Consider the following 57,671-nt stretch of genomic DNA (forward strand, 5'->3'; position numbering starts at 1 on the left):
GGAATTATTGATTTCAATTTGAGCAGGGCACAGGTAGAAACTAGAAATTTTGGGTCTCATACATTAGCAGCGATACATGTTTTGGAATCAACTTTTATAACTACAAATAGGCAACAAACGCTAGATTTACTTTTAGGACTTTCACAATACCAGATAGCTAAGATGAGACAAGCCGAAAATTTTGGCACTCATACCGTTAAAGCAATAGAACATCTGCGGGAACAAAATGAAAACTTGAACAATAGTGATACCTTGGCTATGGTTAGAGGTTTAAAAACGGTTCAAGTAAGAGGGATGATATATCATGGTTTATCTGTTGAACAGGTTAAAACTCCCAAATTTGGAGATGATATCATGTGGGGTATTGACGATTTGTTGACAAATAATCCAAACATGACAGATCAAGAAGCTTTTGAAATGTTAAGAGAGCTTGATTTTGATCAAGTATCAGGAATAGTGGACTTTGAACTGAATAGAGCTCAAGTACAGTCTGATAATTTTGGGAAACATATTTTAGAAGGAATGGATTATCTCCAAGATTTAGATAACAATATTCCAAAAGATAGGGCGTATTCTCTTGTCATAGGTTTGCATAAACTTCAAATTAAAGCTTTAATCGATTTTAAGCTGGATTTGAATTTTATTAAAGATAAAATGTTTAGTGAAGCACTTCTTAAAACAATGCATGCACTTAAAGTCCTAAACCCAAAAGCAGATAGTAAACAACTGTATTCAGCAAGCAAAGAGATACAAGAATATCAGGCTAGAGGAATAATAGATCACCAGTTAACCTTGGAACAGGTAGGCCTGGAAACTAATACAAAAGGTGGATTTGAATCTATAAAGGAAGATGATCCTAGATATGCAAAAGCTCTTACGGGAGCACAATTAGATAGTTATGCTTTTTTGTTAGAAATTATTCAAGAAAAGCAGGTAAATAGTTATGCTGCTTTAGAAGCAACTATTAAAGACCAAAAAGTAGCTTATGAAAATGCGCTGCAACTCAATACAAAACAAACTGCAGGAATGGTTGATTTTGGATTAAGTTTAGAACAGGTTAAACATCCTGCCTTTACTTCAAATAATAAAATTTTAGAAGAATTAGCCAGCTATTTGGTAAAAGAAAATCATGAGTTTAGATACAATGATAGTAAATCTCTTTCAGCAGAAAATACAAAGGAAGCTGCTAGAAACTGGATACAATCTAAAATTCAGGGTTACGAAGGTTTAACGGATCTAGAAAAAGGATCAAGGATGCTGTTAGCACTTAGGAATTTAACAATACCAAGAGTAACGGTAGCGGCAACCAAACAAAATAAAGACAATGTTAGGGAATCAATAACAGGAACTACAAAACGTGAAAGTGACAATAAAACTTCCACAAGAAAGGGAAAACGTCAAAAACTTTAGGTTAAGATATACTAAAATTATATTGATTTTTAACGAAAATCATATACATACAACTTTTTCTGAAAACCTTTAATCATAAATTCATCTATAGGCTCAATACCATTAATAGCAAAAGTTAAACTCAATACTAAACAACCATCAAAAGCTTTTTCTTTATAAAGTCTATTTACCACAGGATTAGACATATAACAATAAACTACAGAATCTTGTGGAATCATATACTCAAAAATATCAGACTTTACATATGAAATTGCTGTTTTTCCAAAATATTTTTTGATTCTGTTCCAAAATATTACAATACTATCAATTTCTACAGCGAGTATTGATTTCCATGGAAACACATTTGCTGCCATTTCACTTACCTTACCATACCCTGCCCCAATTTCAACGAAATTCATTTCCTGTGGATTGGTTACGTATTTATTAATGACCGCTAAGAAAGGCTTTTTGATATTATTAATTTTGCTGGAAACCAAAACAACTCTATCTGCTCTAATCATGGTTTGTAATTCCTTTATCATGTAAGTAAGTACGCTTAAAAAAATAAGTAAAAGGAGTAAAGTAGAAGTGTCTATCATGATGTTAATTTTTTTCGTAAAACCAAGTATGCAAAGCTATTTGTGTGCGGGGTTGCCTATTTATCATAATCAGTTTTAAAAGGTTTAAGTTGATGTCGTCTATAAATTGGTATGTTAAAAGCCGTTACTAATTTAGTGTTCATGTTTGGTATTTAGTACCATGGAGTTCATAAGTGGTAGTTTTTTGGGATTAACTGAAAAATTACACCTAGTTGAATGAACGTTTTGGGGGTTTTTCTCACTATTAAATACGTATATACAAACAGAAATATTAATTTAAAAAAAAGATATGAATCCATCAATTACAAAAGAAACCGATATCGCATCAAAAAATGAGGGACAAGCTTTATTGCGTGCTCAATGGATTGGTTTAAATGAATTTGGACTTAATATAAAGCAGGTGGCGAGTTCTTCATTTAACGAAGAAACTTTGGCAAATATAATTAGACTTCGTGTTCAGGGAAGAGCTCAATCAAATCAAGAGGCTCTTAAGATGATGGAAGGATTAAAACCATATCAAATAAAAGAAATGGTAAATAATGGTTTTTCAAGACAACAACTTTTAAATCCATCAAATAATGATTTTAATATTCCAAAACCAGAAAAATCTTTTATACCATCTAGAATTTTGAAAGGAGATTGGAGAATACCTGATTATAAAGAGCCATCAGGAATGGTTGCAGGGAGAAGCCTTGATTCACTTACGCAACCTATGCCAGTAGCTAAAAGTGAGGGTACTATAAGAACAAAATCTCAGAGTGAGGGTAGTTTAATAAGAACACGTTCTAGGGCAGACTTGAAAAACCATTCAAATAGCCCCGATGCCAAACGCAAGAAACCTTTAGGACTTTAGGATAAACCTTAATTTTCTTGAGCTGGCCAATAATGTAATATGGATTCCACCCTAATCTACTTTAGAACTTTCCAAATAGATATTTTTTGACTTAATTAAAAGTATCCGATAAAATTGCGGAAATAACTTGGGGGTTTCCCGTAATGAATGATACTTACATATAAATAAAACAATATTTTAAAAGTAGAATTATGAAAAGTCAAGTAACATCACCAACATCGGAAACATCAGAAGATGCTGTTAAGGGTAAAGATTCCAGAAGCACTATTTACGAATCAAGAAGTATTGGTGTGCGAGAATTTGGGCTTACGAAAGACCAAGTGATGCATCCTCAATTTACAGAAGAAACTTTAGCAAATATGATAAGGTTACGTGTACAAGGAAGAGCAAATACTAATGAGGAAGCCTATCAAATGATGGATGGGTTAAAGCCAGATCAAATTGTAGCTGTGGTAAATTCTGGATATACTAAAGAATATTTTGCAGCGCGTATAGATTCAAGAACAAATCAATCATACAAAACTGAAAAACCGCTTCCTTCATTGGAAGGTTTAAAAAGTGATAGTAACAAATCTAGTGATCAACGTACAGAAACTACCACTAGTAAAGATTTAAACTCTTTTCTTAAGATACAGAATACTGCTGCTAGTAAGCCTCTTGGTGAACAAGTAGCATCTAATAAAGATTCTCAAACCAGTCAAAACTCTCCAGATAGAAAACGTTCTAAAAAGGGAATTTAAAAGCTAAGTAATTAGCATGATACTAGAATTCTATACTATGCAAGATCAATAATAGATTTTTTCTATAACTAAATAATTTAAAACAAGCGCTTAATTCTACTAACCAGCAAACATTTTTGGTATCTTTAAAAGGAATAATATTAAAAATTTAAACCTTATGGATACCAACAATTCGAATAACGCTCCCAACGGTAAGGTTTGGGATGTAAATGAAACTAGTAAATGCCCTTTTATGGGAGGCGCATTACAACAAAGTGCAGGTACCGGCACTTCTAATAGAGATTGGTGGCCTAATTTACTGAATTTAAGTATTCTGCGTCAAAATTCTTCCTTGTCAGATCCCATGGGAGATAATTTTAATTACGCAGAAGAATTTAAGTCTTTGGATTTAGCCGCAGTAAAAAAAGACCTTTATGATTTGATGACGGATTCTCAAGACTGGTGGCCAGCAGATTATGGGCATTACGGTCCTTTCTTCATTAGAATGGCTTGGCATAGTGCAGGTACTTATCGTATAGCAGATGGTAGAGGAGGAGGAGGAGCCGGAACACAACGTTTCGCCCCTTTAAACAGTTGGCCAGATAATGCAAATCTAGATAAAGCACGTTTACTCTTATGGCCTATAAAAAAGAAATATGGAAGAAAGCTTTCCTGGGCAGATTTGATGATACTTGCAGGTAATTGTGCCTTAGACTCTATGGGATTAAAAACTTTTGGTTTTGGCGGTGGTAGAGAGGATGTCTGGGAACCAGAAGAAGATATTTACTGGGGTCCGGAAACAGAATGGTTGGGAGACAAAAGATATACAGGAGACCGAGAATTAGAGAATCCGCTTGGAGCTGTGCAAATGGGATTAATTTATGTAAACCCAGAAGGGCCTAACGGAAAGCCAGATCCAATTGCATCTGCCAAAGATATTCGTGAAACTTTTGGTAGAATGGCCATGAATGATGAAGAAACTGTTGCACTGATTGCGGGAGGGCATACCTTCGGTAAAACCCATGGTGCCGCAGATCCTTCAAAATATGTTGCTGCAGAACCCGCAGGTGCAGGAATAGAAGAGCAAGGGCTTGGTTGGAAAAATACTTTCAACAGCGGTAATGGTGCAAATACAATTACCAGTGGTCTGGAAGGAGCATGGACCACAACTCCTACCAAATGGAGTAATAATTATTTTGAGAACCTTTTTGGTTTTGAATGGGAGTTAACAAAAAGTCCTGCAGGAGCATACCAATGGAAACCAAAAGGTGGAGCGGGAGCAGGAACGGTTCCAGATGCACATGATGCTTCTAAAACACATGCGCCTTTTATGTTAACTACAGATCTTGCCTTAAGAGAAGATCCTGCATATGAAAAAATTTCAAGACGTTTTTATGAAAACCCAGAAGATTTTGCAGATGCTTTTGCACGTGCATGGTACAAACTAACCCACCGTGATATGGGGCCAATAGCTCGTTATTTAGGATCGGAAGTTCCTAAAGAAGAACTTATTTGGCAAGACCCAATCCCATCTGTAACGTATAAACTTATTGATAAAGAAGATATCAATAAGCTCAAAAAGATGATTTTAGCTTCTGGACTATCTATTTCACAATTGGTTACTACAGCATGGGCCTCTGCTTCAACGTATAGAAATTCTGATAAACGAGGTGGAGCAAACGGAGCACGCATTCGTTTGGCACCCCAAAATGGCTGGGAAGTAAATAATCCAACAGACTTAAGTAAGGTTATTAAAACACTGGAAGCAATTCAAACAGAATTCAACAAGACACAAAATAACGATAAACAAGTTTCACTAGCAGATCTTATTGTTTTAGGTGGATGCGCTGCCATTGAAGAAGCAGCTGCAAATGCTGGACACAAGGTAGAAGTTCCTTTTACTCCGGGAAGGGCAGATGCATCTCAGGAACAAACAGAAATTGAATCTTTTGATCCACTAGAGCCTGCTGCAGATGGATTCCGTAATTATATGAATCCAGAGCATAATGTTACCGCAGAGGAAATGTTGGTAGATAAAGCACAATTACTAAGTTTAACCGCTCCAGAAATGACTGTGTTAATTGGAGGGATGCGCGTTCTTGATACAAATTATAATCAAGCAAAACATGGAGTTTTTACCAACGAGGCAGGCAAACTTACAAATGACTTTTTTACAAATTTATTAGATTTTAATACTACATGGAAAGCCACAGCAGATGATGCAAACGTTTTTGAAGGAAGAGATAGAAAAACAGGCGAGCTTAAATGGACAGGTACTAGAGTAGATCTAATATTTGGTTCAAACTCTGAACTTCGCGCATTGGCAGAAGTTTATGCGTGTGATGATGCTAAAGAACAGTTTGTAAATAACTTTATTGCTGCATGGTCTAAGGTTATGGAGCTTGATAGATTTGATTTAAAGTAAATATCTAGATTGTAAATAATCAAAAATAAAAGGGTAGGCTACATAGCTTACCCTTTTACTTATGAGAAAAAATTCTTTTGAAATAAAATCATTCATATCCTGAGATACTTTTAAATGAAAACCATCATGCAGAATCTCTTTTACGCATGATTATATTTATATTGCATACGCTTTTAGTTACTTATCAAAAATGTTTTTTCCAAGACCTATGAATTCTTCCGTATATAACATTATACCTAAACCTGTTTTCGCCAAAGAAATTAAAGGAGCCCCTATTCATATAAAATCAGGAGCTTTTATTATGTACGATGCTGTGTTTCTAGAGCAGGCAGAATACTTAAGTGATCTGCTATTTGCACAAACCGATATTAGACTGCAGATGAAAGAAGCACACAATTCAACTGAGGAACAAGCAACTATAAAACTCCTAAAAGACCCTACATGTAGAAAATTAGAAATGTATCGTATAAAGACAGAGGAGGGAACCATTGTACTCAAAAGTAATGATGTATCAGGGATTATTTATTCCATACAAAGTCTTTTACAAATCATACCAATTAAAAAAGTGAAATCAGTAGCTATCCATCCTTTTGAGATAGAAGATCATCCAAGATTTTCCTATCGTGGAATGCACTTAGACGTTAGCAGGCATTTTTATAATATAGCCTATGTTAAAAAGTATATAGATTACCTTGCTTATCATAAATTCAACTTTTTTCACTGGCACCTCACAGATGACCAAGGTTGGCGAATAGAAATTAAAGCGTATCCAAAGCTCACCACTATTGGCGCTTGGCGTAAAGCCACTTTAATTGGTCATTTTTTTGATGAGCCTACCAACTATTACGAAAAAGAATACGGAGGGTATTATACCCAAGAAGAAATAAAAGAAGTCATTCAATATGCCGCGATTCGTGGTATAACCATTGTACCAGAAATAGATATTCCGGGTCACTCTCGCGCTGCACTTGCTGCTTACCCAGAATTAGGAACCAAACCAGAAATCACCTATGAAGTTGCTACTACATGGGGTATGTTCAACAGGCAAAATAATGTCTTGGCACCTAATCCGGAAACATTCAAATTTATAGAAGCGGTATTTGCGGAGGTCTGTGAACTATTTCCCTCACCCTATATTCATATTGGAGGAGATGAATGTAGTAAAATGTGGTGGAAAGAAAGCGTAAAAGCACAGGCATTTATGAAAGAACACCAATTGAAAGATGAAAAAGAATTACAAACTTATTTCGTAAACCAGACCGCTAAATATGTGGAGAGCAAAAATAAAAAAGTAATAGCCTGGCATGATGTCTTAGAAGGAGATGCAGATGCCTCGGTTATTGTAATGAATTGGGGAACCAAAGAAGATGCAATTGGAGCAGTGGAAAAAGGATATCAATTAATTTCCACACCCGGAAAGCCCTTGTATTTTGATCATTATCAAAAAGAAGATGAAAATGAAGCTTTGGCAATTCACGGGTATAATTCAAGCAAAGCAGTCTACAACTTTGAACCCGTCCCGGAAAAAGTAGCAACATCAGGAAAGTCCGCTCAGGTTTTGGGTGCGCAGGGTAATGTATGGACAGAGTATATGGGCACAACCTCTAAGGTGGAGTATATGATTTTTCCAAGAATGACTGCTTTAAGTGAAGTTTTATGGTCTCCTAAAGAAAGTAGAGACTTTGAAAATTTTCAAGATAGATTACAACTAAATGCCGCGAGTAGATATCGGTTTTGGGGTGCTAATTACGGTTCCTTGAAAAGTGAATAAGAACTATTTTTTATAAAGGAAAAAGATCTTTCTAAAAGATAGGAACCCTTAAAAAACCTTAGTAGGTTGTTCATTTATTCTTACAGATGTATTGTATTTTTGTTAAAACGGACAATAAATCAGAGATTTTCGTAGTTTTGTAATTAGATGCAAAAAATATTTTCCAAAATATTAGCAGTTTTAATGGCATTTGTGCTATTGCTTTCTACGATCTCATTTTCTGTGGGAATGCATTATTGTGGAGATATCTTGGTAGATGTATCCTTGTTTAAGGAAGCTGCTACTTGTGGTATGGAGTTGCGTGAAATGACACCTGAGGGTTCTTCAATTACTAAGATGAATTGTTGTAAAGACATTCAAATCGTGGTTGAAGGTCAGGAGAATTTAAAAGATACTTCTTCAACAAATATTCTTACCCCTGTACAAACGTATATGGTCATAGGCTTTGTATATACTTCTCTAACAAAGTTTGATGAGGTAAAAACTAAGAGGCATTCCTTTGAGGAATATTCTCCTCCCTTACTGATTCGAGATATACAGCTTCTAGATCAGATTTTCCTTATTTGATTATTGACTTTTAAAATACGCTCCGTGCAATTTTAGCCACGGACTAAACCTTTTATATGGGGTTCAAATGGAATTTTAGAATGTCAATAATGTAAAACATGTTAAAACAAAGCATCAGATTTCTTATAGAAAACAAATTAGTAGCAGTGCTATTACTGCTGCTTTTTGTAGGCTGGGGTATGATTCATGCACCTTTTAATTGGAATACAGGAATTATTCCTCAATATCCGGTTGCTGTAGACGCCATTCCAGATATTGGTGAAAATCAACAGATCGTATTTACTAAATGGGAAGGTAGGAGTCCGCAAGATATAGAAGACCAAATCACATATCCTTTAACCACCGCATTGTTAGGAATTTCAGGTGTTCGCACCGTACGAAGTTCTTCAATGTTTGGTTTTTCAAGTATCTATCTCATTTTTGAAGAAGACGTAGAGTTCTATTGGAGTCGCAGTCGCATATTAGAAAAATTAAATTCACTTTCTTCTAATTTACTACCAGATGGAGTGAAACCAGCTTTAGGACCAGATGCTACAGGTTTAGGACAAATATTCTGGTATACTTTAGAAGGGAGAGATACTAAAGGAAACGTTACCGGAGGATGGGATTTACAAGAGCTAAGAAGTATTCAAGATTATTACGTCAAATACGCCTTGTCTTCTGCCGGGGGGGTATCTGAAGTAGCCTCCATTGGCGGCTATGTGCAAGAATATCAAATAGATGTAAATCCAGAATTATTAAAACAATACAATATTGGCCTTGAACAGATAGTTGCTGCAGTGAAACAAAGTAACCGTGATATTGGGGCTAAAACGCTTGAGATAAATAAGGCAGAATACCTGGTACGTGGACTCGGATATATTGAATCACTGGAAGATATTAAAAATGCAGTAATTGCTTCAGAGAATTATACCGCTATCCGTATTCAAGATGTAGCCAAGGTTTCGTTAGGACCAGCAGAAAGAAGAGGGATACTTGACAAGGAAGGTGCAGAGGTTGTAGGAGGTGTTGTAGTGGCTAGATACGGGGCCAACCCCATAGAAGTCATAAATAATGTAAAAGAAAAAATTAAGGAAATCAGTACAGGTCTTCCCGTTAAAACACTAAGTGATGGAACTGTTTCACAACTTACAGTTGTTCCTTTTTATGACAGAACAGCACTTATTAAGGAAACCTTGCACACCTTAAGTGAAGCACTTACCATGGAAATTCTTATCACCATACTGGTTATTGTTATTATGATCTTCAATTTAAGAGCTTCCATCTTAATCTCAGGCTTACTCCCAGTTGCGGTTCTAATGGTTTTTATAGCCATGAAATTGTTTGAAGTAGATGCTAATATTGTAGCCTTATCTGGTATTGCCATTGCTATAGGAACTATGGTAGATGTAGGCGTCATACTTTCTGAAAATATTATTAGGCATATCAATAAAGAAGAAAAACAACAGTCAAACAATCCCTCAGCTACCACAAAAAAATCAATAGACATTATTGTGTACAATGCTACTACAGAAGTGGCCGGAGCAATTCTTACGGCGGTAATGACTACAATTATAAGTTTTATACCTGTATTCACGCTCTTAGGGTCTGAAGGCAAGTTATTCCGTCCGTTAGCATTTACCAAAACTTTCGCATTGGTAGCAGCGCTTATTATTGCCTTGTTCTTAATTCCGCCATTTGCTGCATTTATATTCCGAAAACGTACGTTTAAATCTGGTTTTTCCTATATTTTTCAGGGAATCTTGATTGCTTTTGGTTTTTTGGGTCTTTTTATGGGTTATTGGATAGGTTTATTACCCATACTTTTTGGTGCAATAGGTATTTTAAAGCTAAGAAAGCTGCTAAATCTTAGAAGAGCAAACCTTCTAAATATAATCATAACCATAAGTGGTATCGCAATATTATTGGCCACTTACTGGAGACCTTTAGGCTTTGACAGAAGCATTGCCATCAATTTGGTATTTGTAGTGTTCTTTTGCAGCTTATTTTTTGGTTTGTTCTATTTGTTACAACATTATTATGCGAATATACTAGCATGGGCATTAGCTAATAAAGGCATATTTCTACTCATTCCTGCTAGTATTCTTATGATGGGAATTTTTATTTTTAGAAATAGCGGAAAAGAATTCATGCCAGCCTTAAATGAAGGAACCTTTCTTTTAATGCCCACTTCTTTGCCACATGCCGGGGTAGAAGAAAACACAAGAGTACTTCAGCAATTAGACATGGCCGTGGCTACCATTCCAGAAATTGAAACCGTTGTTGGAAAAGCAGGTCGCACGGAGTCTTCCTTAGATCCTGCGCCCATGTCTATGTACGAGAATGTAATTCAATACAAGCCAGAGTACATGCGTAATGGCAATGGTGAATTACAGCGTTTTAAAGTGAATGAAGATGGTTATTTTGTTTTACAGAATAAACAATTTGCAGCCAATCCAAATGCGAAGGTTAAGAATGAAGAACAGTATATAAGTACACATGTTGCAGAACCGTTGCGCTTAGAAGCATCTATGCTTATTGAAGATGAGGAAGGAGAATATTTTCGTAGTTGGCGACCCCAGATACAATCTCCAGATGATATTTGGAACGAGATTGTACGAGTAACCAAATTACCAGGAGTTACTTCTGCCCCTAAATTACAACCTATAGAAACCAGATTAATCATGCTCCAAACTGGTATGAGAGCTCCTATGGGAATTAAAGTGAAAGGACAAGACCTAAAACAAATTCAAGATTTTGGATTTGAATTAGAAACACTCTTAAAAGAAGTAAAAGGGGTAAAAGCAAAGGCTGTTTTTGCAGACAGGATTGTTGGAAAACCATATTTATTAATAGATATAAATCGTAAAAAATTGGTGCGTTTCGGACTCGTAATTGAAGATGTACAACAAATTTTGGAAGTGGCGGTTGGCGGAAAGGTGCTTACACAAACCGTAGAAGGAAGAGAACGCTACGGGGTGCGTGTAAGATACCCAAGAGAACTTAGAGCTAATGCCTCAGACCTTAAAAATATTTACGTGCCGTTGCCAAATGGGAGTTCTATCCCACTAAGCGAAGTAGCCACCATAAAATATGAACAAGGGCCGCAGGTGATTAAAAGTGAGGATACCTTTTTGGTAGGATATGTACTATTTGATAAGGAAGATGGATTTGCGGAGGTAAATGTTGTGGAGAATGCGCAAAACTATATTGAGGAAAAGGTTGATTTAGGTGAGCTGGTAATCCCTAAGGGTATTAGTTATCAGTTTACAGGAAGCTATGAAAACCAGTTAAGAGCAGAAAAAACCCTGTCTTTAGTAGTACCCCTTGCCTTATTAATTATTTTTCTAATCCTGTACTTTCAATTTAGATCGGTAAGCACTTCACTTATGGTGTTTACCGCTATTTCTATTGCTTTTGCCGGAGGCTTTATTATGATGTGGTTGTACGGGCAGGAGTGGTTTTTAAATTTTGAATTCTTAGGAGAAAATCTGCGAGAACTGTTTCATATAAAAACCATCAATTTAAGCGTGGCAGTCTGGGTAGGTTTTATAGCATTATTTGGAATTGCTACAGATGATGGAGTAATTATGGCAACCTATCTCACTCAAACATTTACACGTAAAAAACCAGATACTATAGCAGCAGTAAGATCTTCTGCCTTAGAAGCGGCTCAGAAAAGAATTCGTCCTTGTTTGATGACCACTGTTACCACCATTTTAGCCCTTTTACCCGTTTTAACATCTACTGGCAAGGGAAGCGATATTATGATTCCGATGGCCATTCCTATTTTTGGAGGAATGATCATTGACGTTACTTCCTATTTTTTGGTTCCGGTACTTTACAGTTGGAAAAAGGAGCGTTCACTTAAAATTTAAAGCTTTATGAAAAGGAAATCATATATAAACATAATGCTAGTTGCTTTTTGTAGCTGCGCTAGTTTTATGGTACAAGGGCAGGAACTAGAATATTTTATAAAAGAAACCCTTAAAAATAACCCAGGTATCCAGGCATATCAATTAAAATATGATATAGCCAATGAATACATAAATGAAACAAAGGCATTACCTAATACAGAATTCGGATTTGGGTATTTTGTAAGTGAACCAGAAACCAGAACCGGGGCTCAAAAGGCAAGAGTATCTGTTAAGCAAATGCTTCCTTGGTTTGGTACCCTTACAGCAAGAGAAAACTATGCTGCCTCCCTGGCAGAAACAACATATCTGGAATTAGTTATCTTACAAAGAAAACTTTTGCTTACCGTTTCACAGTCCTATTACAAACTTTATGTCTTACAGGAAAAAAGTACCGTTATCAAAGAAAAGATCGCACTATTAAAAAACTATGAAGAGTTGGCGTTGGTTTCTTTAGAAGTTGGGAAGGCTTCTGCGGTAGATGTACTTCGATTACAGATTCGTCAAAATGAACTGGATGCAGAACTAGAAACCATAGAAAGAAGATATAAAACAGAAACCGCCATATTTCAGGAACTTCTCAATAGAAAAGACAGTGTTACAGTGGTCTTTCCATGGGCATTGCAATTACCAGAAACAGACCATTGGGTGGCGTTAGATTCAATCAGCTTACATCCAGAATTAGAAAAATATGAAAAGCTATCTGCTTCTGTAGAAAAATCGATCCAATTAAACGAAAAAGATGCAAACCCCAACCTTGGTTTTGGTTTAGATTATATCGCTGTTGCTGAAAGGCCTAATCTTAATTTTAGTGACAATGGTAAAGATATACTTATGCCTATGATATCTTTGTCAATCCCATTATTTAATAGCTCATATAGGTCAAAATTGAAACAACTCAATCTAAAGAAAAAAGAAATTTATTCCCTAAAAAAACAAAGAAGCAATTTGTTAGCATCGTTATTAACGAGTGCTTTGGAACAACAGGCAACTGCAAGAAAGCAATACCATACACAACTTAAAAACCTGGAACATGCCAGAGATGCAGAAGAAATTTTGACAAAAACCTATGAAAATGGAACCATTGATTTTACAGACATACTAGACATTCAGGAACTGCAATTAGCGTTTCAGGTAAAACGTCTAGATGCCATAGAATCTTATTTTATCGCCTCATCAAAAATTAATTATTTAACAAACTATTAAAAGAATTATTATGAAATCAACACATCAAATTAACGTAGCATTTATTTTTATATTCATCTTAGTAATAGGTTGCAAAACAGAATCAAAAAAAGAAATCAATACCATAGATACAGAGACTAAAGAAATGCGAGAATCATCACCTAGGGTATTGGTTTATGATTATTCTGATAAGGAAACTAACAAGATGTTTATTAATTATTTTAAGTTAAAAGACGGCTTTGTGCAATCCAACCCTGTGCTAGTTCAGAAAGCTGCCTTAGCCTTTGCAAGTGTGACTACTGATAAAAATAAAGACTTGAAACAATTGGTAGAAGATATTGCAGCATTAGATGATTTGGAAGCACAGCGCGCACTTTTTGCACAGTTAACCATACAATTAGAACCGCTATTAAAAGAAAAACTGTTATCAGGAATTATTTACAAGCAATACTGCCCTATGGCATTTAATAATAATGGAGGTTTTTGGTTTTCAGAAAAGGAAGAAATAGAAAACCCATACTTTGGAGATAAGATGCTTCATTGTGGCAGTATTACAGAAAAAATTGGGAAATAAATCATGAAGCATACCTACCAGATTCAAGGAATGACCTGTAATGGTTGCCGTAGCCACGTAGAACAACTACTTAACAAAGTAAAAGGGGTTTCCAATGCTATGGTAGACCTTGAGGAGGCATCAGCAACTATTGAAATGGAATCACAGATTTCTCTTGAAACCTTTCAGAAGGCATTAGATGAAGAAGGTGGAAGGTATTCTATTCATGAGCAAGGCGCAACCCTACCTAAAAAAGAAGAGGCTAAAAAACCAACAGGTAAAGGAACCGGTACTTTTTATTGTCCCATGCATTGTGAAGGAGATAAGACATACTCTAAACCAGGAGATTGTCCCGTATGTGGAATGGATTTGGTTGAAGAGCAAAGTTTAGCTGCAAGCTCTGCAAAAGAGTGGACCTGCCCGATGCACCCGGAAGTTGTAAAAGTAACAGCTGGCAGCTGTCCCATTTGCGGAATGGATTTAGTACCAAAGAAACCAGATCTTTCAGCAGAAGAAAAGACCTATCTCAAACTTCTCAAAAAATTTAAAATAGCGGTATTCTTTACCCTTCCTGTTTTCTTGATTGCCATGAGCGAAATGCTGCCAGACAATCCATTATACAAATGGATGGAACCCATCTACTGGAACTGGATTCAGTTAGCACTTTCTATTCCCGTGGTATTTTATGCTACTTGGATGTTTTTTGAAAGAGCTTTCCGTAGCATTAAAACATGGAATCTTAATATGTTTACCCTTATAGGTATTGGTGCAGGGGTAGCATGGTTGTTTAGTATGATAGCCTTGTTATTTCCAGCGGTATTTCCTCAAGAATTTAAAACCGAATCAGGTACTGTACATGTTTATTTTGAAGCGGCAACTGTGATTCTTACTCTTGTGTTACTAGGACAGTTACTGGAAGCCAGAGCACATAGCAAAACCAATGCAGCAGTAAAAGAATTATTAAAGCTTACGCCTAACAAAGCCATTAAGATCGTAGATGGTGAAGAAGTAGAAGTAAGCATTGATAAAATTGATTTAGGTGATATTCTTAAAGTAAAACCAGGGGAGAAAATTCCAGTGGATGGTAAAATTACTGAGGGGAGTACCTCTGTAGATGAATCTATGATTACAGGGGAGTCGCTTCCCGTAAACAAAACAACAGAAGATTTAGTACATAGCGGCACCATAAATGGGAATCAGTCGTTTTTGATGAAGGCAGAAAAAGTAGGCTTAGACACCCTGCTTTCACAAATTATTCAGATGGTAAATGATGCCAGCCGTAGCAGAGCACCCATTCAGAAATTGGCAGATAGAGTTTCCGGGTATTTTGTTCCAATCGTAGTCATTATTGCCATATTAACTTTTGGAATCTGGGCAATCTGGGGGCCTGAACCTTCTTATATTTTTGCGTTAGTAAATGCCATTGCTGTTTTAATTATTGCGTGTCCCTGTGCCTTAGGCTTGGCTACCCCAATGTCTGTGATGGTAGGAGTGGGTAAGGGAGCCCAAAACGGAGTCCTCATAAAAAATGCCACATCTCTGGAGCAGATGAATAAGGTAGATACCCTTATCATAGATAAAACAGGAACCATTACAGAAGGAAAACCAACCGTTGAAAAAGTAACTTCTTTTACCGGCAGTTATTCAAATCCTGAAATTCTGCAATACCTAGCCTCCCTTAATAATTCCAGTGAACATCCATTGGCCGAAGCTATTGTTAGTTATGGAAAAGAAGAGAAAATAGAATTTCTAAAAGTAGACAATTTCAGTGCAGTAACAGGTAAAGGGGTTGAAGGAAGTATTCAAGGTAAAAAACTGAAATTAGGGAATAAGAAGATGATGGAAGCTGCAAATGCGGTAGTCGCATCAGGTATGGAAAAGGAAGTACAGTCTTATCAGCAACAAGGAAAAACAGTTTCTTACCTAGCTATTAATGAAGAAGTTGTTGGGTATGTGGTGATTGCAGATCAAATTAAGAAAACCAGTGCCAAAGCCATAAAAGCATTACAGCAAGCAGGGATGGAGGTAATTATGCTCACTGGAGATCATTACAATACGGCAGCAGCGGTGGCGAAGGAGTTGGACTTGGCCGATTTTAAAGCGGGCATGTTACCGGAAGATAAGCTAAATGAGGTAGCAAAACTTCAAGAGAAAGGTCATATAGTGGCTATGGCGGGTGACGGAATTAATGACGCCCCGGCGTTGGCAAAAAGTGATGTGGGTATTGCCATGGGTACCGGTACAGACGTGGCAATTGAAAGTGCTGCCATTACTTTGGTAAAAGGAGACCTGCAAGGAATTGTAAAAGCTAGAAAGTTAAGCCATCAAGTAATGAAAAACATTCGGCAGAACCTATTTTTTGCACTTATTTACAACACCTTGGGAGTACCCATTGCAGCCGGAGTATTGTATCCCGTATTTGGGATTTTACTCTCGCCTATGATTGCGGCTTTAGCAATGAGTTTTAGCTCCGTATCTGTGATTACAAATGCATTGAGACTTAGAAATAGTAAAATTAATTGAAATGGTACCAAGAAAAGTAGCAATACGAATTCGTAAAACACATAGATACCTTGGGATTTTTCTAGGGATTCAGTTTTTGATGTGGACGGTAAGCGGGCTTTACTTTAGTTGGACAGATATTGATGAAATTCACGGAGATCATTTAAGAAATCCTAGCCCACAAGTACAAGGCTTTGATTCACTTATTAGTCCAGATAAACTTCCTTTCAAGCAACCTATTTTTGCTTTGGAGCTTAGGGAGATTGCTTCAATTCCTTACTATTGGATCAACAAAGAAGTATTAGTTAATGCACACACAGGAATCCTTAAAAAAGGAATCACAAAGGAGGAAGCTATTGCGGTTGCCAACCAACAAATGAAGGAAGATCTTAAGGTTAGTGAGGTAGAACGCATCCTTAAAACAGACAAACATCATGAATACAGAGGCAGACCGCTTCCGGCATATGTCATTTCGTATAAGTCTCCAGAAAATGTAAAGGCTTACGTGTCTGAGAAAGACGGTGCTTTTCAAAGAGTAAGACATCAAAGCTGGCGATGGTTTGATTTTTTATGGATGACGCATACAATGGATTATGAAGGACGTGATAATTTTAATACCACCTTGTTACGCATCTTTTCATTAATGGGTGTATTCACCGTTCTTAGCGGATTTAGTTTATGGTTGGTGAGTTCACCTACGATGAGAAAATTATTTAAACCAAAATCAGATTGAGATGAAAAAAAGATTTACATACATCATCATAGCAGCATTACTGGGATTGTTTGTTGGGTATCTCATTTTTGGGAACAAAGACAATAAAGTGCACCAGCATGAAAGTAAAAGCACTTCAGAAGCACTTTGGACTTGCTCCATGCATCCACAGATTATGCAAGCTGAACCGGGTGATTGCCCTATTTGTGGGATGGATTTGATTCCAGCAGATACTAGTGGAGAAGGACTCACTTTGAATGAGATAAGAATGACCAAAAATGCCATGGCATTAGCAGGAGTGGAGACCATCACAGTAGGTAGCGGAATGAATGACACCACCAAAAGTCTTAAGTTATCAGGCAAAGTAACCATTAATCAACAGTCAGATGCCGTACAATCCGCCTACTTTAATGGTCGCCTAGAAAAGTTGAATGTAAACTATGAAGGAGAAGAAGTTAAGAAAGGGCAGCAATTAGCCACCATATATTCCCCAGAATTGGCAGCAGCCCAGCAGGAATTAATCACTACGTCTGGCTTGAAAGAAGCACAGCCTGCATTGTATAAAGCTGTGCGTAATAAACTAAAACTCTGGAATCTTTCTGAAAATCAAATCAACCAAATAGAGAAGACAGGAAAAGTGAAAGAGAACTTTCCGGTATTTGCAAATGTTTCAGGCGTAGTTTCTAGTTTAATGGTAGAAGAAGGCGACTATGTGAAAACAGGAATGCCCCTTTTAAAAATAGCCAATCTTAATACCGTATGGGTTATTTTTGACGGGTATGAGAGTCAGTTGTCACTTTTTGAAGAAGGGCAACGTATAGAAGTATCTTCCAACTCGTATCCAGAGGAGGTATTCAAAGCTAAGATTTCTTTTGTAGATCCTATGCTTAATAGCAATACAAGAACCTTACAAGTGAGAGCAGAATTGAATAATAAAAAGGGATTGCTAAAACCCGGAATGTTTGTAGTGGGAGAAATTAAAATGGAAGGCAAAAAAGAAGTACAAGTCACCATTCCAGAAAGCGCTGTATTATGGACTGGTGAGCGCTCTCTTGTCTATGTAAAAACCAACCCAAATGAAGCTATTTTTGAAATGCGAGAGGTAGCTTTAGGGATTTTAACTAATGGTTATTACACCGTAACTTCTGGTCTCAAAAATGGAGAAGAAATTGTAAGTAGTGGTACCTTTACGGTAGATGCTGCCGCCCAATTACAAGGGAAAAAATCAATGATGAACAAAGAAGGTGGTCGCACAACTATGGGGCATGAAGGACATACGGGAATAAAACAGAAGGCAACAGAAAGCACCTCTCCTTTAAATGAGAGGACTCCTATAAAAATGACTTTCTCAATCGCTGTGCAACAACGAATTAAGAAACTTCTGGATTCTTATTTGCTATTGAAAGATGCCTTGGTAGCTTCTAATGCGGTTGAGGTTCAAAAATATGGACAGGAAGCCTTAGCGCAAGCCGTTGAGATAGAAGAAATGGAAATGGATAAAATGGAGAAATCACACTTAGGTATGATTTTAGAAAAGCTAAAAGCGATCTCCAAAACCAAATCTATTGATCAACAACGTAAGCATTTTCTAAGCTTGTCTGAAAATATGATTACCGTAGTACAAAATTTAGAAGATTCTAGGGTGGCTTTATATGTTCAAACTTGTCCCATGGCAGCAGCAAATGCTGGGGGACTCTGGATAAGTATGGAAAAAGAAATTAAAAATCCATATTTTGGTGCTCAAATGTTGAAATGTGGAGAAGTAAAGCAAGTACTTTTTCAATAAAGAATGATACTAAGTGCCTTAAGTCCAAACAGAATTATTAAAGGAGCTTTAAATGGTTTTTAGCAGAGTAGGATGAAGATATTTCAAATAATTAGGCAGTTGTTTTTATGCAGGCAATCTAAGGTCTTTGCTTTACTATTCACGCTAAGCTTGGTTTCTGGATGCAGCAAACCTAAAACAGAAACCATTACCATTGCTGCTGCCTCTAGTATGCAATTTGCCTTAGAAGAACTGATTGCTGCCTTTAAAGATAAAACAGGTATTTCTTGTGAGGTGGTTAATGGTGCCTCCGGTATGCTCACCTCACAAATAGCCGCGGGTGCTCCCTATACTATTTTCATGTCTGCAGATTTGCAATACCCTCATTATTTAGCTAAAAACGGATATACCACCAGCGAACCTGTAATTTATGGATATGGTGAATTAATTTTATGGTCTGTAAAAGAGACTATTAAACCAGATATTCTTCTAGCCACCCAAAATAAAATAACACATATCGCTATCGCTAACCCAGAAACCGCTCCTTATGGAAAAGCGGCCAAAGAAGCATTAGAATATTACGGATTGTTTGAGGCTGTTAAAGACAAATTGGTCTACGGCGAAAATATCTCTCAAACCAATCAATTTATTGCTTCACAAGCCGTTGAATATGGTTTTACGGCAAAATCAGTAGTCTTGTCTTCTAGTTTAAAAAATAAAGGGATTTGGGAAGCAATAGATAGCACAGCGTATTTACCTATAGCACAAGGGATGGTAGTACTTAAGAGCAACAAACAACAGCATAAAAAAGCCTTGGCCTTCAAAACGTTTTTGTTTAGTACAGAGGGAAGACGTATTTTAGAGAAATACGGATATAGAACACCAAATAAAAATCCATTATGAGTTTCTGGGACCCGCTATGGCTTACCTTCAAATTGGCATTAGTTACCACCATCATTTTGCTAGTGATTTCCATTCCTTTTGCCTGGTGGCTCTCTACTACCAAATGGAAAATAAAACCACTTATAGAAGCCTTGGTAAGTATGCCTTTAGTATTGCCACCTACCGTTTTAGGATTTTATTTATTGATCGCATTGAGTCCAAATAGTACTTTAGGCAATTTACTCTTGCAATGGTTTGATGTACGGCTGGTGTTTTCATTTCCTGGTTTGGTATTTGCATCTTTAATCTACAGTCTGCCTTTTATGGTACAACCACTCTATGCAGGCTTTAAAAAAATTCCGCCACAACTCAAAGAAGCTTCCTATATGCTGGGAAAATCAAGTACCACCACCTTATTTAAAGTGTTATTGCCAAATATGAAAGCATCTGTATTGACGGGTATTGTACTTTGTTTTGCGCATACAGTTGGAGAATTTGGTGTTGTCTTAATGATAGGCGGAAACATTCCTGGGAAGACGCGTGTAGCATCTATTGCTATTTATGACTTGGTAGAGCGAATGGATTATGAGGCTGCCGGAACGTTATCGTTTATTTTAGTAGTCACTACCTTTACCATATTGGTATGCTTGTATTTTTTTAATGGCGGATATTCTAAAAGTACCATTCCATGATTCAAATAGCACTGCATAAAAAATTACGGGCGCCGCAAGGTGAGATGCGTCTTTCTATTACAGAAGCGGTAGCATTTGGAGAATTTATTGCTATTAATGGGCCTTCCGGTGCAGGAAAAACTACTTTTTTACGCTTGCTCTCTGGACTTATGAAGCCAGATAACGGAAGCATACAAATAGGTGACGCGATCTGGTTTGATGCTGCACAAAAGAAACATATAAAACCTCAAAAAAGAGAAATCGGATTTGTATTTCAGGATTTTGCTCTTTTTCCAAACATGACGGTGCGACAAAATCTAACCTACGCCCTAAAAAAAGGAGAAAAGCAAGGCAGGGTAGAAGAGTTGATGCATTTAATGGAATTAGGAAAGTTAGGAGAGAGCATGCCAAACACTTTATCTGGCGGACAAAAACAACGGGTGGCATTGGCCAGGGCTTTGGTAAGAGCTCCCAAATTACTACTTCTAGACGAACCACTCTCTGCTTTAGACCCAGAGATGCGAATAAAGCTACAGCATTATTTAGCATTGATTCATAAACAATTTAAGATGACCATTTTTATGGTGAGTCATGATGTGCAGGAAGTGGCCAACTTGGCTACCCAGTTATGGGAACTTAAAGAGGGAAAAGTATTTAGAAAAAATTGCATTGATAAAAGAGGTGCTGGTAAAAAAGGAGGACAAAAAGTTATTCTAAATGGTATTATTAGATCTATTGAAACAAAGGGAAACCAACAATATATAACTTTACAAGGCAAAGAAGGTGTTGAAACCTTACAGTTTGATAAAGGCACAATCACTGATTGTACGGTGGGCGATAATCTCCAAATAGGTATAACAAATGCTACAGATGAAACGCCTATAGTGTAATAGTTAAGATTTAATCTGTTGTAAGCTTCTTAGATTGCAACCAAATAAATTATTGCCTTCTTTTACCTTTACTAGGTTTTTTTCTGGCTGGATTATTATTTCTAGTTGCAAGATTATTTTTTATCCTTTTTCCAATATTCATTGCAGAAATCATTTTCTTGAATTTACCATTGGTACTCTCCGTTGTATTGGTAACCGAGGTATTCTCTTGATCTTGATTTGTTTGTACATTATTTGTACTGGCTTCTGTATTGGGCATTCCGGTAGTTATTGAAGAAGCAGGGGTTACTGAATCTTCTAGCTTTTGAATAAGAGCAGCAACATCTTTTTCAATATTTTGAAGAATTTGATCACTATTTTGCATACTGTAAAGAGCATTCAACGCTTCTAGCGATTTCTCAATTTCACCACTTAATAGGCTAATTTCGCTCGGTTGAGACTCAGTTTGATCTTGATTTTGTTCCGAATTTTGTGATTCTGACTGGTCTTTAGTTTGAGAGCCTTCCTGTTCATTAACTTCTGTATTGCTGGCAGCAGGCACACTGGGCTCTTGTATTTCCTTTATATCTATGGGGGTTTGAGTAGGTTCCACCATTTCGGTATCTAAAGTTCTTGTGCTTGCAGCTACGGCAGCGTTCAATGTTTCATCAGGTTCTTGTATGACACTTGTTTCTTCTAATTTATCTGCATTAGCTTCATTTTGTAGAGGTTCTACAACTTCCGCACTACTAGTGCTACCATCAGTTGCTGTTAATGACGGAATGGAGCCTATACTTTCTTCTTCTATCTGATCTATATTTGGAGGTTCTGGAGTCTCCATATAGGCAGTTCCCATGGCTACCGAAGGAATGGCTTCTACACTTAGGTCTGATATGATACTTTCTTCTTCTGCCTGTCCTGTACCCACAGATAGATCCTCACTAGTTTCTTCTGTCACCCTTCCTGATTGTAAATCGGTTCTTATAAAATCAAGATTTTGCAACTCATTGGTAACGTTTTGAAGATTTGTTTGGGTAATTTCAATATTTTCAATGAGAGCTTCTCGGGTATATAAGATTTCTTGAATCAGGTCTTCTGGAGTGTTTTCTTGATCTAGAAGGCTATTTAATAATTGATCAACTTCTTCAATTTGAGAATTAATTTTAGCCAGATTTACCTGCTGTTCTTCCAGTTCTTTCGTGAGTTCCTGATTGATGCTAAGAGTGGCGAACTCGCCTTTATTTTGTGTAGGATCGGTTGATTGATTTTCACCTTGGTCTACAAGAGATGCTATTTCAACATTCAGTAGGGTAAGTTCGTTTTTAGTTTCCTGAATTTGTTTATTCTCTAATTTAAATTCTTCGGTTAGCGCTATGTTTTTTGCTATTTTTTCTTGTATGCCCTGTTCAAGAGTTTCAAGGTCACCTTCACTAAGGTTTTCATTTTCACCCAGATCTACAAGTTCTTTTATTTCTTGGCGAAGCTCAACCAGTTCCTTTTCTGTTTGTTGAATTGCGACACTTTGAACTTCAAAACTTTCAGTAAGAGCAATATTCCTTTCCATTTTTTCCTGTAAGCTTTGCTCTTGATTATATTGACTATTTTCTGGCATGATCTCTAAATTAATAGGTTTTCAATCTTTAATTAATACGATGTTATATATAGGTGTAGTAAAAACCTGTAAATACCCCCAATTGAATGATATATATTTAACGTATTTGTATAGATTACAAATGGTCATTACGCAATAATTAAAAATTAGAGTCAGATGGATTGACTCTCAATATTCTATCCTAATAGAGAAATAAAGACTTGGAAGCTATTAGTGTATTCTAAAAAGAAATTAAATTTTCCAAAGTGCAATTACAAAAAAGTAAAACTGGGAAAGGATTTGAAAGTATGGAGCTCCAACTATAATTTAAAGTTTTCTTAGAGTATATTCCCACTTAAAAAGCTTTGGAAGAGGAGTTAGCATCTCCAAAAAACAAAGGTTTAATCAATCCGCTTATAATTTTCAGAAATCAATGGGTTTCCATCATTATCTGTAGTAATTTGTGAATAAGAATCTTTGTTTACCTTCAATTTAAAACTAAATACCCGCATGGTATCTACTATTTTCATCATAGATTCAGAGCCATACTCTAAGGTTTCTACAAGAGTAGTGTCCGTCGTAGTATAAGAGCCATAGGCAAACCATTCTACTGAATCTTTAGGTACATAACGCGTCCACATCACCTTACCCTTGTAAAACATTTTAATTTGCCGGTAACCGTCTGTATTATCAATAGTATCTATAACACTCACGCCATTATAGGTATATTGATTTACCAGTTCCCAGGTACCTTCAATAGTATGATGTTTGGTGTTTATGTTAGAGGATGAAATGCTCATCATACCTCCGGTGAGCAAGCATACTGCGAAATAGATATATAGTTTCATAGAAGTGGTTTTATGTTAGTTTATTGATTTTCAAAAAGATGATCCTTTTAAATTTACGAAATTTTTTGGTATTTCTTGATAAGATATTAGGTGTGCTTTCAAAATGATTATCCGTTCTTATACCATCATAATAACTTTTGATAATTTCTGGCGAAGCTTTTCTTCAAAAATCCTACTTTTGCAGTATACTTTAAGAAGAATAGAATTATGGCAGATACAATAGAAAGAATAAAGTGTTTGATTATAGGTTCAGGTCCTGCGGGCTATACCGCAGCCATCTATGCTGCCCGTGCAGATATGCATCCAATAATGTATACGGGGATGGAACCAGGCGGACAATTGACTACTACCACTGAAGTAGATAACTTTCCAGGCTATCCAGAGGGGATAGACGGTCCTACTATGATGGTACAGTTACAACAACAAGCAGAACGTTTTGGCACAGAAGTACGAATAGGCATGGTAACAGAGGTAAACTTAAGTGACGAACCTGGAGCTTGGCATAAAGTAACCGTAGATAGTAAGAAGCAAGTAGAAGCACATACCATTATTATAGCTACCGGAGCCACGGCTAAATATTTAGGAATTCCTAGTGAACAGAAATTAAGAGGTGGAGGTGTATCTGCCTGTGCCGTTTGTGACGGATTCTTCTACAAAGGGCAAGATGTAGCTATTGTAGGGGGAGGAGATACGGCAGCAGAAGAAGCTACCTATTTATCTAATATTTGTAACAAAGTAACCATGTTAGTGCGTAAAGGCGAGATGCGAGCTTCTAAAGCCATGCAACACCGTGTAAATAATACCAAGAATCTGGAAGTACGTTATTTTACAGAGGTAGATGAGGTACTTGGTGAGCAAGTAGTAGAAGGATTACGTATGGTAAACAACCAGACGGGAGAAAAAGAAGAGATTGCAATTACCGGATTATTTATTGCCATAGGTCACAAACCCAATACAGAGATTTTTAAAGGTCAGTTAGATATGGATGAAACAGGCTATATTATTACCCATGGTAAAACCACTGCTACTAATAAACCTGGTGTTTTTGCCAGTGGAGATGTACAAGATAAAGACTACCGTCAAGCAGTTACGGCTGCTGGGACTGGTTGCATGGCAGCCTTAGATGCAGAACGATATCTTGCCACTGTAGAATCTGAAGAAGAAGTAGCGAGTTAACACTTATTCAATTAAAATATACCAAAAGCCATTCCTTTTCAAGAATGGCTTTTTGATTTTATGAGCATAGGCTACGCCGGGAAACGAAGCCCTCAAACAAACTGCAAGTTCTTTTTGTACGTGTAAATCAGATACCATAGCTTACAGGAAACTTTTGTGTAAAGTATTTTCTATGTTACAAGTGATGGGGTTTTGAGCACGTTTGTAGTAAAATAAAGGAAATTTTTGGGTTTAATAATCAGTAAATTACTTCTGTCGTAAATAGCTTATGCATGCTAAGGCAATTTGAAGTTTATAAATCAGTATACAGTTATAGGTCAAATAACCAAAAAGCAGTTTACACGAAGACGCCACAACGTACAATTAAAATAGTTAGATTGATCAGAAATAGCTTGATGAAACACCAAATTATTAGCGAGGTTTTGTGTTCTGGAGCAGCTGCGTTTTCTTTAAGATTTTCACCAATAAACTTTAATTACAGTGAGTATTAGCTAACTATAAACATTATTTGCAAAATAATATTTATATTGAAGTCCCAAATTTTTTAGATCTGCTATGAAACTTCTAAACAAAACGTTGGTACTAATAACTTGTTTTATCACTTTATGTTCTTACAGTCAAAAGGAGAACATAGCTATTGATCCTGTTCCTAGTCCTTTTACTTCTATCTTAGAAAAATTACCTAAAATATCCAAAGATTCTACGGAAGCTGAGATAACCACGCATGTGGAGGCTATGTTAGAATGGATGACAGAAGAACATTATAAGTCCAGTTTTGCTCCCATCCTAATTTATGCAGAAAAAGGATTGGCACTCTCTAAAAGGAGTGGTAATAATAACCACATTCATGATACTAGAACCATTATAGGGAATACATTAATACGCATAAATGACTCCATAGGGGCTAAAAAGTTGTTTTTGAAATCATTAGAAGAAGCTAAAAGAGTGAATGATAGCTCTATTATTTTAAGAACTAAAGGGAATCTTGCCAACATCTATTATTTTGTGGAGGGGTATAAGAGTAGGGCTATAAAACTATATCTTGAGAGTGTAGAAATAGCAGAACAACTAAAAGATACAACCAGATTATTTGTAATACATCATAATTTATCTAGAGTTTTTAATGAGACTGAAAAACCAGAGCGAAGTGCCTATCATATAGAAAAAACAGAATTCTACCTAAATCTTATAGGGAGTCCGCCCCATTTTAAGGCAAGTCATCTCCACAATATTGGTAGAAGGCTTCTTCTGTTAAATAAACCAGATGAAGCTATTGAGAATTTTAAACAAACTATAGCCCTTACTAAACCTTCCGAATATGAAGAGGCACTAATTGAAGGATACGTAGGCTATAAAGATGCTTTGTTGATGAAAGAAGACTATAAGGGCGCTTATGAAATAGATAAAAAACTGAAAGCCTACGAAGAGAAAAAGGATAAAGATGAAGCTAAAAATATCATAGAATCTGTAAGTGCAAAGCTTAATGCAGAACGTTATAAAGACCAGATTAAATCTAAAGAGCTAGAAAAAGAATTGTTAGAGAATCAGGCTCAAAGGAATACCCTATTACTTTTTGTGATCTTAGCCGTGTTAATTTGTATATGTATCATCTTTGCACTCACCTATTTATCTAATATAAGACGTAAGCAATTAATAAGAGATTTAAAAGATAAAAATGTAAAGTACTTAGAGGCCAAAAGGCAAAGTGATGAACTTACTAAAGCAAAAGCAAAATTCTTTGCAACGGTAAGCCATGAGCTAAGAACACCACTCTATGGTGTAGTAGGTTTAAGCTCTATTTTATTAGAAAATAACGACTTAAAGAAACACGAAAAAGATCTAAAATCGTTAAAGTTTTCTGCAAACTATTTGTTAGCATTAGTTAACGACTTATTGCATATTAATAAAATTGAAAACAATAGTTTTCCTGATGAGGAATCTACGTTTGATATAAAAGAACTATCAGATACCATTGTATCCTCATTTGAGTATGTAAAGTTACAACATGAAAATGAAGTTAGTATCAGAATTGCTAAAGATGTACCTATATTGTTACATGGAAATTCTACTAGATTATCTCAAATTTTAATGAATCTCATTGGAAATGCATGTAAGTTTACCGAAAAAGGCGAAATTATACTGGAGATCAAGAAGTTGGAACAATCTTCTAAAAGTATTAAAATTCAATTTCGAATCAGCGATACAGGGCCTGGGATCGAAAAAAATAAGTTAGATCAGATTTTTGATGAGTTTACACAAATAGATTCTATGTCTTCCAAATATCAAGGTACTGGTTTAGGCCTACCAATTGTAAAAAAATTAGTAGAGCAGGCGGGAGGTATAATTGAGGTAGAGAGTGAACTAGGAAAGGGAACTGTATTTGATTTTGTGCTAGATTTTGCCATTTCTAAAGAGTTGGAAAGTGAAAACCCAACCCCCATTTTAAATTTCAAAGAGCTAGCCAAAAAGAAAATATTAATTGTAGAAGATAATAGAATAAATCAATCTGTTACCAAGAGAATTCTTGAAAATGAGGGTGTGTTATGTGAAGTTGCTCAAAATGGAGAAGAAGCAATACATTTTGTAAAGGAAAAAAAGTTTGATTTAGTTTTAATGGACATTAATATGCCAGTTAAAAACGGAATTGAAGCAACTACAGAGATACGGGCGTTTAATAGGGTTATTCCCATTATTGCTTTAACAGCAGTAGAGGTGGAACAACAAAAATATCAAATCTTTAATTGTGGGATGAATGATATTATTCTCAAGCCCTATGATATGGATAAGTTTAAGAAAACCATTGTAGCCAATTTATCTGTAAATGAAATAGGGGTGAAGAAAGCTTTTAGTTGAATGAATCAATAAGCAATCAAAGTTCAGTTTTTAGTATTTATCTTAAGTTAGACTTATCCTTACTTAATCGGTGGCATCATCTTAAACATTTATGTATACTCATGGTAAATGGGCTACCCTGACCATTTTCCAACTGCAATCAAATACTTCAAACATAAAAAAATAAATCTTTTACTTTTTGTAGAAATCTATACGTAAGGGCCTTGAATTTATGGATACCAACACTACTACCCAAGCAGAGAAAATTGCTTCAAAGCGGTTTAAATAGGTTTCTCCTACCTAAATCAGAGACTTATATAATGGTTACGAGTGCTTTATTTACTATTAGTTCTTTCCAAAATCAATGATGAAAAAGACTTCACACCAACTTTTATACAGGTTTCGTCAACACTAAAATTTGGGGCGTGATTCATCGCATTAATTCCTTTTTCAAGATTTGAACCTCCCAACAAAAAATATACTCCAGGTACTTTTTCTTGAAAGTAAAAGAAGTCGTCATTGAAATATGGGATCTGACCATAATTTTTAACAACTGAGTTACTGCCGTAAAGAGCTGTTAGCGTATTTATTGCATTTTCTGTTACTAGTTGGTCATTTAATACGGTTGGGTTTTCTTGAATAAATGATGCCGAGATGAATGTATCTTTGTACTCGGATGTGCGAATGATCTGCTCAATTTTTGGTAAAATAGTAGGTAAATTTAACTTATGGGTTTCATAGAGATAAGCTCTTATAAAAAGTTGATTGTTGTTTTCTTCCACCATGAAATTTTCCTCCATAAAAAGATAATCTTTAAAAATGGTATCTGGATTAATCAATCCGATGATAGTATCAAATGCCTTTGGAATTTCCCAAGGATTGGCTCCTTCTTTTTTTCGGAGCATTTTACTTCTTATGTGATTGTAAAGAATTCCTGCATCTTCTTTTGAAAATTTATCCGTGAACTTAAGCTGTATTCCTTTTTGATAGGCATATAGTTCGTTGGGTTTAACCATTATCTGCCCCACGGGCAATGCAGTTACGTGTAACGCATATATTTCATCTAGATTCATTGCTGAAAATACACGGCTATTCACCATATTTTTGGCACCAACAAAGGTTTCCTCTTCGGGTTGAAATATAAAATATATGGTACCTTTAATGGATTCTTTATTTTTAGATAGTACTTCCGCTATTCCAAGTGCAATTGCCATATGAACATCATGCCCACAGCCGTGTTGTATGCCTTTACTTTTGGATTTATAGGGTACTTCGTCAGGAAAATCATGGGGCAGCGCATCCATATCTGCTCGCCAAGCGATGTTTTTCCCTTCTTTTCCACCTTTTAGAATTCCAACGACCCCATAGCCTGCAACATCGGTTTTAACTTCCAATCCTAAATTCAATAAATAATCAGCAATGATTCTGGAAGTTCTTTTTTCATTTCCAGCCAATTCAGGATATTTGTGTAAATCTCTTCTAATTTCCACTAACCTATCAAATATTTCGTTGGTCTGTTTTTCAATTTTTTGGTGCACGTTTTTTTGCTTAAATGATTTACAAGAGATGAGCATGCTAAGCAGTAAAAATGAGCATATAAGGTGTGTTGTTAATTTCATAGGTTGTTGTTTGGTCTATTTAACGTCAGTTCTATGTAAACAAGAATTAAAATTGAGTTCTAAATTGTCTTTTCTTTTGGTTTCCCCACGCAGCCTAACTGCTTCACTAAAAACAGCTACTAGCTGTTTTCTTTACGTTTGCCCCTAGACAAGTAAAATGAACGTAAATAGGTTATGCACAATATTTTTAATAATTCAAAGGTCCTATTAAAATATAAAACTGAAATTAGATCAAACTTACGTTATTTAATTACGTACGTAGTTATCCATAGCTATGCTTTAATAAGAAGTTCTATTGTTTAATCCATTTTGTTATGCCATATTGAAATTGAAAAAATGTAAAAGCATCTATAATGCCATTTTTATTTTTCTCAAAATGATAGGATGAAATACTATTGGGTCTAAAAAATGTCGTCAAATAATGGTATTCAACTTTATATTTGGCATTATTCCAGGATTGTTGAAAATACAGTTCGTTGTTTTCAAAAGTCACTGTTATTCTTAAATCTTGACCATACTCTAAGCCTTCAGTTTGTTGATATGTTCCGGTGATGTTTTTAAGCATTTCCTTCTTGTATGATGCTTTTGTTCTATCTGTATTATGAATAAATTTTCTTTTGGTCAGGTCGTATTCGTAACCTTGTACCAACGTATAAAATTGTGTATCGTCTTTTTCTAATTGATATACGGTATCTCTTTCTTCAGACCATCTTGTGCCATCATAAATGGTAACATAACTTTTACCTATCACTCTAAATTTATTTTCATTGAGAATAATTCCAGTATTTTCATCAATTCCAATCCCCAAAACATCTGGTTTTTTATTTTTTAATTCAAACATATCAAATTGTCTATTTCTAGCGATATGATGTTGGTCTATGGCGAAATTATTGATAAATCCAAATCCGTTTTGATAATCACCTAGGATAACGGTTGAGGTATTTGAATCACCTCTCACAAGAATATCTCCCATGATAGAGGCACCAGCCGAAGTACCAGCAATAACTTTATCTTGATTCAATAGGGTTTTTAGAGAGCCTTGAATTTTTGTGCCGTTATAAGCTTTGGCCAAACGCCACTGTCTGCCACCAGTTATCCAAACTCCATCAGCAGATAACAGTATGGCATTTAAAGAATCACTATTGGCAACCTTGGGTTCTCTAGTATGAACAATCTTAATATTACGAAAACCAATAGCTGTGAATGGTTTTTTCAAAAAGTTAAGATCCGTTTCAGAGTCCATATATTTATCTTCCATCGCTGTTGGAATGATCACAATATTGCTTTCAATGCCACCTACAAGCCCTGCAAATTCTGAAATAAAGAAGTCGTTGGTACAGTCACCTCCCATAATAAGCATTGTACCTTTGGTAGTCATTGCGCTGTTATTTTGAGAAAATAGTAGTGCGGGCGCTAGTACAGTGATTACGAATACTACGAAATGGACAAATTTCATTTTTTTGGTTGTTAAAATCGATATCCAATTCTTAAATGTAAATTGACAACAACATCGCTTTGGTTTAGTAAAATAACATTGTCTTCCTTAAAGTAATGAACATAACCAATTCCAATTCCAGTCTCATATGTAAAATGAGTTCCTATATTTCTTCTAATTCCCCATGTTGGTATTATAGAAATATCACTTATAAAATTAATGTTATTCTGATTAGAAATAACAAACCAATCTGGATGGTATGTTGTTTTTAAGGAAATGAAATTTCCACTATTTCCATCGATTCGTCTTGATTTCTTTTCTCTTTTATTCAAATTGTAATACCAACGAGGTTCTAATGTGATCGTGGGAATAAGAATTAGGCCATCAATATCATTAACATCACTTCCGAAAATTCCAGTATCAAGTCCAAGTTCAGTTCTTAAAGCAATTTGATTTGATAACTTTGATTCGTTATGCCCCCAAACACCTAAAAAACCAGTTTGTATTCCGTAAGTTGACTTCTCTACACTTGCGTTCTGTGATTTTGCAATTAAAGTGAGTCCGCAAAATATTAAGGTCAATAGAATTCTTTTCATTTAGATTGGTTTTTTAGCGTAAAATATTTCAGGAGTTTATCAAGAACTATGGGATTTCGCAAATGTCACCAGCGAGCTGTTTGTATCAAAATCACCAAAAATCTGGAGTAAAAATACGTATTTCAATATTTATATATAGGCAAAAGTTAATTTTCTATGATTCTTTAGAGGTAAGCTTTTCTATGCGCAGGGCAAGCCTAAAAACAAGGTAAAAAATGGGGTGGGAAGGTGGCTTAACGACGCCAAAGTCCACTTTTATTTTTAATCTGAAAAAGTGCGGGGTTTCAAAAATTTTTAACGGAAAACGCCTGCTACACTGCGGAAAAGAAAAAAACCATAGAAAAAGTAGTTCTTTTTACATCAAACTCAGGTTATTTATGTATATAATGCTATACCGTATTTAAATCTCTTAAATATTTGATATGCCAAGCTTAAGTGGACTATTTGTGAATATTTGGATTCCCTTGACAGTACAGATGGAAATAAAATGAATTATTTCCTTACTTTAAACATATGCAATAGGCTTGTTATCGCAAACATTTATACAAAAATGTAAAAGCGGTACTCGTCAAAATAGTCGTAAAACGTATCGTTTTTTATCAATCACATATTAGGAGTAGGAGCAAATTATATAGTGTTGAAAAATTATTTTTTTTAAAAATGAGACTAGTTATTATCATTGGTATTCTTTGCTGTAACTAGTTATTTGTTAATAAACTTTTCTTTTAAATATAATTGTAATAGTTCTTTAAGTGGTTCAATATATTCCTTATCCATGAAGAAATACCCTAATTTATCTCCGGACAATTTTTCAATAATAATTTTTGTTTGGTGTAAGGTCACCGTTTTAACCTCCTCGTACAATAAATAGTTTGTGGTAAGTTTAAGGAATTGTGTAATAGAATTTGTTTTTAACATTTCTTCCCCTAGTTGTCTTATTTCTCCTCTGTTGAAAAAGAAATTTTCAGAAACATAATCAGTTTCTCCAATCATCTTATTGCCCCCTGGAACGGGTATTTGTACTAGAAGTAATCTATAATTGGTTAATAACAATGAGTTTTCTGAAAATTTCACTTTTCCTTTTCCTAAAATTGATACCCCTCTAGCTTTAAATAGGTCTTTAAAACCTGTTGCAGTTTCGATGATTCCAAAAACAGCTCCGGCAATTTCCTCATCCTGATAATTTTCTATTTTACGATGTACATTGTAAGGATCTATTTGATAATTTTCTGTTTTACCTTGAATGGCATTAGAAGAATCTATTACTTTATTATGAAACTGGATACTTTTTATTCTTTTTAATTCTATGATAGATAATAGAACCATTAATAGCATAAATCCTCCAACTATAAATGAAAACCAAAACGGGAATCCACTCAAAAATACCAACCATAAGATTATGCTTACTGAAGGTATAAATTTTATAAGTTTAAGCTTTTTTTCTATTAGGATATATTCCTGATTAATTTGTGCAAAATTGTTACTTTCTTTTAGGTTACTAATCCAATAGTATCTAATTAGTTTTGTCATAAATTCAAATACCCTATAAATAACAAAGACAAAAAATATAAACTTGAATGCCCCTTTTGTTATAAATAGAAGAGATGGGTTTTGAGCAGCAAAATTTGAAATTTCTGATGAAAAAAAAACAAAAATTATAGTAATACTAATACTATTAGCAATCACACCAAAAAATGATTTAATAAATTCCCAATATTCATTGGTTATTAATAAGTTTCTGTAACCTTTTCCATCATCTTGAATATTTATTGTTTTAATTGATTTTAAGGCTTTAATTTTAATGTAGATTGCAATTAAATTTATGAAAATCTCGGTTCCTATTAATACTGTTACAATTATTGACGGAGTTTTTAAATAATGGATGAGATAAAATCCAAGGATAATTAAAAGAAATATATGCTTAATTGGAACCTTTAAGCTAAGTCCTTGTTTGATTAATATTTTCTTTTTTTCCAGATCTGAAAGGGTTGAGTTTTTGTCATACGGATTTGGAATTAGTTTTGAAATAGACATGTAATAGATTTCAATATATAAAGTTAATAAAGGTCATTTTTAAGACGACCCTACTTTATAAGTTACGGGTTTTTAATGGTATATAAAGGGTGTCTGGCTCAAAGTTACAAATACTAAAAATAAAATAAGTATTTAGATATTTAAATATATAAGAGTTAATTCTGAGCTATATAACTTTAAGAAATGCATCAAAGCAAATTAATAAGATAAGCTAAGAAAAGTGTAATGGCTTTCTAAAAAGAAGAAGTGTATGTTTTTGGCACTAACTATAATATTCAGGTGTTAAAGATGCTCCTTGGTTGAATGTGTTGCTTTCATGGGTATTTAATTAAGATTTGAGAATTGTAAGTAACGGGGCTATTAAAAATGGATACTACTCTCAAAGTATTTTCTTAAACTTTAAAACCTATTCGCCTTGTCCGTTTTCAAGATTGGTAGATAGATAAAATTCAACTATGGTGAATAGCACAAAGAGCACAAGGTATACCATGAATAGGAGCCTTTGTTTTTTCTTTAGATAGATGGTTCTTATAAACAAAAGCGCAAATAGAAAATTAAAGACTAAAAATGATGGATATAAGATTCTTTTATAAAATCTGTCGTATTCCGTAAGATGCCCATCTGGGAAGCCTAAGGTTGCATAGGTATAGTAGGCAGACAGCCCAAGAATAAGGATGAGAAATATGCCAATTATGGCAAAGGTATGTTTAGTTATATTTTTCATTCTTTTATGGAGAATTTGATGTAACTTCTAAAAATAAATTTTTTACGTAAAATACCTTTTATACCTCGGAAAAAGAATAAATTCCTAGATAAACTAATTTTTTTATTTAGTCCAGGGGCCCGCTTTTGAAACATTTACTATTGACTTACCATCATAGCGAAAAGCACCTTTGAACCCAACAAACCAAAGCTGTTCTTTTTGGTCTTCATAAATCTGAAAAGTAAGGTGATTTAGCCCTTCCTCTTCATGGAAATTGGTGAAAGTGTTTCCATCGTAGCGGTAGACTCCAAAACCTTTAGCCGTAAACCAGATGTTTCCGTTATGATCTTCTAGAATACTCCCTACCTCTTTACCTTGAACTATGCTATTTTCTTCCATATGGATAAATGATTTTCCATCAAAAAGGCAGATGCCATTATGAGTGGTAGCAAACCAGATATTTCCATTTTTATCTTCTATTATATCATTTACTGCGTTGTTACAAAGCCCTTCTTTCTCTGAAATATTATCTAATGTTTTTTGGTTGTATACATAAGCACCTCCATTTGTGCCAAACCATATGTTTCCTTTACTATCTTGCATAATACAATGCACAATTTTTGAGCTGGTAATTCCTCTGGTATAGTCGGGTTTAGCTTCTGGAATATTAAATGGGGTAAAAACTTCTCCATTAAAATAATTCACTCCCTTTAATGTGCCAATCCAAACCGTTCCCTTGCTATCTGTGGTCAGGCTCCAAACATCGTTGCTAAGGAGTCCATCTTTCTCACTAAAGCTGGTAAAATATGTACCGTCATATTTGGTGATACCTCCAGAATGGCCAATCCATATATTGTTGAACTTATCTTGTACAATGGTCTTTACGGTAATACTTTTATTAAAATCATCTTTAAGGTCAAAGTAAACAAGGGAGGTTCCGTCATAACGGCTCAATCCTCCTTGACCACCAAACCAAAGATTTCCGCTTTTGTCCTGAAATACGGTACGTACAACTGCAAAAATTTGGTTTCCTTCCGATGCTAGTGTATGAGGTGCCGTTTTGAATTCTGGAATGCTGTAAGCTGGCCTACTAATGCTGTCTGCCCATACTTTTATTTTTTTAACACTAGTGCTTTTTGGTGGTGCAACTGTTTTGTTTGCGGTGTTACAAGATTGACTAAAAATAAACAGTAGTAGGGTAGGATATAGCAAAAAATTCCATGTTGAATCTCTTTTAGTTTTTTTCATTTTTTAAGCAACCTTATTTATTTAATATACCACCATTGTTTTAGAATAACGCACCATATTCAAATATGTGAAGCGGATAAAACATAGGTAGTTTTCTTTCTGCCTATCGCAAGTCAAATCTATTGCTTTTTGTGATTACTTTTTTAGAAGGTTCCCACGAATAAGATTTGGCTACTTCTCAAATATACTAAAATCTTGAACTTAGTAGTTATGCGGCTTCTTTTAGATAAGAAGCGCTGAAACCTGATTGTTAGGATGGGTCTTCTAAATCTTTTAATTGTGCTAGAATTTCAGAGGCTTTTGTAATAGGTTCCCATTCTACTCCTGAGAGGAAAAATTGGCGGACTTTTGAATGGGGCTTTTGAGAATGTAAACTTTTATAAAGCCAATAGGAAAGATAAATGAATCCTAAAAGAACGATTAAATGAACTCCTCCATAAATAAAAGGTGACTCTTTTAAGGCATCTAAACTCACCCAGCAAATAGACCAAAATGGGATTTGAATAATGGCCAAACGAACCATATTAAAGCTTGAGATTTTTAATTTTGCTATTTTTTTCTGAACCTCTATAATGTCTAGGAAGCGATTTACAGAATTGATCAAATACAGGTGATAAAAATACCCAATAATCGTCAAAGTCATAATTAAACTAATACAGCCAAAGCCTAAAGTCACAAAAACTCCTCCTGCATGGTACCCAATAATTGTAACTGCATATAGCAATAAGGTATAGGGGATGCCAAGCAGAAGCATGATGGTTTTAGGTATCCGCATTTTGCCAAGTGTACTACTCACTTTCTCTTTGGTTAAATTAAAAACTATTTCTTTATTGATTGAGAGTACCTTATCTAACTTTTCATCGTATGCTTTCCAGAGGTTTATTAATTCTAGGTCTTTCATGTTATTGCTTTTTAAATTTTTCTTTAAGTGATTTTTTAATACGTTCAATTTTAGTACCCACATTTGTGGGGGTTATGCCAATTATCTTGGCAATCTCCTTTTGGGTGAGTCCGTCTAGGTAGAGTAGGATTAATGCTTTGTCTACTTCTTTTAAGTCTTGAATAAAAGCCTGTAGTTTTAGAAAATCAGAATTTTCTTGAAGAGGTTCATCTTCTTTTAAAGTGGTTTCAAGAAAGGGAGATACAGAAACGGTCTTTTCGTTTCTTACTTTGTTTTTTCTGTAAAATGAGATAGAAGTATTTAAAGCAATTCTATAAATCCAAGTAGATAATTTGAATTGATTGTTGTATTTGTGAAATGAAATCCATAGTTGAATGATAATTTCTTGAATCAGGTCTTGTCTATCCTCCACTTCTTTGCAGTACGAATTGACTATCTTAAAAATAATACCCTTATGATTTTCGAGTATTGAAATAAATATGTCCCTATTTTTGTCCAAAGTGAAAACTGTTTACTTCATTATTCGCAGTGTATTGAAATTTATCACAGTTTTTTTGATTTTTTTATAAAAAGCTAGGTTTTTCAGTTATTGAAAAATAAAGAGATGAATCGTATTCATGATTTTTGTATCAATTTTAGCGCAGTTGAATTTGCTGAATATACTGCACCCTCCATATATCCTGGGAATTCTGGAGCGGATTCAGCACTAGAGATCAATAATCTATCCTCAAAAATGGACTCATTAAAAATGGGGTTGCCGTTGTTTTGATGCGGAAAAAGAAAAGCATCAGATGCTTCAAAGGTGTTTTCTTCTTTACTCCAGATGCATTCTTCATAATCCATAAATTCTTCTGCGCTTGGGCCAAAAGTATTTTTTAATTGGTCAATTACACTGGTGCGCCTCTCTGCATAGGGAAGATTTTTAAAGGACGAGTTTATGAATCCACAAAGTGCGTATCTAGATCTTTTGTGATTGCAATGATCATATAGTTCTGTAATAGGTCCTGCAGTACTAAATAAGGTTGCGGGTAGATTTTCTTTTTGCCAAAAAGGGACTTTATACGTCAAAGCAATTTTAATGGAGTCTTCCATCCAAGTGTGCGTTTGCTTCGCAACATTCAATAGTTCAGTTGGCAAATAAGGTTCAAACGAGATTTTTTTAGCCCATAACTTGGGAGGTATGGCTAAAACAACGCTCTTGCCTTTAAAGGGTTCTTTTGCGTTTACGAGAACCGAATTTTCATAAATTTTGATCTCTTTTACGGATTGATTAAGCAAAACATCATCTTTATCTAGTCTTTCTAGTAAGGTGTTTATAAGTTGCGAGGTGCCACCAGAAATTCTGTAACTAGGGAGCTGACTAGGAATTTGTACAATTTGTGTTGGAGCCGCCGCCGAGGCTTGATAAAATACAGTACTATCCATATATTGTTCAAACCAATCAATTTCTAATTCTTCTAAAAGCGCTATGAGATGCTTGTGTTGATTGGTAAACCAGGTAGCTCCCATTTCAACAGGTGTATTGGTGGTTCCATATAGCGTATTTATTCTTCCACCAACTCTATTTCTCGCTTCTAGAATTTTAAAAGGAATCCCTTCTTTTTTGAGACGGTAGCCTATTAAAAGACCAGATAAGCCAGCTCCAATTATTAGTATCATTTTGTAAAAGTAATGATCTGGTGATCATTTTATATCCTCTAGATTCCTTCATGTTTAACTTGAGGAAGTTTATAGGTAATCAATCTCTTATCTTGGAAAGCCGTAATCCTGAATTTTTACAAATGAGAGGTGTGTCTCGTAAATGGGTATTAGCAGCATTAACCAATGCTGTTAATACCCATTAATGGTTTATAAGATATGTAGTTACTGTATCAGCTGGATAATTAAAGTTATTACCCCCGTAGTAATTAATCTTCGTAAGTAAAAGTCCTTGGATTTGAGACTCCCACATTTCCGCTATCATCTGTAGCCGTAAATACAATAGTATAGGTTCCGGCATTGGTCGTTTCAAATCCGTCAGATATGCTAAGCGTCGCTTCTGTGTCAGCATCACTTTCTTGAGTTTTTTCCAGCAGAATAGTTCCTTCACTATCAGTAACGGTTAATTTTATGGAAGCCATTTTCGTTTCATCAATACCTTGAGCATTAATTTGAACTAATTCGGAGCCTAAAAACCCACCTAGATTTGTAGAATAAGTTTGATTTTCATTAGGACTTTGAATAGCAATAGTGGGTGCAGTGGTGTCTACCATGTTTTCATTTATGTTTCCGTTGTCATCATCACTGCCAGAACAATTCGTAAAAAGCATTCCGGTTGTGAGCAAGGCACCTATAAATAATAAATTTTTCATCTTAATAAATAGTGTTTAATTCTAATTGTGAATAATGGAGTTGTAAATAGTACAAGTGTTTGATATAAGGCCATGTTAAGTGGTTGTAAATTAAACTGATACTTATTTTTAATAGCGCGTATTTAATTGTAAGTATTCATTATTACATTGTCTTAAATAGATTACAATTTCAAACTTAAAAAAAATAAACGGTTTGTTGACTATAGAAAACCATAATCCTGCTCTTTTCTTTGCGTTTTGGGAGTTGCGAAATGCTTGCACAAAAAATAAACTGATTTTCTAGGAATGATTAGCTCATAGAGTTTTGAAGCGCTGAAATTAAAAAACAAGCAAGGAAATCAGTTTTTGAGAAATGTACAAATAATAGAAAGTGTAGTTTCTTACTTTATATTTCTTGAGGGAGAACGCTTATAAGTAGATTGAGTCTTAGAGGTTAGCTACTAAATTTTACTTAGTAATTAGTGTTAATATTTTGGTAAACAACGCCAAAATGTTTAATCTTTATATATTTTCGTTAAACAAACAAGATAATTTTAGAACCAGTCATGAAATCTATACTCTTCAAATTTAGTGTACTTCTATTTTTATTGCTTTTATCATTAAAACCAAATGTTCAAGAATATCAAGGTCAGGCGGTTTATTTTGCCAAGTCTAAGATGGATCTTGGCACTTGGGGTGCAAGAATGAGTGAAGCACAGAAATCACAAATACAGGCACGGTTGAAAAACCGATTAGAGAAAACCTATGTATTGAATTTTAATAAGGAAGAGTCTCTATTTAATGAAGAAGATAAAATAGATGCCATTTCTGGCGCAACAGATTCCTGGGGAAAGAATTTCTCTGCAGGTGAGCAATACAAAAATGTAAAAGAAAATGCATTAATTCAGAGTCAGGAATTCTACGGTAAACAATTCTTAGTGAAAGATAAATTATTGGCTATAGAATGGAAGATGGGTAAGGAATCAAAGCAAATAGGACAGTATATGTGTTTTAAAGCAACGGCTTCAGTTCCTACGGCAGCGCTCACCTGGTATTCATTTTCATGGAGTGAATTAAGAGCGAATGCCAACAAAATGAAAAAGGATTCTACAGGGATTGCTGTTGAAATAGAAGAAGAGGTAGACATGACAGAAGTTGAAGCATGGTATACCCCTCAAATACCTGTAAGCCACGGACCGGCGGAATATTGGGGACTGCCAGGTCTTATTTTGGAAGTGAGTGCAGGCAATACTATAATGTTGTGCTCTAAAATAGTAATTAACCCTAAGGAAAAGATTAAAATTGAAGCTCCCAAAAAAGGGAAAGAGATTATGAAGATGGAATACAAGGCTACGATCACGGAAAAAATGAAAGAAATGAGAAATAACCGTGGAAGAAGAAGAAATTGATAGCTGCTAACTTCTAGTGATATATATCTGCAATCACCACCCAATCATGAAAAAAGTATTTAGTATTGTCCTACTTTTGGTAGCATCTCATTCCTATGCCCAAATCAAGCTAGAAGGTGTGGTTAAAGATAGCTTAAATCTACCTTTAGAATTAGCAAATGTGATTGCTATCAATCAAAAAACAAGTGGTTTAGAAGCGTATGGGATAACTAATAAAGACGGGAAATACAAGTTAGAGTTGGGCAAGAATGGCACCTATAAAATTCAGATTAGCTATGTGGGGATGAAGACTTTTGAAGAGATTCTTTCAACAGAAGAAAGTGATCTTATAAAAGATTATATACTTGTAGCAGAAAATGCCCTTGATGAGGTGGAAGTTATCTATGAAATGCCAGTGACCATCAAAGGAGATACTTTGGTTTACAATGCAGACTCTTTTAAAAATGGAACCGAACGGAATTTAGAAGATGTACTTGAGAAATTACCGGGTGTAGAGATCAATGAAGATGGACAGATAGAAGTAGAAGGTAAGGTAGTCAATAAGTTAATGGTTAATGGAAAGGATTTTTTTGATGGGGACACCAAATTAGCCACTAAAAACATTCCTTCTAAGGCAGTAGATAAGATACAGGTATTGCGTAACTATTCTGAAGTAGGTCAACTAAGAGGTGTAACGAACAACCAAGACAATGTAGCTCTAAATATTAAACTTAAGGAAGGAAAGGAGAACTTTTGGTTTGGTACGGTCACGGCGGGCGGGGGAAGTTCGCCAGAAAATCCTCTTTATTTAGTGCAGCCCAAGCTATTCTATTACAGTCCAAAATACAGCCTTAATTTTATAGGTGATATCAATAATATTGGGGAGGTTGCCTTGACACGGCGCGATATTAGAAATTTTGGTGGCGGCTTTAGGGCACCAAGCAGGAGTAGTGGAACGAGTATTAATTTGGGAAACAATGGCCTTAATTTTTTAACAAATCAAGGGAATGCCCAAGAAGTAGAGAATAAATTAGGGACGGTTAATTTTAGCTATTCTCCTACGCAAGCATTGGATTTAAGCGGATTCTTTATTTTCAATAGCAGTCGTATTCGTTCTAGAGAAACCAGTTTTGTACAATATACAGATCCAGATTTGGGAATTCCTGATGAAACCACAGAACAATCAAGTACAGAACGTTCTAATCAAGGATTGTTGAAGCTAAGCGCTTCCTACCAACCCAATAACAATAATCAATTAGATTATGACATTATAGGGCGTATGTCTAATGATTCACAAAATCAAGAGCTGTTCTCTTCGGTAATTGGAACAACCAATCAGCTAGATGAAGTCACCCCATTTAGCCTCAATCAAAATATAAATTATTATTATACGCTTAATGAAAACAATATCTTTTCTTTTGAAGCGCAGCATTTGCTAAAGGATGAAGATCCGTTTTACAATGCGCTTTTGGTAAAGGATCCAGATGGTGAGGATGCTTTTGAGACCACAGCAGATGCCTTGGGATTAGATACTTCTTTAAACACCTATGACCTCGGACAGAATAGACGCATTAAGTCTAATCAATTAGATGCAAAACTTGATTATTACCACATTATTAATGCCAAAAGCAATATCAATGTAACGCTGGGCACCATTTTAAGTAGGCAAGAATTCAACAGTACTATTTTTCAATTCTTAGAAGACGGCTCTCAGTTTACCCCTACACCCACTTTTAATGAGGGATTGGCGAGTAATGATACAGAGTATAATTTTAGCGATGTGTATTTGGGATTTCATTACCGGTTGAAAACCGGAAAATTTACTATTACCCCAGGATTTTCTGTCCATGCCTATGGAAATAAAAACACCCAGTTTGGTGAGACTTTTAAAGATAACTTCTTTCGGTTTTTACCCGATTTTGAAACCCGAATCCAGTTCAAAAAGAATGAAGCTTTGACCTTGCGATATGACATGCGGAATCAATTTACAGATGTGACACGATTAGCGCAGGGCATAGTATTGAATAATTTTAATAGTATTCAATTTGGAGAACCCGATCTGCAGAATGCCTTATCACATAATGTGAGTTTATTTTACAGTAGTTTCAACCTTTTTAATTATACCAATGTTTTTGCAAGAGTAGCGTATTCCAGTAATATTGATCAGATACGAAATTTAACAAATTTTGAAAATGTAATCCGTACAAGTACTTTTTTTAATTCTAGCTTTTCCGATGAGAATGTGAACGTCTTTGGACGCATACAGCGCACTTTTGGTAAAATAAGAGGAAGCATCAATGCCAGTTTTAATTATAGTAAGATTAATCAATTTATTCAGGCGCAACAATCACTAAATGAAGGGTATACGCAAACGTATACTCCAGGTATTCGCACCAATTACAAGGAAGCACCCAATGTAAGTGTAAGATACCGTTATAGCATTACTAATAACAATCAAGGGAGCCGTAAAACTAGGTTTGTGACCAATGCACCCTCTGTTGAGTTTGATGCTTATATTTGGAAAGCGTTTACGTTTCGTACTAATTATACCTATACAAATCAAGATTTGGGTAATGGAGAATCTCAATCTTTCCAGAATTGGGATGCCACGCTTTCCTATAGAAAAAATAGAGATGCTAAATGGGAATATGAGATTAAGGCTACCAATCTCTTAGATATTGATTCTCAAGTTCGGAACAATGCAAATAACCTCTCGGTTTTTACTTCGGAAACTTTTATTCAACCCAGATTTGTAACCTTTAGATTCGTATATACCTTATAATAATTATAGTAGCTAAGTTTTTTGAATCCTTTCTCGATTTAAATTTTCTTTCAACCATCTTCTCAAAATAAAAACCGCCTTTTGAAAGCGGTTATCTTGTTAAAATTTTTGAAATTATAAGATCTTGCAAGTGTTTTTTTACTCAACGCTGAAATAGAATTCCTTATTTGATTCATCTAGCAATCTCCAAGAAACTTTTCCACACTTATTAAACCCAATTTGGTTAGGATGATTTTCAATAGGATATTTATCAATAATAGATTCATTTCTATTTTCATTTTGTAGATTGCTATTTTGCCAACTTATGACAAAATCTCCAGTTCCCAAAGGTTTAAGCCCTATTCTATATCTAAAAGATAAGTTATCGGAAGATAATTCTGGGGTGACTGTCATTTCTGCATTTTCACAACGCGGAAAGAAACTAATTTCACCTAGCTGGACAATTAATTCAAAATTATCAATAGCATCTATACAGTTTGAAAGTTCTGTAGGTGCTATCAATTTCATGATGGAAAGTACATCTCCTTGATACCTATCATAAAAAATAGAATCATTAATAGATGAATCGTAAGCTTGTGAAGAAACAATGCCACTTATCCAAATAGTATCGTCTATAGAAAAAGAGGATTGAGGGGTGATATTAACAGTATAATCATTGAATGTAATGTCACTTTCCAATTCCTCATCGCACTGAAAAGCCACCAAAAAAGGGATTATAACTATAAATTTTAATACTTTTTTGAACATATGTTTTTTTTAAAGATGTAGAAAGTTTTAAAAGGTTGCGTGTTATGGTTTCAAGCATATGATCAGCCCATAACATTGGTTTTTCGTATATCTCAAGGGCAATATATAAAATTAGCACCAATAAGTGAGGTATTAGTCTTAGTGTTCTGTACGTATCTGTAAAAAGTACCATTCAAATATTCTTAGAGACATTACAAAACCAGTATCATTATTTTATGAGAGATTTTTAGTACCATTGTGTGGTGAACTATAATTGGACACAAATGGGAGCAAGATTTATGACAAAGAAATAAATCAGTATTATTTATAGATGTAGCACTTTCTTGTTCGCTTTAGGAGCGATTAAGTGTATTGGTGAATAGATTTGTTAAATCTACCGGGGTTGTTTCTAGTTTTTTATTGTAAATCCATTGCAGAAATTCTGCAATAACATCTTCTTGAATATGCCCCCAGGTTTCATGATTTCCAAAAGCGCTTAAAGACATTTCCAATGCTTTATAAAGGTTGATATCTTGATCTTTTTCCGGAATATATTTTTTAAATAAAGTAACACACTCTTCAGGGTTTTCTGTACAATATAAGAAACCTTGCTTAGTGCCTTCTAGAAATTTAGTATAGGCCTCTTTATTTTTTTCAATAGCATTCTCACTAGTAGCAATTACCGGGGAATATGAGTATGGGATATTATAATCTTTCATTTTAAAGAGGGATAGTGGAATCGCCAAGGATGCTGCTTCAACTCCTTCCCAGTTTAGGAAGATCCAAGTAGCATCAAAAGAATCATTTAAAACGGTGTCCCAGATACCTAGTTTGTGAGGGTAATCAATATTTATTTCTCCTTGGCCACCATCATTTATTATCATTTGCTTTACAATAGCGTCTTCATATCTCGCCTTATAGGAGCTATAGGTTTTTCCATCTAAATCTTTCGGGGTAAAGATGCCTTTGTTTTGTTTTACTACGAGAGCACTCAAGTCTTCTTGAAAAATAGTAGCAATGGCAATAAGTGGAAAGGGATTTTTTTTAGTACGGTAGCTAAGGATGCTTTCTGTAGGGCATAAAGCAAAATCTGCAATGCCCAATTCTACTTTTTTGGCAGGTGTAAACGCATAATTATCTTCGTTTGGATCTAGTATATTGAGAGATAATTCAAGTTTTTCGTAGATTTTTTTTTCTTTGGCTATAAAGAATCCAATATGATTTATGTTTGGCGTCCAGTCTAATGCTAAGGTTAACTTTTTCATTTTTTCTAATGGATTCTAATAAGTTTGATGGGAATTTATTGTAAACTCGTAAAACACTTATAAAAGTAGTGCTTTCTAAAGTGAAATGGAGTTATATTTTTAGGGATCTTGCGTATTAAAAGTTATAAGATTAACCAGTAGGTTTACAGCCATCATTTAACCAATTGACTTTTAATAATGGAAGTAGGTACCAATAGATATCAATAAGATTCTTTCATTTAGAAAATAATAGAGATAGCTTAGTCAGAATTGCTGTTATGGATGAGTACAGTATAAACATTTATTGCAAAAACTATATGGGAAACACAAAATAGAAAAAGACAAACCCTTAAATCTATCTCCCAGAAATTAAATAAAAATGTGCTTAGCGTAATAAATAAAATGTGTAGGGCAGAGAGAATAAGATCGGTTCTTTTTTTTATTGTATTTATAACAGCATAGATTCCCACAAATATTAGAAAAGAAAATATAGGAGTATAATCAATCCATGTGTTTAGAATACTCCATTTCCAGCCTATCGTTTTATTAAGATTAAAAATCTCAACAAAAATTCTTCCCATTATTTCAGATCCAAAAAACGCTATACAGGTTAATAGTGATGTTCCTTCTGTTAGAGCTACTTCATATTTCTCCAAAAATTTAAGCATTCTATGTATTTTACATTCAATTAGTTTTATCGTTTTAAAATGTTTTACCGCAGTTAATTTAAATTACGGTTCAGGCATTTTTAAATAGCATAACTAGCTATTGGTTTAGTTTTCAATTTCCGCTTCAAACAATTGTGCAAAATATTCTTTTGATTTCATGCTTTCGTATTTGAATCCTCCAGTGGTAAGTCCATACACCAAGAAAAACATTCCTAATGGGATAAAAATAATGGGTTCAAAGGATCCTTTTTTAATACAAATAGTTAATATACTTGCAAAACTTAGTATAACGAATGCAAACCATAGAAGTGCAAAGGTCAAAATAAAGGGAGATAACCTCATTTTTACCTTTACCTTTATACCATTAAAATCCTTTTCAATAGTTCCTTTTATTCTTGGTTGGAATGAGTTTTTGTAACCAATGATTCTTGAAACACTAAACGAAGATCCATTTATATTTCCTTGATAAGGTTCATAATTACTAATACCGAAGATTCCTATAATTCTAAATTTCCTATAAGGTTCAATTACATCACCAATTCTTTTTAAAATTTCTTCTGAATCAAGTTTTGTCCTGTAAATAATATTTTCAAAAGGCAGTAATTTCATTTCTGTGGTTGTATTTTATGATCTCATCTAAACCATGATCAATACTTTTTGAGAATTTTAACTATAAAATACCTGCCTACTTTTTTATAAATGATATTAAAAAGTAAGCTTTGAAAATGGTCTTAATGAGATGATTATTCAAACATAAAAAAATAAGAAACTCTCTTGCTACGGGAAACCATAACCATGAGTAGTTTTGTAGCATTTTTTTAGCAATAGATAAAAAATAGCCATTTTGAAGGGCCTTGGAGAAGGTAAAGGAGTAAGGTATACGTTACTTAGAAAATGGCAGCGGTAACCTGACTGGTATTGATTTGATCTTTATCACCATAAAGTTTTAGCTAATTTTTTTTTCATCACATATTCACATGTGTTCTTTATTTTTAAATAGGATTCTTTTTTAGGTAATTCGCAAATCATTAATAATCTGTCACCTTTTTTTTCTTTAATTCCTAATTTTTCAAAGAGGCTAAAACTATGTTTATTAACAAGTTTTTCTATTCTCTCATTTTCTTTTGCTGAGTATAGCGTTTTAGTTGCCGCATTCTTTAGTATAAATGGATGATTTTTACTGTATTTTAAATCATGTTTGATGGCATATGAGATTGCTAGATTTTTATGGTAATTATTAAACTCTCCATTTTTGTTTGGGGAACAATTTCGAGATAATTTTAGTACCGCGTTAACTACTGCAGGTGAAGCGGTAGTTGCACACAGTATAAGTTTAGTCTTTTCTTGTTTTTCAAATAAAATTCCATCTTCAATAAATCTTAAGTAAAGCAGGGTAGTGAGTCCTTTATTTTTGAATTTTTCGTGAACAGCATTTAGTCCTAAATAGACAGCGTGTTTTCCCGAAATACTTTCCCAGTTGGTCATGAAAAAACCTACAACAATTCCTTTAACTTCTAAAAAGTAGACGTTTTTACACCGTTTTGTTTCTCTTTCCAGAACTGAAGTAAAATCTTGGTAATCAGGTTGGAGTAGTTTTTTTATGGAATGGTATAAATATTTATTTTCTACAATATTCCCATTATAAATTTTAACTGATCTAACTGTCATTTTATGGGGGGCTTCGTTAATGTACTACTATATTTAATCTCAGCGCTTTTGTTGCGTTTGTTTAAACAAATCTAATTTTATACTTGAAATCTAAATAAGCAACACTGAATAGAAGTAGTATAGAAATTATAAAAGTGATGCTATTTAACATTATTGAAAACTTATGTTTCTTTGAAATTTTAAATGCTAAAAAGAATAAAAAAACTACTATAATGGTTGAAATAGTATAGAGGTTTAAGCCTAAATCCAGACTAATTCTTCCTTCATCGTTTGGTTGAAATTGATTTGCCCATGAAGCTCCTAATCTCATAACAAATGGTAAGAACAGAAAAGGATATAGCATGATGTTTTTGTGTTTCTTTAAAATAAAATAAAATACAATTGCTTGGATGATGGTAAATAGGGGGCCAGCAGCACTGGTGATCATACGATGTGTTTTAGGTAACTTAATAGAAGCATCTTTTACAGAAGCTCCATTTAGAGTGAATCCTGCATCGTATCCTAATAATTCATAAGCAATCCAATGACTCATTTCGTGAAAAAAGAATGTAAGAAAAGTTGCGATAATCATTACTGCCAGATATTTCAAAAATTGAATAAAGCTCACGTATAATTTTGTTAGTTGTTGGTATACTAAAAGTAGCAGATTTAATACGGTACTTTTTTGATCGAGGAAAGATAGTGAAAATGGGCAAACCTAGCAGATTGCCCTAATAAGACTGTTTTTTTATATATTGATGTGTAGAGGTTATTTAATCCCTCCAAAAGCTGCAAAACACATGTTTTTATGTAAAACTTCTGTCTTCTTAAACCCTACTTTTTTCATTAATTCTAATTGATAGGTGATAGACCTTGGAGAGTCTTCCTTTTCAATATATTCAAGAACGTTTCTTCTATATGCTTTTCCATTAACACTTTCTAAGTATTCTCCATAACGTTCCCAAATGTATTCATTTATAGCGTCTGTTTCTTGTTTCACCAAATCAGAAATCATTAAACACCCTCCTGGCTTCAGTAATTTGTATAATTTTTTAAATGTGGTCTCCCAATCCTTATCATCTCTTAAATGATGCAATACTGCACCTGCTAGTATAATATCATACTGATTTTCTTTTAGCGTTACATCTCTAATATCTCCGTGCAATACTTGGACATTCTGATTAGTTTGAGCAGAAACCCGCTCTAGCGCTTTATCTAACATGGGTTTACTTAAATCAACTAGGGTACAGTTTAGATGCGCTATTTTAGATAACATTTTTAGCGTATAATTTCCAGCACCACAACCTATATCTAGCAAGTTTTTTGCAGTAGGATTTATTCTTTTTGAGGCTTCTGTAAGTAGTTCAAGAGAAATTTGTGCGTCAATTGTTGCCACTTGACCGGTGTCTAAATTTGAAAATCTTTCAACATCATTATCAAAACGTTTTTCAATTTCTTTTACTGTTGATTTGTTCATTTTATTTAGGTTGTATTGCTTTTTAAACTAACTACTCAAAGGTATCATTTCATATAATGATTTAAAAAGACTTATTTTGTCAATTAATAATATCTTAAAAGTATAGTTATGGAGTTGAGGCATCTAAGATATTTTTTAGCGGTAGCAGCAGAATTAAGCTTTACCAAAGCTTCTGAAAAATTACATATATCTCAACCGCCGCTAAGTAGGCAAATTAAGGAGCTTGAAAATGAGATTGGCGCAAAATTATTTGATAGAAATAATAAAAGAGTAGTATTAACCGAGGCGGGTAAATATTTTAACCAAGAAGTGTTGAATCAATTACAAAACTTAGAGGCCATTGTTTTAAAAACTCGAAAAATCTCAGAAAATGTAAGTGGAGAGTACCGAATAGCGTATATAAGTTCTACGTTTTCTAAAACAATTACCAGCTTGGTTCAATTTTTAATAAAAAAATACCCTTATTTAAATATCAAGTTGTACAAAGTATCTACAACCAAACAAATTTTGGCATTAGAGCAAAGAAAAATTGATTTAGGTATTTTGAGAGCCCCTTTAGTATCCACAAAAATTGATACGAAACTATGGTTTAAAGACTCTTATTCTTTTGTCTTTAATAATAAAGTAGTTGAAATTAAAGATGTGGATGACTTAAAGAGAATGAAACATGAAGTATTTGTTTTTTTTAACAAAGAGTATGCACCTTCTTATTACCATACCTTAATTGAAATTTGTTCTCAATATGGTTTTACTCCAAATATAGTGCATGAATCAAATAATATAAACTCTATAATTCAATTGGTAAGAAATGGGTTAGGGGTGTCTATTGTTCCTTCTAGTTTAGAAAAAAGCCATCATGATCCAGAATTGTCATTCTTGAATTTAAAAAACTCTTTTTCTACGGATGTGTTACTTGCAACACCAAAAGGAGAAGAGTCTGAGATTACAAATTCTGTAGTATCATTTTTATTGGCGTGATTTTTACGTATACATACTGGGAATCTGAGGAGCAACTCCATTTTTAATAGAAACCTGCGCTTCTAAAGTAATTTCACCTTAGTTTGGCATGAATTCTAAAAATAAAATTTTGAAGTTTTATGCTTGTTTCATTTTCTTTACGTCCAAATGGGCAAACGTAAACAAAATAGTGACTAGCTGTCTTTAGTGAATTAGCCAAGAAGCTCATGGAAAAACAAAAGCATCCTGCAGTGACTTTTAGGTTTTTACTATTTAACTCATTGCGATACTACTGTTGAAAAGAGTAAGCCAAGGGGATATTTTTTCAAAATTTGTATTTCGGGTTCATTTAAATCTATTCCTTCTTAACTTCATTTAAACAAAAACTAAAATTAAGGTGAGCACTATTCCGGCGGCAGCAAAGTACATACCCTTTTTAAAGACAGGCATTTTAGGGGTATACATCCAGAAGGCAGAAAGTACAAAAAACAGCAGTGATGCACCAAAAAATATATTTAAAAAATATAACGGACTATTGGTTGTGGCCTTATGGAGACGTTCCATTTTTTCTAGCACAAAAGGCAGTTTCATTTTTTTTACGGTTGCTAATCCCGTTTTTTGATTATAAGTTCCATTTTTAAAAAATAACAAGTCACCTTCTTGCTTTTCAATAACAACCCCCATTTTAAGTTTAGGACTTAATTGACCACCCGTTAAATTGGGTTCAAGCTTACGTTCTATGACGGCCTCTTTTTTTAAAAAATTAGTTTCTCTATAAATCATTAGAATTCCACTGAGCGCATATACTGCCATGATACCTGCCAAAAAGTAGCCCAAATATCTATGAATTACTCTCATTTTAAGGGAAAAAGGGGTTTTGCGATTTGCCATTGTTTAAATTGTATGGAGGTTCTAAAAATGTATTATTTGTTCTTTTGAAGTCCTTTTTATTTGTAGCTTAAACCAAAGCCAAATTTAAATAATGGATTTTCACTATCGTAGGGAACGTCGGTTTTTTGATTGTATACGGCTTCCATCGATGAGGGTAACTCAAAAGGTAATTTTCCTTTGGGCAGTGCGTTACCAAAAAGTACTTCGCAAACCGATTGATCACTCGCACCATAATCGGCAATAAGTGCTTGCGCAGCAGCGGTAATTTCAGGAATTACCGCTGGTCTGTCTAAATAAATATTTACAACGGTAGGAACGGTTTTTAACAGTTTTAAAATTCGCGCTTTTTCTTTGCCTTTAAAATTGAGATCTCCATGATGGAAGCTTTTAGCAAAAGGTACCTTTGTCTCTGCTGGATACCAAGGGGTATTGAGCCTAATAATAGCTAAATCTGCCTCTTCTGGCTTAGCAACTACTGTGGCGTAGTTTGAAACCATTAAACTATCTATATTTTCTATATATACCTTATGCTTATTTTTTGGTAGCGGAAGTGTATTTTCTTTATTCTTAAGCAAGGTCATAGATTCTCTTTGCGTTTTTTCTCCCAGTTCTCTAGAAGACTTCTTATTCAGTATCACAGCCACTTTACTTTCATCAACAAACGGATTGTCAAATAAACCCAATTGAAATTTTTGTCTCAGTAAGCGCGTAACCGATTTATTGATTCTTTCTTCTGTTAATTCACCTTCATTAACTAACTGGACCACTAATTCGGGACAATTTTCTCCACCAAATTGATCGCAGCCTGCATTTATTATTTTTAGGGCTCTTTCTTTCGCAGTTAAATCTTCTACCCCCCATGCTCTGGCTTTCCAAACTACCTCTGGTCCCATAGGGATATCTGTAATTAAACCCCAATCTGTACAAACCACCCCATCATAGTGATATTTTTCTCTCAACAAGGTCGTAATAATGGTTTTGTTATAACTCATAGCCACATTCTCATCAGTTTGGTCTGTAGGGATCCCGTAGTAAGGCATTATGGCAGCAGTATTCGCTTCAAAAGCTGCTTCAAAGGGAATAAGGTGATAATCAAAATTACCACCTGGATATATTTGTCCTTCCTGAAATGAAAAATGCGGATCTAAACCATTTTTTTGAGGACCTCCGCCCGGAAAATGCTTCGTCATACAGGCCACTCCTTCACTTAAGCTTTTGCCTTGCAGACCTTCAATGTACGGCTTTACCAATTTCGCTGTTAAATGAGCATCTTCACTAAAGTTCCCACTTATTCTAGACCACCTAGGCTCCGTAGCCAAATCAATTTGAGGATGCAAAGCCTCTCTAATCCCAATGGCAAGGTATTCTTCTCTTACGATATTGGCAAACTCCCTCACTAAAGACACATCATTAAGCGCCGCAAAACCTGGCATCTCACAAAACTGACTAAATCCGGTAGCCGCCATGCCAATCACATTTTTTCCAAGATGATGGCGCGGGTCTGATGCAATGGTTACGGGGATTCCTAAACGCGTAGCTTCTGCTTTGCGTTGTACATTATTATACCATTTCGCAAAAATCTTAGGCTCGTTAGGAATATTCCAGATGTTAAAATGGTTCATTTTAAGCGTAGCCATATTGTATACTACAGATTTCATTCTAGCTGCAGGTCCGTTTAACCCTAGCTGCCCTTCTGGCAAACCATCTTCGCTAACGGGAGCCCCATTAATAAACATCATTCCGGCTTTTTCTTCTAAGGTCATCTGACTCAAAAGATTAGAAATCCGCTCTTCCATTGGCTGTGAAGAATCTTCATAAGAATCCAATACTCCATTCCCGTTAAGGTCTCTAAATTGAATTGTATTTTCGGTCAATACTACCTGTGACTGGTCTCCCACAAGATCAGGTAATTTGACCTCTTGTTTTGCTTCACAAGAAACTAAAAATACGATAGTAAGCAACAAAAAATAAGGATATCTCATAAATGAAAATTATTATTGTGTTTGTATGACACAATAAAGATACAGATTAATTTGTTATATTGACACAATAAAATTTATAAAGTAGTAATGGAGAACGGAAATCTTACGGATAATTTTATCAAAAATATTGAGAATTATGTTCCTGGGATATCGTTAGACTGTGTGGTTTTTGGTTACGAAGAAGGAGTGTTAAAGGTTTTAGTGTTGAAGTATCGCAATGCAGATGCCTGGGCCTTACCTGGTGGTTTTTTAGCATCTAATGTAGAAATGCAAGAGGCAGCAACCGATGTGCTTTATAAGCGTACGGGTCTCACAGGTGTTTTTCTCACTCAGTACCATACTTTTAGTGGTTTGAATAGGGGATGGGAAGCAAATGAGCAGAGCAAGCTGGCTATGGAACAAGTGGAGTCTATGTGGCCCAATGTGCATAAAGCAACCTTAAAAAAATGGTTTCATCAACGATTTATTTCTACTGCCTTCTTAGCGTTAATTCAAGCAAATAAGGCATCTCTTTCTGCAGATCATTTGAGTGAATGTTGTGAATGGAAACCTATCTCAGATTTACCACCTTTGGTTTTAGATCATCAGCAAATGATTGAAATGGCTTTAGAATACTTAAAGGTTAAGATTAATTACCTACCTATAGGCAAATCTTTACTGCCTGATAAATTTACTATGTACGACTTACAAACCCTTTACGAAGCCATTTTACAAAAGCGATTGGATAGGGGCAATTTCCAAAGGAAAATGTTGAAGTTAGGCATCTTTAAAAGACATGAAAAACTAATGACGGGAGCTTCCAACAAAGCACCCTTTCTCTATAGTTTTAATGAGGAAGCCTACAAAAGCTTGCTAGAAGAGGGGATAGGGTATTGTTGAAGCAAGAAGCAGTGACAAGAGAGTAGATAATCTGCGGACAAGCTACACGAAAGAAAAATGAGAACTCCTATTTCACATTTCAGCTCTATTTATGTTCCTAGCCAGTGGTTTATAAGGCTTGTTTTTCTAATAATTAATAGGTTATGCAACGGCTATCGTTTTCATGCAATATTTTTTAATTTCATTAGACTATGATATCAGAAGAAATTATTCTTTTTCTACTAGATACTCCAGAGCGTTATTTAAAACTTGTGTAAAGTTTTTGGAGGTATCAAAATATCTTATGTCATAATCTTCACACGATTTTTTTATCCTTTCACTATAGGCAATCATATTGCTTATATGCCTTTCTACATAGTCTTTGGGTTCACTAGTTAACCAGTCCTTTTTCCCATAATTATATTCATAAACATCCTTAACCTTTGTGTTAATGTTCATATTTGTGTAACCAAGGAAACACACTTTTATCTGATTAGGATACTTTTTTACTAATTGATGTATTAATTCAGGAAGAACAGCTTCACCTTCTATAATATAATCTGCTTCAGCCCAGATCATATTTTCACACATTGCTTTCAAAAACAACCAAAATTTTTCAGCTATTTCATTGGGCCATAATTTGTCGTGAATACCATATTCGGGAATACCATTGGTAAATCCCATTACAAGCCAATCAAGAGAGACATAGGGTATTTGGCATTGCTTCATCATCTTTTTAGCAATTAATGTTTTGCCTGCTCTTGATGTGCCACTAATTATATATAACATAGTTGATTTGCCCAGAAGTTATTACCTTGGCTTAGTTGCCATAGTTATTTTTTTCTGCTGGCTTCTCACTAAGATACTGAACGAATTCGAATTGGTTACCATCTGCATCAGCAAAATAGTCTCTAATTCTAAATTGTTCTACTTGTTTTGGATAATCTCTTTTGTATCCATTTTTAAGAAGGTTGTTTGCTATTTCTTCTACGTTCTGTACTACAAAACCTAAATGATTTATTCCTATTTTATCATAGTTTTTATCAGCTTTCAAATCGCTTAAGCTAGCTTGATTAAGTGCTACATAGGTGTTATCATCACCAAGATGAACCCATTCTCTCATCTCGTTACCACCACCTCTTATTTTGAAGTGCGGAAAAGCAGTTTGAAAGAATCTAACTGCTTCTTGAAGATTATTTACGGTAATATTTGCGTGTTCTAAGTAGATATTTTGTGTTCTCATCATATATTGTTTTAGTATGGAACAAATATCTCAAAAGGCTACGAGTCATAAAATAGACTTACGTACAGAAAAGGAACTGTACCATAGTACAGTTAAGGGGCATTAAATAGCAAGAAAACCTCTCTTCAAACCAATATCTACTGCTTCGGTACGCGTTTTGGCATTAAGTTTAGATAAGATGGCGGTAACGTGAAACTTCACAGTGCGTTCTGTTATGAATAGCTGCTTTCCAATCTCACTATTAGTGAGCCCTTTCTTTATTAGGTTAAGCACTTCTAATTCACGTTTCGTTAGTGGTAGCTCAGGATAGAGCAACTCTTTTGTCTTTGTCTCTGATGCTTCTTTTTCTTGTGTTTCTTTTCTCAACGTAGTCAATTGCTGCTGAAGTTCTTTTGCTTTGCCCAATGCTTCAATGATGTTGTTCTTGTTACTATTTGGGTGGTCAAGACAAGAAATAATGGTTTCTAGTTGCGGTTTGAAAACGTGCTCTAAAATCCTTTGAAGGGTTGCGTCTGATTCCATATTTCTATGTTGAAATGACTGCTGCAATCTGGTACGCTGAATTGCAGTGCCCACTAACTCACTAATGGTATTAAGAATGGCTAGTTCTTTTTCATTTAATTGCCTGGTTTCCTTACTAAGTAAGTTCATAAGTCCCACCTTTTGGCGGTTGATGGTTATAGGGATCACCGCATGAAATTTTAAGCCTTTGGTACCTGTACTAATATCTTTTAATCTGGAGCAGGTAATCTCACTGATATTCATTGCCTGATCTATGTCGTCTGCCAAGTATTGTTTGATACAATAACACCAACCAGATAATCTTTCTGGATGATTACTTAGAGCAGGAGGGAGATTATAAGAAGCCGCTAGATAAACAGATTTATCATCTGGTTCCGTAAGCCAGAACCAACCCGTTTCTACGTCTAAGATTTCTACTGTTTTTTCTAAAGATTTACGAAGCGCCGAGCCTAGTGAATACTCCTTATTCAGGTGACTCGCAATTTCATACAGATGGGAAAAATAATCTTTATCGTTCATTGTTGAAAACTAAAATAGGAAAAAACAGCGTATTAAAAAGATAATTTATAATTGTATCCACTATAAGAAGTTCAGTACGCACTTTTTTTGAATATTGCACAATGGGCGTCTGCGCAGTAGCTCTATTTTTACTAGAAACCAGTACTTTCAAAGAAATAAATCAATTTATGGAAAGTTTTGTGGCAATAAAATTACAAACCTTTAAGATTTGGTTTGGAGGCAAGTATTCTTAGGTCTTTTTGCTTACGGTTGTGGCTTATAAGTAGCAAGCTTGTGATAACGGATCAGTACCCATATTATTTCTTTTCTTTTCGCATAATTTTCTCCATTTTACGACCTTTCGCTAATTCGTCTACTAATTTGTCTAAAAACCTGACTTGTTGGGTCAATGGATTGTCTATTTCCTCAATTCTATAACCACAAATAACTCCTTTAATCAGGTGCGCATTTGGATGTAATGCTGCTTTTTCAAAGAATGTTTCAAATGTTACTTTCTCTTCAATAAGTACTTGTAATTTATCTTCATCAAATCCGGTTAACCATTCTATCACTTGGAGTAACTCATTCTTTGTCCTTCCTTTTTTTTCAACTTTAGTTACATAATGAGGGTATACTGAAGCAAAGGTCATTTTTGCAATACGTTCATTGTGTTCTGGTGTAGTTTTCATTTTGACACTGTTTTTATCTTATTACTTTTAATTCTTTCGCATAAAGTTAAATGCCCCTTTTCTAAGTTGTATTCCATACTCCAAATAAGCTTTCATACAAGCCAGGAAATTTGCCCATCCACCGGAATTCTCCAAAGCCCATTTTAAGTTATCTTCAGTAAGATCCTTTCCATTTTCGTTAACTCTTACAACGGTACTGTGGTCTGGTAATTTTTCCAATGTAATTTTTACAACAGTTTCTGGGTCCCATACAAATGAAATGGAACGATTGATTTCTATTTTGATTTCATTGACAGGGTACTTACCATCGAATTCAGGAAACTTCCAAATTACTTCTTTTCCCGTTTCCAATCTTCCACTACTTTCCGAAATGAAATAATTGGTCATTTTCTCTGGATTTACAATTCCTTCAAAAACTTCTTCCACTGGTTTTTGAATTTGTATAGAGGCATTAGATTCTAGTCTCATTTTAATTTTTTAGTTATTGAAAATCTTTTAGAGGTTGAGCCTAATTGCTGCTAACGGCAGTTTGCCTTGAAATCACCAAAGATTTAAACTAAAATTACGTATTTCTGTTTTTTCTTGTAATAAAAAGTGGTTTTTTTTGCTGTTTTGTGTATAAGGCTTGGTAGAATCACCTGCTATTAAAGTGGCTCTAATGAAGGTGTGATTTTTAGCAATAGCTACTGTTTGCCTATAGAAACGCTTGATTGCTTTTGGTTCTTTCTAAATCTGACTTTAAATTCCATAGAAGCCACCTAAGTTCCATTTGATCAATGACTTGCCTAAGGATACGGTGGTACTTTGGTAAACTCAGCAGAACTGTGAGAGGCGCACCGTGGGTATTAAAACTCACTGCCGTCTACTCGATTGGCAACTGGCTTTTACACCAAATTATAGGTTTTTTTTAATTTCTTCCAGCCATTACACCTCCATCAGTATCCCAAATCGCACCAGTAACCCAAGACGCTTTTTCTGAAAGTAAAAATAGAATGCTGTTGGAAATATCTGAAGGTACGCCATTTCTTCCAATTGGATGGAATCCATTAAAACCTTCCAATGCTTTTTCAGCTTCTTCTTTCCCTCCAAAAACTGTATGATAAACAGGTGTGTGTACTACTGCGGGTGATACTGCATTAACTCTAATGTTATCGTCTGCTAGTTCCATTGCTAAGTGTTGAGTCAAGGAATGTAATCCCGCTTTTTGCATGGAGTAAGCAGATGATGGTGTAGATTTTACTGCTTGTTTTGCCCACATAGAGCCTACATTTACGATAGATCCGCCATTTGTGTTTTTCATTTTTTTAGCAGCACTTTGAGTGATAAAAAAGAAACCTCTGTTTAAATCCAAATACGAATTGTAATCTTCAATTGTGTGTTCTAGAAATGGTTTTGGTCCAAAAATACCAGATGCATTTACTAAATAATCTA

General features: G+C 34.8%; 49 protein-coding genes and 1 pseudogene (1 of these 50 running past the window's edge). 21 read left to right on the top strand and 29 right to left on the bottom strand.

Annotated elements, in window-relative coordinates:
* Positions 1 to 1,410 (top strand): hypothetical protein (locus WBG07_RS12205; RefSeq protein WP_340201690.1); only part of this gene is annotated, 1,410 nt, incomplete at its 5' end.
* 29 nt (positions 1,411 to 1,439) lie between these two features.
* On the opposite strand, the gene WBG07_RS12210 is transcribed toward WBG07_RS12205, so the two are convergent.
* Positions 1,440 to 1,988 (bottom strand): class I SAM-dependent methyltransferase, encoded by a 549-nt coding sequence (locus WBG07_RS12210; RefSeq protein WP_340201691.1) that lies wholly within the window; start codon positions 1,986 to 1,988, stop codon positions 1,440 to 1,442.
* A gap of 289 nt (positions 1,989 to 2,277) precedes the next feature.
* On the opposite strand from WBG07_RS12210, the gene WBG07_RS12215 reads away from it, so the two are divergent.
* The 14 genes from WBG07_RS12215 (at position 2,278) to WBG07_RS12280 (ending at position 21,376) form a co-directional block, all read left to right on the top strand.
* The gene (locus WBG07_RS12215; protein ID WP_340201692.1) at positions 2,278 to 2,841 is read left to right on the top strand and encodes a hypothetical protein; all 564 of its coding nucleotides are present in this window, start codon (positions 2,278 to 2,280) and stop codon (positions 2,839 to 2,841) included.
* Between the two features lie 191 nt (positions 2,842 to 3,032).
* A complete protein-coding gene (locus tag WBG07_RS12220; protein WP_340201693.1) occupies positions 3,033 to 3,581 on the top strand; it encodes a hypothetical protein in 549 nt (182 codons plus the stop codon).
* A 157-nt stretch (positions 3,582 to 3,738) separates the two neighbouring features.
* On the top strand, positions 3,739 to 5,985 hold the full coding sequence (gene katG / locus WBG07_RS12225) for a catalase/peroxidase HPI (RefSeq protein WP_340201694.1): 2,247 nt from the start codon (positions 3,739 to 3,741) through the stop codon (positions 5,983 to 5,985).
* Between the two features lie 190 nt (positions 5,986 to 6,175).
* A complete protein-coding gene (locus WBG07_RS12230) occupies positions 6,176 to 7,756 on the top strand; it encodes a beta-N-acetylhexosaminidase (RefSeq protein ID WP_340201695.1) in 1,581 nt (526 codons plus the stop codon).
* Between the two features lie 147 nt (positions 7,757 to 7,903).
* Positions 7,904 to 8,323: an HYC_CC_PP family protein gene (locus WBG07_RS12235; protein WP_340201696.1), complete on the top strand. Its 420-nt coding sequence runs from the start codon at positions 7,904 to 7,906 to the stop codon at positions 8,321 to 8,323.
* 98 nt (positions 8,324 to 8,421) lie between these two features.
* Positions 8,422 to 12,180: an efflux RND transporter permease subunit gene (locus WBG07_RS12240; RefSeq protein WP_340201698.1), complete on the top strand. Its 3,759-nt coding sequence runs from the start codon at positions 8,422 to 8,424 to the stop codon at positions 12,178 to 12,180.
* A 6-nt stretch (positions 12,181 to 12,186) separates the two neighbouring features.
* Complete coding sequence (locus WBG07_RS12245) at positions 12,187 to 13,422, top strand: TolC family protein (protein ID WP_340201700.1); 1,236 nt, start codon at positions 12,187 to 12,189, stop codon at positions 13,420 to 13,422.
* Positions 13,423 to 13,432: 10 nt separating this feature from the next.
* A complete protein-coding gene (locus tag WBG07_RS12250) occupies positions 13,433 to 13,975 on the top strand; it encodes a DUF3347 domain-containing protein (protein ID WP_340201702.1) in 543 nt (180 codons plus the stop codon).
* A 3-nt stretch (positions 13,976 to 13,978) separates the two neighbouring features.
* On the top strand, positions 13,979 to 16,477 hold the full coding sequence (locus tag WBG07_RS12255; RefSeq protein WP_340201704.1) for a heavy metal translocating P-type ATPase: 2,499 nt from the start codon (positions 13,979 to 13,981) through the stop codon (positions 16,475 to 16,477).
* Between the two features lies 1 nt (position 16,478).
* Positions 16,479 to 17,189, top strand: a complete 711-nt coding sequence (locus WBG07_RS12260) for a PepSY domain-containing protein (protein WP_340201706.1) — start codon at positions 16,479 to 16,481, stop codon at positions 17,187 to 17,189.
* A gap of 1 nt (position 17,190) precedes the next feature.
* On the top strand, positions 17,191 to 18,954 hold the full coding sequence (locus WBG07_RS12265; RefSeq protein WP_340201707.1) for an efflux RND transporter periplasmic adaptor subunit: 1,764 nt from the start codon (positions 17,191 to 17,193) through the stop codon (positions 18,952 to 18,954).
* Between the two features lie 72 nt (positions 18,955 to 19,026).
* Positions 19,027 to 19,836 (top strand): molybdate ABC transporter substrate-binding protein, encoded by an 810-nt coding sequence (modA, locus tag WBG07_RS12270; protein ID WP_340201708.1) that lies wholly within the window; start codon positions 19,027 to 19,029, stop codon positions 19,834 to 19,836.
* The gene (gene modB, locus WBG07_RS12275) at positions 19,833 to 20,507 is read left to right on the top strand and encodes a molybdate ABC transporter permease subunit (protein ID WP_340201709.1); all 675 of its coding nucleotides are present in this window, start codon (positions 19,833 to 19,835) and stop codon (positions 20,505 to 20,507) included. The genes modA and modB overlap by 4 nt, the downstream gene beginning before the upstream one ends.
* Complete coding sequence (locus tag WBG07_RS12280) at positions 20,504 to 21,376, top strand: ATP-binding cassette domain-containing protein (RefSeq protein ID WP_340201710.1); 873 nt, start codon at positions 20,504 to 20,506, stop codon at positions 21,374 to 21,376. The genes modB and WBG07_RS12280 overlap by 4 nt, the downstream gene beginning before the upstream one ends.
* A 49-nt stretch (positions 21,377 to 21,425) precedes the next feature.
* On the opposite strand, the gene WBG07_RS12285 is transcribed toward WBG07_RS12280, so the two are convergent.
* Positions 21,426 to 22,967, bottom strand: coding sequence for a coiled-coil domain-containing protein (locus WBG07_RS12285; protein ID WP_340201711.1), 1,542 nt, complete (start codon positions 22,965 to 22,967; stop codon positions 21,426 to 21,428).
* Positions 22,968 to 23,347: 380 nt separating this feature from the next.
* Complete coding sequence (locus WBG07_RS12290; RefSeq protein WP_340201713.1) at positions 23,348 to 23,794, bottom strand: hypothetical protein; 447 nt, start codon at positions 23,792 to 23,794, stop codon at positions 23,348 to 23,350.
* A 207-nt stretch (positions 23,795 to 24,001) separates the two neighbouring features.
* Between WBG07_RS12290 and trxB the strand changes: the two genes are divergently transcribed.
* Both trxB and WBG07_RS12300 read left to right on the top strand, forming a co-directional pair.
* Positions 24,002 to 24,970, top strand: a complete 969-nt coding sequence (gene trxB, locus WBG07_RS12295; RefSeq protein ID WP_340201715.1) for a thioredoxin-disulfide reductase — start codon at positions 24,002 to 24,004, stop codon at positions 24,968 to 24,970.
* 555 nt (positions 24,971 to 25,525) lie between these two features.
* Entirely contained in the window at positions 25,526 to 27,823 is a 2,298-nt protein-coding gene (locus WBG07_RS12300) for a tetratricopeptide repeat-containing hybrid sensor histidine kinase/response regulator (protein WP_340201717.1), read from the top strand.
* Between the two features lie 314 nt (positions 27,824 to 28,137).
* Here the strand turns inward: WBG07_RS12300 and WBG07_RS12305 are convergent, their stop codons facing one another.
* From WBG07_RS12305 to WBG07_RS12350, 10 genes are all read right to left on the bottom strand, one after another.
* Entirely contained in the window at positions 28,138 to 29,421 is a 1,284-nt protein-coding gene (locus WBG07_RS12305; RefSeq protein ID WP_340201718.1) for a M20 metallopeptidase family protein, read from the bottom strand.
* A 292-nt stretch (positions 29,422 to 29,713) separates the two neighbouring features.
* Positions 29,714 to 30,877, bottom strand: a complete 1,164-nt coding sequence (locus WBG07_RS12310; protein WP_340201719.1) for a cyanophycinase — start codon at positions 30,875 to 30,877, stop codon at positions 29,714 to 29,716.
* Between the two features lie 11 nt (positions 30,878 to 30,888).
* Complete coding sequence (locus tag WBG07_RS12315) at positions 30,889 to 31,452, bottom strand: hypothetical protein (RefSeq protein WP_340201720.1); 564 nt, start codon at positions 31,450 to 31,452, stop codon at positions 30,889 to 30,891.
* A 702-nt stretch (positions 31,453 to 32,154) separates the two neighbouring features.
* A complete protein-coding gene (locus tag WBG07_RS12320; RefSeq protein ID WP_340201722.1) occupies positions 32,155 to 33,486 on the bottom strand; it encodes a hypothetical protein in 1,332 nt (443 codons plus the stop codon).
* A gap of 406 nt (positions 33,487 to 33,892) precedes the next feature.
* Entirely contained in the window at positions 33,893 to 34,210 is a 318-nt protein-coding gene (locus tag WBG07_RS12325; protein WP_340201724.1) for a hypothetical protein, read from the bottom strand.
* A 102-nt stretch (positions 34,211 to 34,312) separates the two neighbouring features.
* Positions 34,313 to 35,437, bottom strand: coding sequence for a ligand-binding sensor domain-containing protein (locus tag WBG07_RS12330; RefSeq protein ID WP_340201726.1), 1,125 nt, complete (start codon positions 35,435 to 35,437; stop codon positions 34,313 to 34,315).
* 250 nt (positions 35,438 to 35,687) lie between these two features.
* Positions 35,688 to 36,338 carry a hypothetical protein gene (locus WBG07_RS12335; protein ID WP_340201728.1) on the bottom strand — a complete coding sequence of 217 codons (651 nt, stop codon included), beginning with the start codon at positions 36,336 to 36,338 and terminating at the stop codon, positions 35,688 to 35,690.
* A gap of 1 nt (position 36,339) precedes the next feature.
* Entirely contained in the window at positions 36,340 to 36,837 is a 498-nt protein-coding gene (locus WBG07_RS12340) for an RNA polymerase sigma factor (protein ID WP_340201730.1), read from the bottom strand.
* Positions 36,838 to 36,953: 116 nt separating this feature from the next.
* Positions 36,954 to 37,997: a flavin monoamine oxidase family protein gene (locus WBG07_RS12345; RefSeq protein ID WP_340201731.1), complete on the bottom strand. Its 1,044-nt coding sequence runs from the start codon at positions 37,995 to 37,997 to the stop codon at positions 36,954 to 36,956.
* Positions 37,998 to 38,245: 248 nt separating this feature from the next.
* A complete protein-coding gene (locus WBG07_RS12350) occupies positions 38,246 to 38,689 on the bottom strand; it encodes a hypothetical protein (RefSeq protein ID WP_340201732.1) in 444 nt (147 codons plus the stop codon).
* Between the two features lie 545 nt (positions 38,690 to 39,234).
* Between WBG07_RS12350 and WBG07_RS12355 the strand changes: the two genes are divergently transcribed.
* Entirely contained in the window at positions 39,235 to 40,077 is an 843-nt protein-coding gene (locus WBG07_RS12355) for a GLPGLI family protein (RefSeq protein ID WP_340201733.1), read from the top strand.
* 46 nt (positions 40,078 to 40,123) lie between these two features.
* A complete protein-coding gene (locus tag WBG07_RS12360; protein WP_340201734.1) occupies positions 40,124 to 42,838 on the top strand; it encodes a carboxypeptidase regulatory-like domain-containing protein in 2,715 nt (904 codons plus the stop codon).
* Positions 42,839 to 42,976: 138 nt separating this feature from the next.
* On the opposite strand, the gene WBG07_RS12365 is transcribed toward WBG07_RS12360, so the two are convergent.
* From WBG07_RS12365 to WBG07_RS12395, 7 genes are all read right to left on the bottom strand, one after another.
* Complete coding sequence (locus WBG07_RS12365; RefSeq protein WP_340201735.1) at positions 42,977 to 43,585, bottom strand: hypothetical protein; 609 nt, start codon at positions 43,583 to 43,585, stop codon at positions 42,977 to 42,979.
* A gap of 332 nt (positions 43,586 to 43,917) precedes the next feature.
* Positions 43,918 to 44,829, bottom strand: coding sequence for an ABC transporter substrate-binding protein (locus WBG07_RS12370; RefSeq protein ID WP_340201737.1), 912 nt, complete (start codon positions 44,827 to 44,829; stop codon positions 43,918 to 43,920).
* Between the two features lie 239 nt (positions 44,830 to 45,068).
* Positions 45,069 to 45,476 carry a hypothetical protein gene (locus WBG07_RS12375; RefSeq protein WP_340201739.1) on the bottom strand — a complete coding sequence of 136 codons (408 nt, stop codon included), beginning with the start codon at positions 45,474 to 45,476 and terminating at the stop codon, positions 45,069 to 45,071.
* Positions 45,477 to 45,581: 105 nt separating this feature from the next.
* A complete protein-coding gene (locus WBG07_RS12380; protein WP_340201740.1) occupies positions 45,582 to 46,085 on the bottom strand; it encodes a hypothetical protein in 504 nt (167 codons plus the stop codon).
* Between the two features lie 324 nt (positions 46,086 to 46,409).
* Positions 46,410 to 47,144 (bottom strand): GNAT family N-acetyltransferase, encoded by a 735-nt coding sequence (locus WBG07_RS12385; protein ID WP_340201741.1) that lies wholly within the window; start codon positions 47,142 to 47,144, stop codon positions 46,410 to 46,412.
* A 61-nt stretch (positions 47,145 to 47,205) separates the two neighbouring features.
* Positions 47,206 to 47,751 carry a hypothetical protein gene (locus WBG07_RS12390; RefSeq protein ID WP_340201743.1) on the bottom strand — a complete coding sequence of 182 codons (546 nt, stop codon included), beginning with the start codon at positions 47,749 to 47,751 and terminating at the stop codon, positions 47,206 to 47,208.
* A 141-nt stretch (positions 47,752 to 47,892) separates the two neighbouring features.
* Positions 47,893 to 48,600, bottom strand: a complete 708-nt coding sequence (locus WBG07_RS12395; RefSeq protein WP_340201744.1) for a class I SAM-dependent methyltransferase — start codon at positions 48,598 to 48,600, stop codon at positions 47,893 to 47,895.
* 108 nt (positions 48,601 to 48,708) lie between these two features.
* Between WBG07_RS12395 and WBG07_RS12400 the strand changes: the two genes are divergently transcribed.
* Positions 48,709 to 49,578 carry a LysR family transcriptional regulator gene (locus WBG07_RS12400; RefSeq protein WP_340201746.1) on the top strand — a complete coding sequence of 290 codons (870 nt, stop codon included), beginning with the start codon at positions 48,709 to 48,711 and terminating at the stop codon, positions 49,576 to 49,578.
* A 354-nt stretch (positions 49,579 to 49,932) separates the two neighbouring features.
* Here WBG07_RS12400 and WBG07_RS12405 read toward each other — a convergent pair whose 3' ends face one another.
* Together WBG07_RS12405 and WBG07_RS12410 are read right to left on the bottom strand one after the other, a co-directional pair.
* A complete protein-coding gene (locus WBG07_RS12405) occupies positions 49,933 to 50,448 on the bottom strand; it encodes a hypothetical protein (RefSeq protein WP_340201748.1) in 516 nt (171 codons plus the stop codon).
* Positions 50,449 to 50,504: 56 nt separating this feature from the next.
* Complete coding sequence (locus tag WBG07_RS12410) at positions 50,505 to 52,430, bottom strand: glycoside hydrolase family 3 protein (RefSeq protein WP_340201749.1); 1,926 nt, start codon at positions 52,428 to 52,430, stop codon at positions 50,505 to 50,507.
* Positions 52,431 to 52,517: 87 nt separating this feature from the next.
* Here WBG07_RS12410 and WBG07_RS12415 point away from each other — a divergent pair, with 87 nt between their 5' ends.
* Complete coding sequence (locus WBG07_RS12415) at positions 52,518 to 53,309, top strand: NUDIX hydrolase (RefSeq protein WP_340201750.1); 792 nt, start codon at positions 52,518 to 52,520, stop codon at positions 53,307 to 53,309.
* Positions 53,310 to 53,516: 207 nt separating this feature from the next.
* On the opposite strand, the gene WBG07_RS12420 is transcribed toward WBG07_RS12415, so the two are convergent.
* The 7 genes and pseudogenes from WBG07_RS12420 to WBG07_RS12445 form a co-directional block, all read right to left on the bottom strand.
* Complete coding sequence (locus WBG07_RS12420; protein WP_340201751.1) at positions 53,517 to 54,077, bottom strand: hypothetical protein; 561 nt, start codon at positions 54,075 to 54,077, stop codon at positions 53,517 to 53,519.
* A gap of 31 nt (positions 54,078 to 54,108) precedes the next feature.
* Positions 54,109 to 54,534 carry a VOC family protein gene (locus tag WBG07_RS12425; protein ID WP_340201753.1) on the bottom strand — a complete coding sequence of 142 codons (426 nt, stop codon included), beginning with the start codon at positions 54,532 to 54,534 and terminating at the stop codon, positions 54,109 to 54,111.
* Between the two features lie 99 nt (positions 54,535 to 54,633).
* Positions 54,634 to 55,572 (bottom strand): LuxR C-terminal-related transcriptional regulator, encoded by a 939-nt coding sequence (locus tag WBG07_RS12430; protein WP_340201755.1) that lies wholly within the window; start codon positions 55,570 to 55,572, stop codon positions 54,634 to 54,636.
* Between the two features lie 296 nt (positions 55,573 to 55,868).
* Complete coding sequence (locus WBG07_RS12435; protein ID WP_340201757.1) at positions 55,869 to 56,240, bottom strand: DUF2200 domain-containing protein; 372 nt, start codon at positions 56,238 to 56,240, stop codon at positions 55,869 to 55,871.
* Positions 56,241 to 56,267: 27 nt separating this feature from the next.
* Positions 56,268 to 56,708 carry an SRPBCC domain-containing protein gene (locus tag WBG07_RS12440; RefSeq protein ID WP_340201759.1) on the bottom strand — a complete coding sequence of 147 codons (441 nt, stop codon included), beginning with the start codon at positions 56,706 to 56,708 and terminating at the stop codon, positions 56,268 to 56,270.
* Between the two features lie 123 nt (positions 56,709 to 56,831).
* Positions 56,832 to 57,009: pseudogene (locus WBG07_RS19500) on the bottom strand (IS1182 family transposase); the annotation flags it as partial.
* 138 nt (positions 57,010 to 57,147) lie between these two features.
* Positions 57,148 to 57,671 carry the 3' portion of an SDR family NAD(P)-dependent oxidoreductase gene (locus tag WBG07_RS12445; RefSeq protein ID WP_340201761.1) on the bottom strand. It continues 223 nt past the right edge of the window, so only the last 524 of its 747 coding nucleotides appear in the window; its start codon lies beyond the right edge, outside the window — the gene reads right to left on this strand; the stop codon is at positions 57,148 to 57,150.

Origin of the sequence: Ascidiimonas meishanensis (assembly GCF_037782385.1) — a bacterium.
GTDB classification, from domain to species: Bacteria; Bacteroidota; Bacteroidia; order Flavobacteriales; family Flavobacteriaceae; genus Ascidiimonas; species Ascidiimonas meishanensis.

Excerpts from the sequence above, each read along its gene's own strand:
- WBG07_RS12380 (WP_340201740.1), bottom strand. The coding sequence starts at position 46,085 with ATGAAATTACTGCCTTTTGAAAATATTATTTACAGGACAAAACTTGAT.
- WBG07_RS12435 (WP_340201757.1), bottom strand. The coding sequence starts at position 56,240 with ATGAAAACTACACCAGAACACAATGAACGTATTGCAAAAATGACCTTT.
- modA (WP_340201708.1), top strand. The coding sequence starts at position 19,027 with ATGAAGATATTTCAAATAATTAGGCAGTTGTTTTTATGCAGGCAATCT.
- WBG07_RS12210 (WP_340201691.1), bottom strand. The coding sequence starts at position 1,988 with ATGATAGACACTTCTACTTTACTCCTTTTACTTATTTTTTTAAGCGTA.
- WBG07_RS12315 (WP_340201720.1), bottom strand. The coding sequence starts at position 31,452 with ATGAAAAGAATTCTATTGACCTTAATATTTTGCGGACTCACTTTAATT.
- WBG07_RS12360 (WP_340201734.1), top strand. The coding sequence starts at position 40,124 with ATGAAAAAAGTATTTAGTATTGTCCTACTTTTGGTAGCATCTCATTCC.
- katG (WP_340201694.1), top strand. The coding sequence starts at position 3,739 with ATGGATACCAACAATTCGAATAACGCTCCCAACGGTAAGGTTTGGGAT.
- WBG07_RS12300 (WP_340201717.1), top strand. The coding sequence starts at position 25,526 with ATGAAACTTCTAAACAAAACGTTGGTACTAATAACTTGTTTTATCACT.
- WBG07_RS12350 (WP_340201732.1), bottom strand. The coding sequence starts at position 38,689 with ATGAAAAATTTATTATTTATAGGTGCCTTGCTCACAACCGGAATGCTT.
- WBG07_RS12440 (WP_340201759.1), bottom strand. The coding sequence starts at position 56,708 with ATGAGACTAGAATCTAATGCCTCTATACAAATTCAAAAACCAGTGGAA.
- WBG07_RS12430 (WP_340201755.1), bottom strand. The coding sequence starts at position 55,572 with ATGAACGATAAAGATTATTTTTCCCATCTGTATGAAATTGCGAGTCAC.
- WBG07_RS12405 (WP_340201748.1), bottom strand. The coding sequence starts at position 50,448 with ATGGCAAATCGCAAAACCCCTTTTTCCCTTAAAATGAGAGTAATTCAT.
- WBG07_RS12310 (WP_340201719.1), bottom strand. The coding sequence starts at position 30,877 with ATGAAATTTGTCCATTTCGTAGTATTCGTAATCACTGTACTAGCGCCC.
- WBG07_RS12420 (WP_340201751.1), bottom strand. The coding sequence starts at position 54,077 with ATGTTATATATAATTAGTGGCACATCAAGAGCAGGCAAAACATTAATT.
- WBG07_RS12235 (WP_340201696.1), top strand. The coding sequence starts at position 7,904 with ATGCAAAAAATATTTTCCAAAATATTAGCAGTTTTAATGGCATTTGTG.
- WBG07_RS12400 (WP_340201746.1), top strand. The coding sequence starts at position 48,709 with ATGGAGTTGAGGCATCTAAGATATTTTTTAGCGGTAGCAGCAGAATTA.
- WBG07_RS12230 (WP_340201695.1), top strand. The coding sequence starts at position 6,176 with ATGTTTTTTCCAAGACCTATGAATTCTTCCGTATATAACATTATACCT.
- WBG07_RS12290 (WP_340201713.1), bottom strand. The coding sequence starts at position 23,794 with ATGAAACTATATATCTATTTCGCAGTATGCTTGCTCACCGGAGGTATG.
- WBG07_RS12415 (WP_340201750.1), top strand. The coding sequence starts at position 52,518 with ATGGAGAACGGAAATCTTACGGATAATTTTATCAAAAATATTGAGAAT.
- WBG07_RS12355 (WP_340201733.1), top strand. The coding sequence starts at position 39,235 with ATGAAATCTATACTCTTCAAATTTAGTGTACTTCTATTTTTATTGCTT.
- WBG07_RS12265 (WP_340201707.1), top strand. The coding sequence starts at position 17,191 with ATGAAAAAAAGATTTACATACATCATCATAGCAGCATTACTGGGATTG.
- WBG07_RS12305 (WP_340201718.1), bottom strand. The coding sequence starts at position 29,421 with ATGAAATTAACAACACACCTTATATGCTCATTTTTACTGCTTAGCATG.
- WBG07_RS12375 (WP_340201739.1), bottom strand. The coding sequence starts at position 45,476 with ATGCTTAAATTTTTGGAGAAATATGAAGTAGCTCTAACAGAAGGAACA.
- WBG07_RS12240 (WP_340201698.1), top strand. The coding sequence starts at position 8,422 with ATGTTAAAACAAAGCATCAGATTTCTTATAGAAAACAAATTAGTAGCA.
- WBG07_RS12410 (WP_340201749.1), bottom strand. The coding sequence starts at position 52,430 with ATGAGATATCCTTATTTTTTGTTGCTTACTATCGTATTTTTAGTTTCT.
- trxB (WP_340201715.1), top strand. The coding sequence starts at position 24,002 with ATGGCAGATACAATAGAAAGAATAAAGTGTTTGATTATAGGTTCAGGT.
- WBG07_RS12365 (WP_340201735.1), bottom strand. The coding sequence starts at position 43,585 with ATGTTCAAAAAAGTATTAAAATTTATAGTTATAATCCCTTTTTTGGTG.
- WBG07_RS12320 (WP_340201722.1), bottom strand. The coding sequence starts at position 33,486 with ATGTCTATTTCAAAACTAATTCCAAATCCGTATGACAAAAACTCAACC.
- WBG07_RS12325 (WP_340201724.1), bottom strand. The coding sequence starts at position 34,210 with ATGAAAAATATAACTAAACATACCTTTGCCATAATTGGCATATTTCTC.
- WBG07_RS12215 (WP_340201692.1), top strand. The coding sequence starts at position 2,278 with ATGAATCCATCAATTACAAAAGAAACCGATATCGCATCAAAAAATGAG.
- WBG07_RS12345 (WP_340201731.1), bottom strand. The coding sequence starts at position 37,997 with ATGATACTAATAATTGGAGCTGGCTTATCTGGTCTTTTAATAGGCTAC.
- modB (WP_340201709.1), top strand. The coding sequence starts at position 19,833 with ATGAGTTTCTGGGACCCGCTATGGCTTACCTTCAAATTGGCATTAGTT.
- WBG07_RS12395 (WP_340201744.1), bottom strand. The coding sequence starts at position 48,600 with ATGAACAAATCAACAGTAAAAGAAATTGAAAAACGTTTTGATAATGAT.
- WBG07_RS12245 (WP_340201700.1), top strand. The coding sequence starts at position 12,187 with ATGAAAAGGAAATCATATATAAACATAATGCTAGTTGCTTTTTGTAGC.
- WBG07_RS12280 (WP_340201710.1), top strand. The coding sequence starts at position 20,504 with ATGATTCAAATAGCACTGCATAAAAAATTACGGGCGCCGCAAGGTGAG.
- WBG07_RS12330 (WP_340201726.1), bottom strand. The coding sequence starts at position 35,437 with ATGAAAAAAACTAAAAGAGATTCAACATGGAATTTTTTGCTATATCCT.
- WBG07_RS12370 (WP_340201737.1), bottom strand. The coding sequence starts at position 44,829 with ATGAAAAAGTTAACCTTAGCATTAGACTGGACGCCAAACATAAATCAT.
- WBG07_RS12425 (WP_340201753.1), bottom strand. The coding sequence starts at position 54,534 with ATGATGAGAACACAAAATATCTACTTAGAACACGCAAATATTACCGTA.
- WBG07_RS12220 (WP_340201693.1), top strand. The coding sequence starts at position 3,033 with ATGAAAAGTCAAGTAACATCACCAACATCGGAAACATCAGAAGATGCT.
- WBG07_RS12385 (WP_340201741.1), bottom strand. The coding sequence starts at position 47,144 with ATGACAGTTAGATCAGTTAAAATTTATAATGGGAATATTGTAGAAAAT.
- WBG07_RS12250 (WP_340201702.1), top strand. The coding sequence starts at position 13,433 with ATGAAATCAACACATCAAATTAACGTAGCATTTATTTTTATATTCATC.
- WBG07_RS12260 (WP_340201706.1), top strand. The coding sequence starts at position 16,479 with ATGGTACCAAGAAAAGTAGCAATACGAATTCGTAAAACACATAGATAC.
- WBG07_RS12335 (WP_340201728.1), bottom strand. The coding sequence starts at position 36,338 with ATGAAAGACCTAGAATTAATAAACCTCTGGAAAGCATACGATGAAAAG.
- WBG07_RS12285 (WP_340201711.1), bottom strand. The coding sequence starts at position 22,967 with ATGCCAGAAAATAGTCAATATAATCAAGAGCAAAGCTTACAGGAAAAA.
- WBG07_RS12255 (WP_340201704.1), top strand. The coding sequence starts at position 13,979 with ATGAAGCATACCTACCAGATTCAAGGAATGACCTGTAATGGTTGCCGT.